Source organism: Pseudomonas silesiensis (assembly GCF_001661075.1).
Classification (GTDB): domain Bacteria; phylum Pseudomonadota; class Gammaproteobacteria; order Pseudomonadales; family Pseudomonadaceae; genus Aquipseudomonas; species Aquipseudomonas silesiensis.
The window spans coordinates 3,236,252-3,292,914 of sequence record NZ_CP014870.1; the positions used below are offsets into that span (position 1 = coordinate 3,236,252).

Annotated in this window: 53 protein-coding genes and 7 pseudogenes (1 of these 60 cut by a window edge); 26 read left to right on the forward strand and 34 right to left on the reverse strand. The window is 53.7% G+C overall.

Translation table 11 applies throughout. From position 1 onward, the window contains the following. The 6 genes from livM to PMA3_RS32490 form a co-directional block, all read right to left on the reverse strand. On the reverse strand, positions 1-1,227 hold the 5' portion of the coding sequence (gene livM, locus PMA3_RS14470) for a high-affinity branched-chain amino acid ABC transporter permease LivM (RefSeq protein WP_269465844.1). Its footprint begins 51 nt before the window's first position; 1,227 of the gene's 1,278 nt are visible here — the first part of the coding sequence; it begins with the start codon at positions 1,225-1,227; its stop codon lies off the left edge, out of view. Positions 1,228-1,246: 19 nt separating this feature from the next. Further along, on the reverse strand, positions 1,247-2,161 hold the full coding sequence (locus PMA3_RS14475) for an ABC transporter permease subunit (RefSeq protein WP_064677796.1): 915 nt from the start codon (positions 2,159-2,161) through the stop codon (positions 1,247-1,249). A 72-nt stretch (positions 2,162-2,233) separates the two neighbouring features. Continuing rightward, a complete protein-coding gene (locus tag PMA3_RS14480; protein ID WP_064677797.1) occupies positions 2,234-3,337 on the reverse strand; it encodes a branched-chain amino acid ABC transporter substrate-binding protein in 1,104 nt (367 codons plus the stop codon). Positions 3,338-3,384: 47 nt separating this feature from the next. Beyond that, on the reverse strand, positions 3,385-4,146 hold the full coding sequence (locus tag PMA3_RS14485) for an enoyl-CoA hydratase/isomerase family protein (protein ID WP_064680708.1): 762 nt from the start codon (positions 4,144-4,146) through the stop codon (positions 3,385-3,387). A gap of 2 nt (positions 4,147-4,148) precedes the next feature. Further along, on the reverse strand, positions 4,149-5,459 hold the full coding sequence (locus tag PMA3_RS14490) for a phenylacetate--CoA ligase family protein (RefSeq protein WP_064677798.1): 1,311 nt from the start codon (positions 5,457-5,459) through the stop codon (positions 4,149-4,151). A 14-nt stretch (positions 5,460-5,473) separates the two neighbouring features. Further along, positions 5,474-5,884 carry a thioesterase family protein gene (locus PMA3_RS32490; RefSeq protein WP_152032261.1) on the reverse strand — a complete coding sequence of 137 codons (411 nt, stop codon included), beginning with the start codon at positions 5,882-5,884 and terminating at the stop codon, positions 5,474-5,476. Positions 5,885-6,128: 244 nt separating this feature from the next. On the opposite strand from PMA3_RS32490, the pseudogene PMA3_RS14500 reads away from it, so the two are divergent. After that, a pseudogene (locus tag PMA3_RS14500) lies at positions 6,129-6,490 on the forward strand (IS66 family transposase); the annotation flags it as partial. Here PMA3_RS14500 and PMA3_RS33100 read toward each other — a convergent pair. The 3 genes from PMA3_RS33100 to PMA3_RS33615 form a co-directional block, all read right to left on the reverse strand. Further along, a complete protein-coding gene (locus tag PMA3_RS33100) occupies positions 6,420-6,755 on the reverse strand; it encodes a helix-turn-helix domain-containing protein (protein WP_237140718.1) in 336 nt (111 codons plus the stop codon). The pseudogene PMA3_RS14500 and the gene PMA3_RS33100 overlap by 71 nt on opposite strands. 14 nt (positions 6,756-6,769) lie before the next feature. Beyond that, complete coding sequence (locus tag PMA3_RS33105; RefSeq protein ID WP_237140719.1) at positions 6,770-7,003, reverse strand: hypothetical protein; 234 nt, start codon at positions 7,001-7,003, stop codon at positions 6,770-6,772. Between the two features lie 99 nt (positions 7,004-7,102). Then, positions 7,103-7,252 (reverse strand): AraC family transcriptional regulator, encoded by a 150-nt coding sequence (locus PMA3_RS33615; protein WP_191637787.1) that lies wholly within the window; start codon positions 7,250-7,252, stop codon positions 7,103-7,105. Positions 7,253-7,422: 170 nt separating this feature from the next. Between PMA3_RS33615 and PMA3_RS33110 the strand changes: the two genes are divergently transcribed. From PMA3_RS33110 to PMA3_RS32900, 3 genes and pseudogenes are all read left to right on the forward strand, one after another. After that, complete coding sequence (locus PMA3_RS33110) at positions 7,423-7,713, forward strand: hypothetical protein (RefSeq protein ID WP_082930329.1); 291 nt, start codon at positions 7,423-7,425, stop codon at positions 7,711-7,713. A 44-nt stretch (positions 7,714-7,757) separates the two neighbouring features. Beyond that, positions 7,758-7,896 (forward strand): annotated as a pseudogene (locus PMA3_RS33115) (transcriptional regulator); the annotation flags it as partial. Between the two features lie 429 nt (positions 7,897-8,325). Further along, positions 8,326-8,439, forward strand: a pseudogene (locus PMA3_RS32900) (zinc-binding alcohol dehydrogenase family protein); the annotation flags it as partial. Positions 8,440-8,620: 181 nt separating this feature from the next. Here PMA3_RS32900 and PMA3_RS14510 read toward each other — a convergent pair. Next, complete coding sequence (locus tag PMA3_RS14510) at positions 8,621-9,604, reverse strand: LLM class oxidoreductase (protein ID WP_064677801.1); 984 nt, start codon at positions 9,602-9,604, stop codon at positions 8,621-8,623. 753 nt (positions 9,605-10,357) lie between these two features. On the opposite strand from PMA3_RS14510, the pseudogene PMA3_RS14515 reads away from it, so the two are divergent. Next, positions 10,358-11,664 (forward strand): annotated as a pseudogene (locus PMA3_RS14515) (OprD family porin). Between the two features lie 16 nt (positions 11,665-11,680). Here the strand turns inward: PMA3_RS14515 and PMA3_RS14520 are convergent. The 4 genes from PMA3_RS14520 to PMA3_RS14535 form a co-directional block, all read right to left on the reverse strand. Beyond that, the gene (locus PMA3_RS14520; RefSeq protein WP_064677802.1) at positions 11,681-11,872 is read right to left on the reverse strand and encodes a hypothetical protein; all 192 of its coding nucleotides are present in this window, start codon (positions 11,870-11,872) and stop codon (positions 11,681-11,683) included. A 75-nt stretch (positions 11,873-11,947) separates the two neighbouring features. Then, a complete protein-coding gene (locus PMA3_RS14525; RefSeq protein WP_064677803.1) occupies positions 11,948-12,967 on the reverse strand; it encodes a zinc-binding alcohol dehydrogenase family protein in 1,020 nt (339 codons plus the stop codon). Positions 12,968-12,977: 10 nt separating this feature from the next. Beyond that, complete coding sequence (locus PMA3_RS14530; protein WP_064677804.1) at positions 12,978-13,271, reverse strand: putative quinol monooxygenase; 294 nt, start codon at positions 13,269-13,271, stop codon at positions 12,978-12,980. 189 nt (positions 13,272-13,460) lie between these two features. After that, positions 13,461-14,552: an NADH:flavin oxidoreductase/NADH oxidase gene (locus PMA3_RS14535; protein ID WP_064677805.1), complete on the reverse strand. Its 1,092-nt coding sequence runs from the start codon at positions 14,550-14,552 to the stop codon at positions 13,461-13,463. An 86-nt stretch (positions 14,553-14,638) separates the two neighbouring features. Between PMA3_RS14535 and PMA3_RS14540 the strand changes: the two genes are divergently transcribed. After that, positions 14,639-14,941: an ArsR/SmtB family transcription factor gene (locus PMA3_RS14540; protein ID WP_064680709.1), complete on the forward strand. Its 303-nt coding sequence runs from the start codon at positions 14,639-14,641 to the stop codon at positions 14,939-14,941. On the opposite strand, the gene PMA3_RS14545 is transcribed toward PMA3_RS14540, so the two are convergent. Continuing rightward, complete coding sequence (locus PMA3_RS14545) at positions 14,938-15,936, reverse strand: zinc-dependent alcohol dehydrogenase family protein (protein ID WP_064677806.1); 999 nt, start codon at positions 15,934-15,936, stop codon at positions 14,938-14,940. The genes PMA3_RS14540 and PMA3_RS14545 overlap by 4 nt on opposite strands. Positions 15,937-16,039: 103 nt before the next feature. Here PMA3_RS14545 and PMA3_RS14550 point away from each other — a divergent pair, with 103 nt between their 5' ends. Further along, entirely contained in the window at positions 16,040-16,927 is an 888-nt protein-coding gene (locus PMA3_RS14550) for a LysR family transcriptional regulator (protein WP_064677807.1), read from the forward strand. Positions 16,928-17,089: 162 nt separating this feature from the next. Next, positions 17,090-17,887 carry a CmcJ/NvfI family oxidoreductase gene (locus tag PMA3_RS14555; RefSeq protein ID WP_064677808.1) on the forward strand — a complete coding sequence of 266 codons (798 nt, stop codon included), beginning with the start codon at positions 17,090-17,092 and terminating at the stop codon, positions 17,885-17,887. Between the two features lie 230 nt (positions 17,888-18,117). Here PMA3_RS14555 and PMA3_RS14560 read toward each other — a convergent pair whose 3' ends face one another. From PMA3_RS14560 to PMA3_RS30790, 4 genes and pseudogenes are all read right to left on the reverse strand, one after another. Then, positions 18,118-19,218: a low temperature requirement protein A gene (locus tag PMA3_RS14560; protein WP_064677809.1), complete on the reverse strand. Its 1,101-nt coding sequence runs from the start codon at positions 19,216-19,218 to the stop codon at positions 18,118-18,120. A 519-nt stretch (positions 19,219-19,737) separates the two neighbouring features. Further along, the gene (locus PMA3_RS14570) at positions 19,738-20,265 is read right to left on the reverse strand and encodes a DsbA family protein (protein WP_064677811.1); all 528 of its coding nucleotides are present in this window, start codon (positions 20,263-20,265) and stop codon (positions 19,738-19,740) included. A 17-nt stretch (positions 20,266-20,282) separates the two neighbouring features. Then, a complete protein-coding gene (locus PMA3_RS14575; RefSeq protein ID WP_064677812.1) occupies positions 20,283-20,819 on the reverse strand; it encodes a redoxin domain-containing protein in 537 nt (178 codons plus the stop codon). 36 nt (positions 20,820-20,855) lie between these two features. Further along, positions 20,856-21,161, reverse strand: a pseudogene (locus tag PMA3_RS30790) (TolC family protein); the annotation flags it as partial. On the opposite strand from PMA3_RS30790, the gene PMA3_RS33620 reads away from it, so the two are divergent. From PMA3_RS33620 to PMA3_RS30800, 5 genes and pseudogenes are all read left to right on the forward strand, one after another. Continuing rightward, the gene (locus PMA3_RS33620) at positions 21,143-21,349 is read left to right on the forward strand and encodes a hypothetical protein (protein ID WP_162493639.1); all 207 of its coding nucleotides are present in this window, start codon (positions 21,143-21,145) and stop codon (positions 21,347-21,349) included. The pseudogene PMA3_RS30790 and the gene PMA3_RS33620 overlap by 19 nt on opposite strands. A 240-nt stretch (positions 21,350-21,589) precedes the next feature. Next, complete coding sequence (locus PMA3_RS14580) at positions 21,590-24,355, forward strand: ATP-dependent Clp protease ATP-binding subunit (protein ID WP_420848694.1); 2,766 nt, start codon at positions 21,590-21,592, stop codon at positions 24,353-24,355. A 192-nt stretch (positions 24,356-24,547) separates the two neighbouring features. Further along, complete coding sequence (locus tag PMA3_RS14585; protein WP_064680710.1) at positions 24,548-24,958, forward strand: phosphate-starvation-inducible PsiE family protein; 411 nt, start codon at positions 24,548-24,550, stop codon at positions 24,956-24,958. Positions 24,959-24,997: 39 nt separating this feature from the next. Beyond that, positions 24,998-25,141 (forward strand): annotated as a pseudogene (locus PMA3_RS30795) (DUF4113 domain-containing protein); the annotation flags it as partial. Between the two features lie 298 nt (positions 25,142-25,439). Then, entirely contained in the window at positions 25,440-25,583 is a 144-nt protein-coding gene (locus PMA3_RS30800; protein WP_257784586.1) for a type II toxin-antitoxin system PrlF family antitoxin, read from the forward strand. A gap of 252 nt (positions 25,584-25,835) precedes the next feature. Here PMA3_RS30800 and PMA3_RS14590 read toward each other — a convergent pair whose 3' ends face one another. Further along, on the reverse strand, positions 25,836-26,309 hold the full coding sequence (locus tag PMA3_RS14590) for an Lrp/AsnC family transcriptional regulator (RefSeq protein WP_064677814.1): 474 nt from the start codon (positions 26,307-26,309) through the stop codon (positions 25,836-25,838). A 115-nt stretch (positions 26,310-26,424) separates the two neighbouring features. Between PMA3_RS14590 and PMA3_RS14595 the strand changes: the two genes are divergently transcribed. The 8 genes and pseudogenes from PMA3_RS14595 to PMA3_RS31850 form a co-directional block, all read left to right on the forward strand. Continuing rightward, positions 26,425-27,609, forward strand: coding sequence for a diaminopropionate ammonia-lyase (locus PMA3_RS14595; protein ID WP_082930334.1), 1,185 nt, complete (start codon positions 26,425-26,427; stop codon positions 27,607-27,609). Continuing rightward, a complete protein-coding gene (locus tag PMA3_RS14600; RefSeq protein WP_064677815.1) occupies positions 27,606-28,838 on the forward strand; it encodes a Zn-dependent hydrolase in 1,233 nt (410 codons plus the stop codon). Before PMA3_RS14595 ends, PMA3_RS14600 begins: the two co-directional genes overlap by 4 nt. A gap of 35 nt (positions 28,839-28,873) precedes the next feature. Continuing rightward, the gene (locus tag PMA3_RS14605; RefSeq protein ID WP_064677816.1) at positions 28,874-30,034 is read left to right on the forward strand and encodes a M24 family metallopeptidase; all 1,161 of its coding nucleotides are present in this window, start codon (positions 28,874-28,876) and stop codon (positions 30,032-30,034) included. Between the two features lie 228 nt (positions 30,035-30,262). Continuing rightward, the gene (locus tag PMA3_RS14610; protein WP_064677817.1) at positions 30,263-31,591 is read left to right on the forward strand and encodes an MFS transporter; all 1,329 of its coding nucleotides are present in this window, start codon (positions 30,263-30,265) and stop codon (positions 31,589-31,591) included. Positions 31,592-32,262: 671 nt separating this feature from the next. Next, positions 32,263-33,093, forward strand: coding sequence for a transporter substrate-binding domain-containing protein (locus tag PMA3_RS14615; RefSeq protein WP_064677818.1), 831 nt, complete (start codon positions 32,263-32,265; stop codon positions 33,091-33,093). Between the two features lie 55 nt (positions 33,094-33,148). After that, positions 33,149-34,666, forward strand: coding sequence for an amino acid ABC transporter permease/ATP-binding protein (locus tag PMA3_RS14620; RefSeq protein ID WP_064677819.1), 1,518 nt, complete (start codon positions 33,149-33,151; stop codon positions 34,664-34,666). 125 nt (positions 34,667-34,791) lie between these two features. Next, on the forward strand, positions 34,792-34,938 hold the full coding sequence (locus PMA3_RS32675; RefSeq protein WP_161491146.1) for a VOC family protein: 147 nt from the start codon (positions 34,792-34,794) through the stop codon (positions 34,936-34,938). Between the two features lie 98 nt (positions 34,939-35,036). Beyond that, positions 35,037-35,111: pseudogene (locus PMA3_RS31850) on the forward strand (transcriptional regulator); the annotation flags it as partial. A gap of 130 nt (positions 35,112-35,241) precedes the next feature. On the opposite strand, the gene PMA3_RS14625 reads toward PMA3_RS31850, so the two are convergent. From PMA3_RS14625 to PMA3_RS14660, 8 genes are all read right to left on the reverse strand, one after another. Further along, complete coding sequence (locus PMA3_RS14625; protein ID WP_064677820.1) at positions 35,242-36,897, reverse strand: cation acetate symporter; 1,656 nt, start codon at positions 36,895-36,897, stop codon at positions 35,242-35,244. Continuing rightward, positions 36,894-37,256: a DUF485 domain-containing protein gene (locus PMA3_RS14630; RefSeq protein ID WP_064677821.1), complete on the reverse strand. Its 363-nt coding sequence runs from the start codon at positions 37,254-37,256 to the stop codon at positions 36,894-36,896. Before PMA3_RS14630 ends, PMA3_RS14625 begins: the two co-directional genes overlap by 4 nt. 393 nt (positions 37,257-37,649) lie before the next feature. Continuing rightward, positions 37,650-38,543 carry a 2-hydroxy-3-oxopropionate reductase gene (locus tag PMA3_RS14635; RefSeq protein WP_064677822.1) on the reverse strand — a complete coding sequence of 298 codons (894 nt, stop codon included), beginning with the start codon at positions 38,541-38,543 and terminating at the stop codon, positions 37,650-37,652. Positions 38,544-38,607: 64 nt separating this feature from the next. Next, the gene (gene hyi / locus PMA3_RS14640) at positions 38,608-39,390 is read right to left on the reverse strand and encodes a hydroxypyruvate isomerase (protein ID WP_064677823.1); all 783 of its coding nucleotides are present in this window, start codon (positions 39,388-39,390) and stop codon (positions 38,608-38,610) included. Between the two features lie 29 nt (positions 39,391-39,419). Beyond that, positions 39,420-41,195: a glyoxylate carboligase gene (gcl, locus tag PMA3_RS14645; RefSeq protein ID WP_064677824.1), complete on the reverse strand. Its 1,776-nt coding sequence runs from the start codon at positions 41,193-41,195 to the stop codon at positions 39,420-39,422. A gap of 298 nt (positions 41,196-41,493) precedes the next feature. Next, positions 41,494-42,879, reverse strand: coding sequence for an MFS transporter (locus PMA3_RS14650; RefSeq protein ID WP_064680712.1), 1,386 nt, complete (start codon positions 42,877-42,879; stop codon positions 41,494-41,496). A gap of 146 nt (positions 42,880-43,025) precedes the next feature. Next, positions 43,026-43,772 (reverse strand): SDR family NAD(P)-dependent oxidoreductase, encoded by a 747-nt coding sequence (locus PMA3_RS14655; RefSeq protein ID WP_064677825.1) that lies wholly within the window; start codon positions 43,770-43,772, stop codon positions 43,026-43,028. 35 nt (positions 43,773-43,807) lie between these two features. After that, the gene (locus PMA3_RS14660; RefSeq protein ID WP_064677826.1) at positions 43,808-44,581 is read right to left on the reverse strand and encodes an SDR family NAD(P)-dependent oxidoreductase; all 774 of its coding nucleotides are present in this window, start codon (positions 44,579-44,581) and stop codon (positions 43,808-43,810) included. Between the two features lie 570 nt (positions 44,582-45,151). On the opposite strand from PMA3_RS14660, the gene PMA3_RS14665 reads away from it, so the two are divergent. Genes PMA3_RS14665 through PMA3_RS14675 form a run of 3 tightly spaced genes read left to right on the forward strand, consistent with a single transcriptional unit; the run spans position 45,152 to position 48,435 of the window. Next, entirely contained in the window at positions 45,152-45,853 is a 702-nt protein-coding gene (locus PMA3_RS14665) for a cyclase family protein (RefSeq protein ID WP_064677827.1), read from the forward strand. Between the two features lie 60 nt (positions 45,854-45,913). Continuing rightward, entirely contained in the window at positions 45,914-47,005 is a 1,092-nt protein-coding gene (locus tag PMA3_RS14670) for a CobW family GTP-binding protein (RefSeq protein ID WP_064677828.1), read from the forward strand. Continuing rightward, positions 47,002-48,435 (forward strand): amidase, encoded by a 1,434-nt coding sequence (locus PMA3_RS14675; RefSeq protein WP_237140720.1) that lies wholly within the window; start codon positions 47,002-47,004, stop codon positions 48,433-48,435. The genes PMA3_RS14670 and PMA3_RS14675 overlap by 4 nt, the downstream gene beginning before the upstream one ends. Positions 48,436-48,502: 67 nt before the next feature. Here PMA3_RS14675 and PMA3_RS14680 read toward each other — a convergent pair whose 3' ends face one another. After that, on the reverse strand, positions 48,503-49,330 hold the full coding sequence (locus tag PMA3_RS14680) for an IclR family transcriptional regulator (protein WP_064677830.1): 828 nt from the start codon (positions 49,328-49,330) through the stop codon (positions 48,503-48,505). A 360-nt stretch (positions 49,331-49,690) separates the two neighbouring features. Between PMA3_RS14680 and PMA3_RS30805 the strand changes: the two genes are divergently transcribed. Then, entirely contained in the window at positions 49,691-49,855 is a 165-nt protein-coding gene (locus PMA3_RS30805; RefSeq protein ID WP_193408124.1) for a hypothetical protein, read from the forward strand. Between the two features lie 200 nt (positions 49,856-50,055). On the opposite strand, the gene PMA3_RS14685 is transcribed toward PMA3_RS30805, so the two are convergent. Beyond that, the gene (locus PMA3_RS14685; RefSeq protein WP_064677831.1) at positions 50,056-51,162 is read right to left on the reverse strand and encodes an oxidoreductase; all 1,107 of its coding nucleotides are present in this window, start codon (positions 51,160-51,162) and stop codon (positions 50,056-50,058) included. A gap of 122 nt (positions 51,163-51,284) precedes the next feature. Here PMA3_RS14685 and PMA3_RS14690 point away from each other — a divergent pair, with 122 nt between their 5' ends. Beyond that, complete coding sequence (locus tag PMA3_RS14690) at positions 51,285-52,160, forward strand: LysR family transcriptional regulator (RefSeq protein WP_064677832.1); 876 nt, start codon at positions 51,285-51,287, stop codon at positions 52,158-52,160. 1,147 nt (positions 52,161-53,307) lie between these two features. Here the strand turns inward: PMA3_RS14690 and PMA3_RS14695 are convergent. From PMA3_RS14695 to PMA3_RS14710, 4 genes are all read right to left on the reverse strand, one after another. Beyond that, entirely contained in the window at positions 53,308-53,829 is a 522-nt protein-coding gene (locus PMA3_RS14695) for a cupin domain-containing protein (RefSeq protein WP_064677833.1), read from the reverse strand. A gap of 208 nt (positions 53,830-54,037) precedes the next feature. Further along, positions 54,038-55,249, reverse strand: a complete 1,212-nt coding sequence (locus PMA3_RS14700) for a type II toxin-antitoxin system HipA family toxin (RefSeq protein WP_064677834.1) — start codon at positions 55,247-55,249, stop codon at positions 54,038-54,040. Next, positions 55,249-55,593, reverse strand: coding sequence for a helix-turn-helix domain-containing protein (locus tag PMA3_RS14705; protein WP_064677835.1), 345 nt, complete (start codon positions 55,591-55,593; stop codon positions 55,249-55,251). Before PMA3_RS14705 ends, PMA3_RS14700 begins: the two co-directional genes overlap by 1 nt. A 129-nt stretch (positions 55,594-55,722) precedes the next feature. After that, positions 55,723-56,628, reverse strand: a complete 906-nt coding sequence (locus PMA3_RS14710; protein WP_064677836.1) for a helix-turn-helix domain-containing protein — start codon at positions 56,626-56,628, stop codon at positions 55,723-55,725. Positions 56,629-56,663: the final 35 nt, after the last annotated feature.

The following is a 56,663-nucleotide window of genomic DNA, read 5'->3' on the forward strand; positions in this document are numbered from 1 at the left end:
GATCGATGGCTTCCTACCCGCAATCAAACCCTGGGGTCGCCAGATCATGATGAAGACCATTGCAAGTCCGAACAGCAGCATCCGATACTCAGCAAACTCGCGTCCCAGCTCCGGGAGACCAACTAGTACAACGGCTGCGAGAAGCACGCCCAACTGACTTCCCATGCCACCCAGAACGACGATTGCAAGAATGATGGCGCTTTCTGTGAAAGTGAAGCTCTCGGGGCTTATGAATCCCTGTCTTGCGGCGAAGAAGCAACCCGCGAATCCCCCCAGCATCGCGCCCAGAGTGAAAGCAGTCAGTTTTACCGAGGTCGGGTTGATGCCAACAGCCTGGCAGGCAGTCTCATCTTCGCGCAGTGCTTCCCAAGACCTACCGATAGGCAGTCGACGCAATCTTTCGGTCAGCAGAAAGGTAAGCGCTACCAGGCCGAGAATGATGTAGTAGAGCCACGCGATCCGATGGTCTGCGGAAAAGTCCAGGTGGAAGATATCTGCGAAGGTCATTGTTCCGTCTGGTACGCTCGCCACGAATGGATGGCCGAAGAAGGTAGGCCGTGCGATACCGGCAATACCGTTGGGGCCACCAGTGACATCGGTCAAGTTGATGAGGAAGATACGAATGATCTCACCAAATCCCAGTGTAACGATCGCCAGGTAGTCCCCTCGCAGTCGCAATACAGGAAAGCCGAGCAAGAACCCGAGCGAGGCGGCAACCAGTCCACACAGTGGCAGTGCTGCCCAGAAGCTAATGCCGTAGTTGACCGAAAGGTAGCCAAACGTATATGCACCTGCTGCGTAGAAGGCGACGTAGCCCAAGTCGAGAAGGCCCGCCATGCCAACAACAATGTTTAGCCCCCATCCCAACATTACGTAGATTAAAAACGTGGTCGCCAGGTCAAGTTCGTAGCGGCTCGTGAAAGGCAACAGCGGAAAAACAATCGCGACGACGCCGACCATCAAAAACAGTCGTGGCGAAATATGCGCAATAAGCGCCGATTTGTTAGATGGCCTGCCTACGCTTGGTTTTACAGTGTGTCGATCCCGGAGGATTTGCAGGAGGCAATGACCGATGAAGACAATAATGGCCGGAACGATGACCCAAAGTGGCCGAATGTTTAAACCATTTTTGCCGCTGAGATCTTGCAGCTGCAGACCTGCTAAAGGTAAGGCGAGTAAGACCGTTATCAGCGCGGGGAGCAATGCGCTCTTTAGGGTATGGGTAATTGACTTTTTCATCTGAGCCTCAAACTTTTTCCATATGCGGACGGCCAAAAAGGCCTGTAGGCCGGATCGTCAGAACCAGAATAAGTACGGCAAACACCGACACGTCCTTGTAGGCGCCTGACACATAGCCGCCCCAATAGGCTTCGACCAACCCGATGAAGAGTCCCCCAACCATTGCCCCAGGAATGGAGCCAATACCGCCAAGAACTGCGGCTGTAAATGCTTTTACACCAGCCAGGAACCCGATGAAAAAGTCCACGGAGCCGTAGTACAGAGTTGTCATCAGTCCTGCGGCGGCAGCGAGTGCAGCACCCACCATAAAGGTGATCGAAATCGTCCGGCTCACGTTGATGCCTGTCATGCCAGCCATTTCCATGTCCTGCTCGCAAGCACGCTGGGAACGGCCAAAGCGTGTTTTTTCAACAGCGTGGTACAGCAAGCCCATCAAGCAGAACGTCAGTATCACAATGCAGATTTGAATAAACGTGACCTGCACAGAGAAGCCTTCGGTCTCCCAGAGCGTGAAGCCACCCGACAGCATTTGAGGGAGCGAGCGGGTGCGTGCACCCTGGAGAACCTGCACATAGTTTTGCAGGAAAATAGACATGCCGATTGCTGAAATCAGCGGTGCAAGTCGAAACGAACGACGCAATGGTCGATAGGCAATGCGCTCAACAGCCCAGCCGTAAACAGCAGTAAAAAGCACTGCAATCACCAACACCAGAAGAATTGCCAACGGTACCCAAGTAATCCCCACCAGACCCAGTGCGGTGAACGCGATCAAGGAGATGAAGGCACCAATCATATAAATTTCGCCGTGGGCGAAGTTAATCATTCCGACGATCCCGTAGACCATCGTGTATCCGAGTGCGACGAGTCCATAAATGGCGCCGAGTGTCAGGCCATTGATCGTCTGCTGTAGAAAGTAGCCCATTACAAACTCCTGAACTAATTTTATCTATAGTCGGCATATGGCTAAGGGGCCATAAGCCGATAGTAACTAATCTTAGATTAGTGGTTTGTACTTGCCGCCTTCCCACGTGTAGATGATGAAAGGTTCGGTGCTAGGATCGCCTTTCTTGTCAAACTTCATTTCGCCAAGAACAGTATTGAATGTTCCGCTATGCAGTGCTTTGGATACTTTGTTGCCGTCGAAGGACTTCGCGTCCTCGGCGGCTTTGGCATAGGCCTGGATAGCAGCGTAAGTGTAGAGGGTATAACCTTCTGGTTCATAACCACTGTCGCGGAATTTCTTTACAATATCAGCGGCCTTTGGGTTGTTACGTGGATCGGGATAGAACGTAAACAGGAAGCCATCCCCGGCAGCACCGGCAATAGAAGCGAACTCTGACGAGGCCATGCCGTCACCGCCCATGAAAGTTGCCTTGAGGCCTTGTTCACGTGCCTGCCTAACCAAAAGGCCGCCTTCAGCGAAGTAACCACCGAAGAAGACCAGATCGACGTTTGCGAATTTGAGTTTAGAGATGAGCGTCGAAAAGTCTTTCTCGCCTTGAGTCAGGCTGTCAAAAACCACTTCCTGCACGCCCGCGGCATTGAGTCCTGCTTTTACGTTATCAGCCAAACCACGACCGTAGGTGGATTTGTCATTGATGATAGCGATCTTGGTGCCAAGCTTTTGTTTAATAATTGCGTTATAGGCAACCACTGCCGACAGATCGTCACGTCCAGAAGTGCGAAACACATTCGCGAGGCCACGTTCGGTGATGGTGGGGCTGCTTGCGGCTGAAGCAATCATTGGAATGCCGGCGTCAGCATAGATTTCTGACGCGGGAATTGCAGAAGACGAACAGAAGTGACCAATAACGACAGCGGGTTTCTGAGCTGCAAATTTATTGGCGACCGCAACCGCTTGCTTAGGATCACAAGCGTCATCCTGAATATCCAAAACAACTTTATTACCGTTCACGCCACCCGCAGCATTAATAACTTCTGTTGCAGCTTTAGCACCATGAATGATCTGGTCATAAAATGCGGCATATTGGCCCGTTGCCGGCCCCGCGACACCTACGACAACATCGTTGGCTTGAACCAACGAAGTGTTGAGTGCCAGGAGTACGATAGAGACTGTGAGAATTCGCTGGATTTTCATCTTACTGTTTCCCTTTTTATTATTAGCATTGTTGTATCGTTAGGGTTTTATTTTTTTCGACTAATGAATCCCGCAACACGTTCTGCGGCACCAGGCTGACTGAACGCCTCTATGGTTACTTCCTCCTCAAACTTAACGGCCTGCCACAATGCAGAACCCAGGTCTTTGTTAATGAGTTTTTTCAGGCGCGAAACAGAAAAGCGGGACTTTGTGGCGATTTTGGTCGCCAAGCCGAAAGCGGTGTCTTGCAACTCTTCAAGAGAGACAACACGATTCACTAGACCAAGTTGCAGAAGGCGATCGGCAGTCTGGCGTTCACCGAGCAAAAGAAGCTCCATGGCACGTTGATAACCGATTGACTGTGGCAGGAGGTGGGTGACGCCACCTGTAACGAACTGTCCCCAGTCCATTTCCGGGAAATAAGCAACGAGATTGTCGGCGGCTACTACAATGTCGCAGTTCAGCAGCCACTCAAAGCCACCACCAACGGCAAAACCATGAATCGCACCAACGATGGGTTTGTCACTGCCCATCATCAAATGAGTGATTTCTTGAATCGCGGTAATATGAGCTTTGATCGACGCTTCATTCGTGCTTTGAATGCCAAATTCTTTCAGGTCATCGCCTGAACAGAAAGCACGACCTTCACCTCGAACTACAATGACGGAGCATTCATCGTCAGCCACAGCGTCTTTCAAGGACTGTGAGAATGCAGCCAGAAGATCTCCACTAATAGCGTTCAGGCGTTCTGGTCGGTTCAGAGTTACGACGCCGATTTCACACTGACGCTCATAAAGTGCGTAGCTCATCTTCATTTCCTCTCAATCAGAGCTGTCTTGCCATCGGTGCGAGGAAGACTGTCAATCGGCAGCATCGTCACGTCAGCTGTCGCGCCGGCAAAAGTCCGGATCGCTGTTTCAAGCGCAGTTCGCGCGTACTCGTAAGCTTCCTCGCCCAAGCCCGCAGCGGCTTCTGCTCGCACTCGTATGCGATCCCACGGGCCCGCGCCTTCCAGGACGATTCGGAACTGACCGGAGGACAGATCCGGTCTGCTGAAAATGGCTTTTTGGACTGCACTTGGGAATATGTTGATCCCGCGGACGTTGAACATGTCGTCGGTACGACCGGTTACCCGGAAACGGAAGCCGGTACGGCCACACTCGCAAGGGCCGGTGCCGGTGACAGAGATCACGTCACGGGTCTTGAAGCGAACCAGCGGCTGGCATTCTTTCGCCAAGTGGGTGCAGACGAGTTCACCCGTGGTGCCTTCCTGGATCGACTGGCTGCGATTCTGTGCATCGAGAATTTCAATAAACAACGCGTCTGCGCCGTGGAAATGCAAGTCGTTGGAGTAATCACACTGGCTCGCGAAGTTACTCAAAACTTCGGACATGCCATAGTTGGCATTTCGCACGCTGAAGCCCCAGATGTCTTCCATCGAAGTCCGGAACTCAAGGTTATCCAAGCCTGCTTCGCCGCCAAACAAACCGAGGCGCAGCTTGAGATCTCGTGGGTTTTTACCCTCAGCGCGCAGAAGCTTTTCAAGCAGCGCTGGATAAGACGGCGTGCACGAAATCGCAGTGACCCCAAGATCGGTAATCGTATCGAGCAGAAGTTTTGTATTGCCTACGCCGAATGGAACGACAGCTGCGCCTGCTTCTTCAAGCGTCATGTGATCTGTAACACCGCCTGTCCATTGGCAGTAATTAAGGCAATGAACGACGCGGTCTGTGGAGCGAAGCCCAGCGGAAAACTGAGCACGACCACCCACCACAGCGATAAGATCAACGTCACGCCTGCTGTTGGCAAGTTGCAGCGGCCGGCCAGTTGTGCCCGAGGTGCGATGCACGCGTACAACTTTTTCGTTGCCGCAGGCGATGTAGGTGCCAAATGGATAGCTTTCTTCCTGGCTGCGTCGTACTTCCTCTTTCTCGGTGAAAGGAAGGGCTTCAAGATCATGGAGGGTGATATTCCGATCATCAGCCACGCCAAGCTTTTCTTTGTAAAAAGCAGAGGTGCTACGCACATAACCCCATTGTTGCTCCCAAAGTTTTTCCTGAAGATCGCGGATTTCTTTTTCTGGAAGTGTTTCGAATTCTGGGTGCAGTAAATCGAACTTCATGAAAGTTTCCTTTTTTAAAGAGGTGCAGAACTACGCGAAGCGGCGCGCTTTTCAATGGCTGACAGATCAACAATGGCTCGTGCATGCTTGCCTCGACCAACCGATCCAGCTGGGTCTTCCGACCAAACTTCGAACCAGTACAGTTTTCCTTCTTGCCCAACGAATCGTGCATGAGAGCGAAGGGTTGAACCCACAGGAGTAGGCGCTAAGTGCTCAATGTCCACCGATACGCCGACGGACACTTTTCCTTCGGTCAGAAGTGGAACTAGCAATGCTGCGCAAACTCGCTCAAGCTCGCTCACCAGAAATGGCGTGCTCAGTACAGCGGGGTAGCTCTCTCCCGGGCGGGTCGCAAATGAGTTGGCTGTCATACTCAGAGTGACGGGAGTATCCACGTAATGGGTTGAATCGGTTTCAATATTCATGAATCACCTCATTGTTTTTGTTATTAACTAATAGCAAGGAAAATGCCAGTTTGAGGTGTGTCTATAACATGCTGAAAACATTGATTTTTTAATGAGAGGCGTTAGAAAAAGTTGCGGCTTGTAAATATTAAATACGTTAAATTAATTTACAGTGTAAAATTAATTTGCGTTTAATCTCCCGCTGTTTCGCGTTTTTTTCGTCATTGTAAAGTTGGTCGCACTCGATTCATTGTATGCGTGCGGACATACCTGGATGATCGCCCAGAGGCAGCTTGTGCCTGAGGGATCGGCCATCGCCAAGGCGTTGGATTACCGCCTCAAACGCTGGATAGCGTTGACGCGCTATCTCGATAACGGCGCTGTGCCCCTCGATAATAACTTGTGCGAGAATCAAATCCGGCCGTGGGCTCCTGGGGGCTCGAACTGGCTATTCGCGGGCTCGTTACGCAGCGGTAAACGTGCGGCGGCGATCATGAGTTTGATCCAGTCCGCGCGGCTCAACGGCATGATCCCTATGCTTGTTTGAAGGATGTTCTTACACGCCTGCCGACGCAGCGGGCGAGTGAGATTTCCGAGCTGTTGCCGCACAGGTGGGCGTCCGTTTAATCACGCCAGGTGTATTGGGCGGACGCTTACGCTGAGGCTTTTCCTTTGCACGCCACTTTCCAGGGGGCATACCAAATTTCCTTGAGAATATTTTAGTGAAATGGGGTTGATCAGCAAAGCCGCACTCCATACCTACTTGAGTAATAGAAAAGTCGGTTTGCTCAAGAAGTTCTTTGGCTCGGGTTAATCTCGCAAGCTGAAACCAATCACGTGGGGAGTGGCCCGTAGCTTTCTTGAAAGCTCGGGAGAAATGACTTCGTGACAAGGAACACTCTTTGGCTACGACCGAAATCGGAATGCCACATCAAGGTTTGCAATCATGATTTCTTTTGCTTTTCGCTCCTGCCAGTGGCTTAGTCTGGCCCGCTCGTTATTGGTTGCCAGTCGCAGATAGGGGGCTGCGATCGTCATGATCTGCTCAGCGCCAAACCCAAGAGCATCGATAACAAAGGGTATCGGGTTGCCACCACCCTGGCCGGGCTTGAAGACTTCTACAGCGTCCTCGTCGCTCATTGTGACCTCTAAATGTAGGAAACGAGGTCTATTGTGGCTGGCATCAATTTGTCGAAAGCGCTTGATCGGGCCGTACATCCGCCCGTTTGGGCCAGATCGCTATCGGGTTCTGCGTAGCTCGCTTGGAGTGAGATTCAGGTAGCGCTTAAACAGTCGGGCAAGATAAGAAGGGGAGTCCAGACCTACCGCCAGGCTGACTTCAAGGATCGATAGTGAAGTGCATGAGACTAGCCTGGCGGCTGTTTCCACTCCTTGATTTTCAGTGCCGTCAAAACCTATGCAAATTTAATCGCTGCGTACAAGAATCGCGGCCAGTCATCCGATTTGGAAATCTCTCTCGCAATGACACGTTGCGTCATCACGCCTGTGGTCTATGGTGTGTTTCTGGATGTAAGACTAAAGACGTAGGAGGGCGAAGCATGCGAATTCGCGGGGATGTGTTTTGGCAATGGGCTGATCCGGCGCTTCACCATCGAACACACGACGAAACGTTAGACGACGGAACCGTCATTGATGTCCAAGTGAGGCTGTCGCCCTTGGGAAACACGCAGATGTTCATTGGAGTGTATGCAGCGAGCGGCATGGCTTTGCATGAAGAGGCGCTTGATTCCAGGCCAGGTGAATCAATGACTCGTGCCTTAGCATGGGGCGTGGGATGTGCAAGGCGACTCGCGATTGGTCTTAAACCTGCTGAAAGGCATGTTGCCTAGACTTATCTCTGCAGCTTGGTAGGAGGGGGCGCCACATAAAGTATCTATTCAACCTGCTTGATCCACAAGTTGGCCGCCGTTGTGCTCCAGCTGTTGAGTCCAAAGCCGGCAGCCGTAAGCCGCGCCAATTAAAGTCTACAAAAACCTCACACCGGCGAAGTCGTCGAAACCAAAAGTGGCCATCAACTGTAACAACACGAAACCTACTTCCCAGGCTAGCCAGTCATCCTGATGATTCAGTGCTGATGCGGACGGCCAGTGGGATCTTCTATTTGAATGACCCGATCGGTCACAAGTCGCTGATCGATCTGGCCATCAGCGGTGAATCCCATCATCAGCCAGGATAACCAGCTGCCACGTATCGTTGAAATGAAAATACGGGCCCGTCACTGGCGAAATCTAAACCAATAGGATGATCAAAATGGCCAGAGACGCTGTTGACGACTTTCCGGGATATACTCCTGACACTTGATTTAACTTATGGGCCATGTCATATGTTCATAGGCAGGTCGTTAATATGTTCTGCTACAGGTCCGACGGCTGATGGCGTGGAAATGTTCATCGGTCCAAGTTCATGGAAACCGGGCTGCAGCTTCAGGACTGTCCGGCCAGCAAACCACTGTGGGCGAGCACTTCGGTGCGATCAATGCGGCAAACATGCGTCGTGCCCATACGCTGTTCGAAAGCGGCAAAGCCCGGGGCAAGATCGTTCTCGAAGGGTTCTGATTTCACTCATCGGGTGAGGGCGGTTGCGCGTATTTCGATGCATTGGTATCAGCGCTTCACCGCCACGGCAAATGACCTGCTCGAAGAGCCGTTGCAACCGATATTCCTTGCTCAGGTATCGGCCTGATGATTCAACCTGTTGAACCGCACCACCTCGGCCGGCATGGCGGCGGCCGGCGTATCAATTCGCTTCAGGGCGCGGCTGTACTCCGAATTGCGGAACGATGTGAGTACCCAGCTCCTCAATGACTTCCGCAGCAGGGCGCTTTCCGTATTTGAGATTCAGGATAACGTGGTCCACTCCGATTTCCTCAAGCGACTCCAGCAAAAAACGGAGATGGTAGCGTCCAAGTTTGAACCCCAAATGAATGCGAGTGGGCGGCGTAGACGGGGTCTCATCGAGGTCGATGTAGAGCGACTGAGTGAAGGGCTTATAGACGGGGCCACATTGCTTCATGACCTCCTGCCGCCAATCTTCCACGATCATTCGCTGCATGTTCGGAATGCGTGGATAGTTGATCCATCCGACGCTTTCGCGCGCGATCCAATCCAGTGACTGGCGGCTATTGCCGGTCACGAACATTGGAATGACTTGGGTTGTGGGTTTCGGAATGAGGTCTGCGCCCCGCATCTCACCACCGCTCCAGCGAATGGGCTCAAAGCTGGTGCTGTGGGCTCTGCGAATCACCTCGTAGTGCTCCCGAAAGATTTCTCCGCGCCTTTCGGGATCGACGCCGAAAGCCGAAAACTCCACAGGACGATCGCCCGAAGCGACCCCCAGTATCAAGCGACCTGCGCTCAACTGATCAACGCTAGCTGATGCCTTGGCCGTGTGCAGAGGATGGTGTACAGGGATGGCAATGGATGCGGTGCCAAGCGCTATCTCCGACGTATGAGCAGCCATGTAGCCCAGGTAAACCCAAGGGTCGAACAGTTGGCCAACATCGCCGAAGCCAGGGTCCCGAAGAGGCACGTCGCGAAACCAGAGTGCGCAGAAGCCCAGAGCCTCCGCTCGTTTGGCCAATTCGACCTGGTTGAGCATGCTCGGAGTGTCCCCATCGAAGGCCTCCAAAGGAAAGAACAATCCAAGGCTCAAATGCCCCTGAGTGAAGGTTCGGCTGAACCCTCGGTGCTGCTGATAAGGAATCGTACTCGGCCGATACATACTCATCTTCCTCAATGGGAGAAACGTGAACAGCGCCCCTGTTTAAGAGGTGCTGAGGCATCGGTCGCTTGGGAACGACAGGTGGGGTAATGGGTGTAGTCTTCGCCCGTTGCGCCGTACATGCTGGTCGGGTCGACCGGAGTGAGGGGCCAGTTGCTGGCAATACGCGCGAGCAGGTCCGGATTGGCATTGAGCGGACGGTCAAAATAAATCAGATCGTTCCAACCCGATACATCGCCTGAGCAAAAGCATGGGGACCATCCAACAAGCGTAGGCGGCATTGCGGGGAACCGCCATGTTCGTCGTCCGTCTCGGTACCTGTCGCAGATGATTACACCGCAGTCTGGGCCTTGGGCGTCGTGATCGGCGCGCCGCGGGTTGCTATTGAGGACAGTCGTCAGGTCAGCCCGCTGAGCCTTTAGATACTCGACCGACAATTGTGTCCGGCCCCAGTCCTGAAATTCAGACGATAAGATAAATTTTCAGACCCCAACGCAGAACTCCATTTCCCCAGGCAAGGCACTCCCTGCGCCTTTCTCACACAATCGGCTCTAACGCTATCGCGCTGCATAACAGAAACAGGTGCGATGAGCGACTTTGGAACTTGCATTAACAATATTAACTTGATGCAGGAGGGGCTAGGTAACGTCGATTTCTCGTGTTTAGCAGAATATTAAGAATAATAAAAACGTGCACCTGGAAAATTTTGCGTTGCTTCTATTACTTCAAAATAACAAATGGAGCGCTATATAAATGAGTGGAAAAACAATAACTGCAAGTTCGGTGTTTCTTAGTATCACCCTGAGTGCCCAGGTTATGCTGACTTCCTGAGTGATAGCAAAGCCACCTTGGGAATGAGAAACTTCTACTTCAATAACGACAACCGCGATGGCGTTGCCACACCTTCCAAAACCGAAGAATGGGCGCAGGGTTTCATGCTGGACTTCAAATCGGGCTATACCGACGGCATGGTTGGCTTTGGTGTCGATGGCCTCGGGTTGCTGGGGGTTACACTGGACAGCGGCCAAGGACGGCATGTCGGCAGCAGCATGATGCCTTCTGACAGTGACAACCGAGCCGTCGACGAGTGGAGTCGGCTGGGGCTGACCGGAAAAGTCAAAATGTCGAAAACTGAACTTCGCTACGGCACCTTGATTCCGAAACTCCCCATTCTGGTCGCCAATGATGGGCGCGTGCTTCCACAAACCTTCGAGGGCGGTCAAATCACCTCAAGCGAGTTCAAGGGGCTGACCTTGACTGGAGGTCGAATCAAACATGCAACAGGACGTGGTTCGAGCGATCAGACGGGGTTGGCCGTTGCTGGTGGTACGCGTGAAAGCAATCAGTTTGACTTCGCCGGGGGCGATTGGAACATCACCAAGGATGTGACAGCTCAGTACTACTACGCCAGCCTCGATAACTACTATACGCAGCATTTTTTGGGATTAATTCACACCCTTGCTCTCTCGGACAATCAGTCCCTTAAAACCGACCTGCGCTACTTCAAAACTGACTCGTCAGGTGCCAATAGCTCCGGTACGTCAGGCTACAGAATGAGTGGCTACACCAAAGACGGTAGTGGAGAGATCGACAACCGCACCTGGAGTGCCGCGTTGATTTATACACTAGGTGGCCACGCGATTACTGCGGGGTACCAAAGTGTGTCGGACGGCAGCAACTTCACTCAACTCAGCCAGGGTAGCCTGGTAGACAAGGGCGCCGGTGGAGCAAGCCTGTATCTGTATACCGACCGCCTGATCCAAACTTTCACCCGCGCAGGCGAGCGCACAGCTTTCGGTCAGTATGCTTACGACTTCGCCGCTCTGGGTGTCCCTGGCCTGAAAGGCTCGGTCATGTACCTCTCCGGCGATAACATTAAAACTACGTCAGGCGACAACCAAAAGGAATGGGAAAGAGACATTAGTCTGGACTACGTCCTTCAGTCGGGAGCGCTCAAAGGCGTCGGGTTCGGCTGGCGTAACGGCAAGTCCAACAGCGAAGCGGCTCGTAGCGTAGATCAGAATCGTGTTTTTGTAAGCTATAGCCTTCCGCTTCTCTAACTATTGTCATGAGCGGTTAATTCCCAGCTTTGTTTTTGTTTACATAGCTAATGATGGATTCAGTCGTCTTGTTCCACTTGAAGAGCTTGGCAAGCGCTGCGGGCGCTGAGACCTGGAACTGATGGCTGACCTCTTTGGGCGTTAATCCCTCCGCCAATAACAGCAGAATTTTGGCCCGCAGCCCAAGACGCTGCCCCAGCCAGCCCATCCGCGACCAGCCTTGTAGTGTGGCGTGGTCAAATCGCATTAAAACGAATGGGGCGGCGGGTTTGTCTACACCCTCTTAGAAGCCTTCCAGCACGACCTTGCCCTTCGCCTTGCCGCTTTCCAGCAGAGCATGGGCACGACGAAGATTTTCTGCGCTGATGCGCCCGTAGTTGTCGCCAACGGTGGTGCGCAAGTCACCCGCGTCAATGCGCCGCGAAACTTCGTTGAGGATGTTGTGCTGCTCCTGCATGTCCTCTGTCTCGTAAAGCGAGCGGGTGTACATCAGCTCCCAGTGCAACGACAGGCTCTTGCGCTTGAGCGGTACGGCGTCCAGCGTGGCCGGGTCATCGATCAGGCCCAGCTTGCCCTGAGGCTTCAGTGATTCGATGATTTGCTCGTAGTGCCGATCGGTCTGGGTCAGGCTAGCGACATGGCTGACTTGTGCGATACCGATGCGCTTGAGCTCCTCGCTGAGTGGCTTGGTATGGTCGATGACATGATGCGCACCAAGCTCGGTGACCCAGGTCTGGGTTTCAGGGCGCGAAGCCGTACCAATGATCGTCAACCCGGTTAGCTGACGCGCCAGCTGAGTCAGGATTGAACCCACCCCGCCTGCAGCGCCGATGATCAGCAGCGTTTCGCCCCGGTCGGTGGTATCGCGTGCAACACCGAGGCGATCAAACAGTAATTCCCAAGCGGTCAAGGAAGTCAGTGGCAATGCCGCAGCCTTGCTGAAATCCAGCGACTGGGGCATTGAGCCGACGATACGCTCGTCCACCAGTTGCAGCTCACTGTTGCTGCCCGGGCGGATCAGCGATCCGGCGTACCAAACCCTGTCACCGGGCTTGAATAGCGTCACGTCGCTGCCGACCGACTTGACCACGCCGGCAGCGTCCCAACCGAGGATGCGCGGCTGGCTTTCGTCCTCGTGCGGTACGTAGCCCTGCCGCACCTTGGTATCGACAGGATTGACCGATACGGCCTTTACCTCTACGAGCAAGTCGCGCGGCCCCGGCACTGGCTCGGGAATATCGATCTCCACCAAGGCGTCGGGATGTTCAATAGGCAGGCATTTGAAGTGTGCAATGGCTTTCATTCGAAGATCCTCAGGAGATGCGATACATTTTCGTGATGGTGAGCTTTTCAGCAGCACGTTCGATGAAAGGGAGCGCTGCCTGAAAATGCGGTGTCGCTTCGTGATCAGTCAGCGCCGCTTCGTCCCGCCACTGCTCGATCATGTGGAAAGTGCGAGCCTGCTCGGCATCACGATGGAAGTCGTACTGGATACAGTCCGCTTCGCCTCGGCTTGGGCCTTGCAGGCCCTGCAGCGTTTGCTCGAGCTCGGCTTCGAAGCCGGCCTTGGCGACCAAGGTGGCAATCAGTGTCAGAGGGGTGGTCATCAAACCTCCTGTCTGTGTGCGATATAAAGAGGGAGCGCATTGGCTGGCACGGAGTATCGAAGATGTCCATGCCGGCCATGCGGCCAAAAACCTGAATCCGGGTGAGAGCGCGACAACAATCTTGCCCGCTTGGGCATTCGACCAAGTTGATAGCCCTAAGGCCATGCGAGCGCCCTCGCTCCGGCGGGATCACCTGTAGCGTTCAAGCCAATGGGCATAGGGAGCGGGCAGGGTCCAGGCAGCACGCTCTACACCCAGCGCCTGGGCGGCTGAATAGGACCAGTTGGGATTGCCCAGGTGCGCCCGGCCAATCATCGCCAGGTCCAGTTGACCACTCTTCACCGCTTCTTCGGCGACGCTCGGCGTGCCGAAGCCCCATGCCGAGGCCACCGCAATCCCCGCCTCGCGCCGTACCCGCTGGGTAACTTCGCCCATGAAACCGGGGGCCCAAGGAATGTTGGATTCAGGGATGGTGAACCCGATACTGACGCTGAGTAAGTCCAATCCACCGTCCTTGAAACGACGTGTCAGTTCGATAGCCTCTGACAAGGTCTGTTCATCCCGACCGTCGTATTCGATGACACCCAGACGAGCGGTCAGCGGCAAGTGCTCTGGCCATACTTCGCGAACCGCCGCCAGTGTTTCCAGCAGAAAGCGGCTACGGTTATCGAAATTTCCGCCATAGGCGTCGTCACGAAGGTTGGAGTGTTCAGAGAGGAATGACTGGGCCAGATAGCCATGGGCGAAATGCAGCTCCAACCACTCGAAGCCGGCTTCACGTGCACGGCGAGCGGCGGAGACAAAATCCTCGCGCACTCGGGCGATATCCTCCAGCGTCATGGCTTTCGGCTGCTTGGCGAGATGAGCGCCAAAGGCAACAGCCGACGGGGCGATGGTCTGCCAGCCACGCAAATCATCCTCGCCGATATGATCGTCACCTTCCCAAGGACGGTTCGCACCGGCCTTGCGCCCCGCGTGGGCAATCTGGATACCTGGCACTGCGCCGGCAGCCTTGATCGATTGCACCACCGGCACGAAGGCACGAGCGAGCTCATCATTCCAGATACCAGCGCAGCCAGGCGTGATCCGTCCTTCGGGTGACACGGCGGTCGCCTCGACAACCACCAGTCCCGCCCCGCCACGCGCGAGGGTGGCATAGTGCACAGTGTGCCAATCGTTGATCAGGCCATCATTGGCCGAGTACATGCACATGGGGGGAATCGCGATCCGGTTGCGAAGGGAGACATCCTTGAGCGTGAAAGGTTGGAACAGTGCAGACATCAGGTTTTTTCTCCGAGGGATACTATTACTGTTGTTCGATAATATTCGAACTATTGACCTAGAGCAAACCCGTGTATGATTCGCTCATGCGCCCCTTCAAACACCTTCCTCTCAGCGAATTCGTTCTTGAGCGTCTGTTTTACGCCTTGAGCGACCCTGTACGCCTGGAGATTGTCCGGCGCCTCGCCGAGCTGGGAGAGGCCAGCTGCGGCGACCTGGACGGTGGCCGCGCGAAGTCCACCATGTCCCATCATTTTCGGGTGCTGCGAGATGCCGGCCTGGTTCAAACCCAGACCATCGGCACGACCCACATGAACTCGTTGCGTAGAGAAGACTTGAGTAACCGTTTTCCGGGCCTGCTGGAAACGATCCTGTCCCAGCACGACTAAGCCTGTCGCTCAATGACGACTTTGCCAATGGCACGGCCTGACTCAAGGCGATCATGTGCCGCGCTGACACCCGCAGCAGTGAAGTCATGGCGCTCATCGATCAGTGGTTTAACCAGGCCGCGATCAACCAGGGCGGCCAGTCTTTGCAGGATCTCGCCATGGTGCTTGCGGCCTTCGTTATGAATGATCGAAATAGCCATGAATACAAAGTCGAGTCTCAATGCCTTAAAGTGCATTTCGGTCAGATCGTAGCTGTCGTAACCGATGATCGAGACAACATGGCCCTTAAGCTTCGCGGCTTTCAGTGAGTTTTGTAAGACCTCACCGCCCAAGGTATCGAAGACCGTATCGAATCCTTTTCCTTCGGTGATTCGCTGACTGTATTCCTGGGGCGTCTCGCTGTTATAAAAAATAATCTCATCGGCGCCCAGTTGACGGGCAATTTCCGCTTTTTCTGGCGTTGAAACCGTCGTCGAAACCCTGGCCCCCAGGACCTTGGCCAATTGAATGCCTATGTGCCCAACACCACCGGTGCCACCATGCACCAAGACGTTGTCATTGGGTTTGATCGAGGCTCGGTCGATCAGCGCCTCCCAGGCCGTAATTGCCACGAGCGGCAAGCTGGCTGCTTCGCCAAAAGAGAGCGACTTGGGTTTTAGAGCAAGCATCTCAGCATCGGCCTCCATCTGATCTGCCAGCGCACCGGGAATCCCCACGATGCCGCCGAAACAGCCATAGACTTCATCGCCTACGTTAAAGCGGGTCACACCAGCACCAACGGAGCTGACCACCCCTGAAACATCGATGTGAAGAATTGCCGGAAAAGTCAGACCGGCCGTACCTTCGCTGCCCCGACGAATTTTCGTGTCCACTGGATTCACGCTTGTCGCCCGCACGTCGATAATCACATGACTTGGGCGGGCAACGGGGTTTTCCGTATTAATTTCTACAAAAAGGTCTGAGTTACCATGCTGATTCATCACAATGGCTTTCAAGGCTTAAACTCCGAGGAACAATAGGCCAACAAATTTATCATCAGTAATATGGGATAAATACGCTAGAATTATTGAATCTTTCGGTCCTTTTGGTTGGTAATAAATGCTGGATTCCATTGATGAATTGCGGTTGTTTATTGCTGTTTTCGAGGAGGGTTCCATCCGCGCAGCGTCCGAACGAATGGGGATGACTGCCGCAGGCGCAAGCAAGCGTCTTCTGGCCCTTGAAGACAGCGTTGGTCGGAGACTTTTTAACCGCACCACCCGCAAGCTAAGTCCCACTTCGGACGGTGAGAAGCTTTATCAACACGCACTAAGCATCTTGGAAAGCGTCGAAAAAGCGGAGCGAGGATTTTTCCAGAAGACCGAGATTACCGGTCATCTACGCATAACCGCTTCCGCGACATTTGCCCAAGGTTATTTATCGAGCGTCGTGAGCAGTTATCTCAAACGCTACCCTGGCGTTATCGTTGATTTACACCCGACAGATCAACTGGTTGATTTGGCCGCCCATGGTACCGACCTTGCGATTCGGCACGGAGTAATGGCCGATTCATCCCTGATCGCGCAGAGGATTTCTGCGTCCCGACGTCTGATTTGCGCCGCCCCCCAATATTGGGAAAAACAGGGTATGCCTACCTCTCCAAAAGACTTAACCACGCTGGACGGCCTCATCGTCGGAAAAGATTCCAGTTGGACCATGTCCCGAGGAGGCGTTAAAAAAACATGCAAAATACGCAACCGTTTTTCATCCAGTTTGGGGGAAGTGGTTCGCCAGATGGCAATAGATGGGCATGGAGTAGCGCTGCTGATGGACTGGCATATACGAGATGATCTTGATTCAGGAAAGCTGGTGGAGGCATTTTCCGATTGGGCCATTGAGCCGCCGGTGGGAATCTATGCGGTATACCCTTCAAGAGAAAACATCGCTCCGACTGTTCTCAGTTTTGTTGCTCATCTCAAAGAGTGGGTCGCGGCCCACCCCGTTTAAAGGTCGCGAGCCATTCACCTCCGGGTGCATTTGAAAGTGTTCGTTGGAAGACATAGGGTTTAGAGTGAGGAAGTCAACATGCAAGCTACAGCGCCGCCACGGTGACACAACGCCGGATGCGGTCAGCAGATCGGGAGGCGTTACTTGAAGTGCACAACTGATATGCCCGCTAGCGTCGTCACAAAACTCACCTACCTGGTCAAGCGCGATGCTAAGCCTTATGTGCATACCGAGGCTCTGACCGGTGACAGTGAGCCACACTACTTTGCCGAGCAGGAGGAGCGTGAGGTCACGATTCACAACGGTCGTCCGTTGGCAGGCAGCCTGTCTCTGGACAAGCAGGGGTTTGAGCTCCATCGGCGGGATACGGTGGTCGACGACCTCTACGACGATGCCTTGGTGGAAAGCGTCTACTATGACGAGGTCAAGGCCTTGATCAAGGAGCTGACGGGCGCGAGCCGGGTCGTCATCTTCGACCACACCAGGCGCAGCGACGCCGAGCGGCGGGATATTCGCGGCCCAGCCAGCCGTGTGCATAATGACTACACCGACCGCTCGGGACCTGAGCGTATTCGCGACGTGCTGGGCCAGGATCAGGCCGCCGCATTGGTGTCGGTGGCCCAGATTAACCTCTGGCGCCCGATGAGCGGGCCCGTCAAGCGCTCACCGCTGGCCGTGCTGGATGCCTCGACGCTCGACCCCAATGACTTGCTGGCCACCGACCTGGTCTATCCGGATCGTATCGGTGAGATCTACCACCTGGCCTACAATCCGCAACAGCGCTGGTACTATTTTCCGGACATGCGCCGTGACGAAGTCTTGCTGATCAAGGGGTATGACTCACGTCACGACGGCCGTGCCCGCTTCACGCCCCATACCGCCTTCAAAGACCCAAATACGCCGCCGGGAGCCCCGCCGCGCGAGAGTATCGAAGTTCGCACCCTGGCCTTCTTTGATTAGGTTTTTGCCGCTTGGCGCGGGCCTCCCGCCGCGCGGTGTTTCCCCCCCGTGCTTTACCATGCGACCACCCGCTTCTCGTTGGCAGGGATGTATAGCGACTGAGTGAAGGGTTTGAACAGCTAACCACATTCAGCACGATCCGCAGTGCGCCAGTCCTCGACAATCAGCTGCTGAGTCTTTGGTGCGCGCGGATAGCTGATCCATCCGTGATATGGCCCAACTTTAAAGATTCAACGATACCTGAAGTTTAATAAAACATAACAGATCATGGTTGCTGTCAGGCCGACCAATATGTACTCGACGCGGGGTAGGAATATAACCAAACCACCTAGAGAAAACACGATCAAGGTGTTTTGTAGTATGTATTTCCTTATTTTAGGTACCGCTATGAAGTAGCCATATTGCTTACCTAAGAAAAATAAGGCCATGCCGATGATTGACGTAATCTGGAAATCGCGCATCGCAATGTCATTCAGAATCGCATGCCTGATCAAATTTGCGAGAAGTGCTAGCCCCATAAATAGAAAAAGGTGCGAGTAGATTAAGGAGTGTCCACTCATACTACTTTCATTTTTGCTCAGCAGGTAAAAGCTATCAAAATAGATCCACCAGATACTGCAAATCATGATAAATCCGGTGATTGCCGCCATCACATTATAACGATCCCATTGAATGTCAGATAACCCTCCAGAAAGGCTAATTACCGACTCGCCCAATAAGATAAGGGTGAGTAAACCTAGTCGTTCAACCAAGTGTTCTGTATGTGCGGGCAATGGCTTTAGCTTACCCCAAGAAAATAAAGGGAGCAGAATGTCAAGAAAAATCCCAATGTAAGCGACAAGGTAACGCATAGGTGGGTCAAAAAGAATGGATGAAAGACTAATCACTGCGCTAACTAACAGGGCGAAGCCAAGCCTGGAGGAGAATTCGCTACGGTGATCAAACTTATTTATGGACGAAATGTACATAATACTGATGATGGCACGTATACCAAAATAGCAGGCAATAACAAGCGCATAGTTTACTTCCAATTCTTCCCCAATCCGTGCAGACAGCACAATGAGCAGCAACATTAAAAATAATGTTGCCAAACGGTGAAGGTTACTGTCTGTATCAAACCTATTTGAGTAAATCGTGTGGCTGGACCAGATCCACCATAATGGAACAAAAAGCAGTAAAAATGTCCATAATTGCTCCTGTTCAAAGTGGCCGTGATGAAGATGTCCGAGAGTATGCGTAACCTTGCCAATTGCCACAACAAAAATCAGGTCAAAAAACAACTCTAACCATGTGGCGTGTCGATTTTTTTCATAATACTTCAAAGATTTCATTCGCTGCTGGCTCCGTGTGCACCTCTTTAATGTAGAAGGAAACTAACGGATAAGCGAACGGGTGGACGGGTATAGGCGTCAACCTTGGGGGCGGTCGCAAAAACTGAGTGCAACACCTGACCTAGTCCACCACCACGTCTGTTAGTACGGTCAATACAGAATCCAGCGTGCCATCGGGCCGATAGCAACATTTCGCACGGGCGGACCTTAGCGGGCAACTGGGCTGCTGTTCCGCCAACCATTCATTCAGCGCCTCGACCAGGACACGGGCCTCGACTATGGAATCTTCCGAGCTGTCAAAAATTAACATCGCCATTTTTTATGTCCTCGGTTCGCTGGGCTGATATTTTCGTGCCGCTGCTTTATGAGCGATGCTTATCGTTGGCAGCACCGTGGATTCTTCAATCTCCCGTATTGAAATATTATCGAACGCACACCTGGTGCGCTGCGCAATGGGGCACGTTCGCCCTCGGCTACGGTGTGGGTGATGCCAAGCGATTTCACTATCTAGCGATTTCGTCAACTCACTAACGAAAGCTCAATCATCTGACTCATCTCGGTGAACTCTGGAGCCCCGTCATAGCGAAGCCCGTCAATGTAAAACGCTGGGGTGCCATTCACGCCGCTCCGTACGCCGCCATTAAAATCGGATTTTATTTTGGGTAAGTAGGTACCGTCTTGCATGGCAAGATAGAGTTCTTCGTCGGAGAGGCCATGTTTTAGAGCGATGGCCCGAAACAGCGGCAGGCCCAATCGATCCTGATTTTCATACAATTCGTCGTGCGCCTCCCAGAAGAATCCTCGACTCCCGGCAAACTCAGCGGTGACAGCTGCAGCCATCGCATGCGGGTGAGCAGTGGTCAGTGGAAAATTACGGAACACGAACAGCAAATCATCGCGAAAATGCTGTTGCAGATTCTTGACTATCCAATACGCTTCAGCGCAATAGGGACATTGATAGTCGCCAAATTCCACCAGTGTGACCTTGGCATGCGCACTTCCCTGGCGATGGTCGCTGGCACTTACCGGGACTTTGAGAGTGGCCATGGGATCACCTGTTAATTTTAGGTTGGCGTGCTTTGTGATGAATTCGCCAGAGCATCCAGCGCATCCAGAATGCCGTCCGCCCCCGGATTGATTGCCATCGGGGAGACGTAGCTCCAGGCGACCACCCCCTCCTTGTCAATCACGAACAGCGCCCGCTTACAAACCCCCAGGTGGGACTCGTAGGCTCCATACTGCCGCGCCACAGCCCCTTTGGGCTCGAAATCGGCCAGCAGGCTGAAGTGAAAACTCCGATCTTTGGCAAAGGCCTGATGACACCAGGCGCTGTCAACTGAGATACCCAGTAGCGTCGCACCGTATTCTCTGAATGTGGGTAGCAACTGGTTGTACAAAGTCAGTTGGTCGCCACAAACCGAAGTCCAGTCTGCGGGATAAAACGCCAGTATCACGGGATTTCCCTTTAGCTCGCGTAGCGACAACTGCTGATCAGGGGTTGCGTACAGAGTGAAGTCGGGCGCGACAGTGCCGGCCGGCAGCGGCCCCTGAACCAGGTCGCCATTCGTTTCTTTCGCATCATCCAATTCTGAAGTGTGCATGGCTTGAGCCCTTATAGATGGGCGGTTGGGGTCTGCTCAGCGGGATACGACTTGCCCGGGGGGATAACTCCATCCACCGCCAAGTGATTTATAAATGGCGACGATGCCTCGATACACCTCGTTTGAGGCCTGAGCCTGAGTGTCTTCGGTTGCGAGACGTTCACTATCCGCATCAAGAAGCACGAGGAGATCCGCCGTGCCTTCGCGGTATTGGATTGAGGCCAGGTTGGCAGCGGAAAGGCTGGATTCGCTCTGACGCACCATTGACTATAGTCGTTGTTGGCGCTTGCCGTAATCGCTGAACGCGTTCTCCGTTTCCTCCAATGCCGGCAAGACCTCGCGCGCTCGTTCTTTTGCTGTCATTTTCGGCGGCTTTTTTATCCGATGGTTTTGGTGCGAACCGCAATCATGTCCTTGCTGATCGATTCGCCCCTGCGAATTCCGACATCGAAGCGTTGCTCGATCACGCTGGTGATTCCATAGCCTCATTTGCTGATGAGTTGGTGGTTTACGACTGGCGGTATTTTTGAGCACAAATTTATCAGACGTCGTTCGTCGGTATCCTGGGTCGCCCATAGCGTGTTTTGATGAGATCCGACTATCGTTATTGGATGGCGTCGTCTGCCGAGACTGCCATTCCCTCCAACGTAATCGTCTTCCTGAGCAATCTCAGCGTATTGCGGATCTCATGCCCCTGTTGCTTGAGCATCGTTTACGGGGCCGTAGATCCATCTGAATGAGTCCGTGTTATCCATCTTTGGAGACAACTCATCATGGCTACTCTCTGTGAAATATGTAATGCGAGACCCGCTGTAGCGCGAGTGACCGTATCGCAAAATGGCCAAGCCAGGACAATGTCCATTTGCGACCACGATTACCGTCAACTCTTACGCCATCAAAGCATGTTGAATCCATTCGACTCTCTGCTGGGCGGGGGTGTGTCCCGCTTTTTCGACAGCATGGGCGGAGCAAAGGATCAAGCGGGTGATGACTTCAGGCTCTCTGCGCAAGTGCCTCGAGAATCTGTCGATGCAACCGATGCATTCAGTTCCCAGACGCTGGAAATCCTGCAACGCGCGGGTGAGAAAGCCCATGAGCTCAACCGTAGTGAGCTCGATACTGAGCATTTGTTGTATGTGCTTGCGGATACCGATGTTGGTACCGCGTTGCTCAAGGAGCTGAAGCTTTCTCCGGACGAGATCAAAGGCTACATTGATCAGCATGCTCAGAGGGGCACAGCGGAGGCCCAGGCCGCAGTGGATCAGATGAGCATTTCGCCACGTTTAAAGAAAGTTTTCAATTTTGCGTTCCAGGCCTCTCGTGATTTAGGACATTCGTACGTTGGCCCAGAGCATTTGTTGATCGGGCTTGCCTCTGTACCAGAAAGTATTGCCGGGACATTGCTTAAAAAATACGGCGTAACGCCTGAAGCCTTGCGGCAGAAGGTGGTAAAGGTGGTGGGTAAGGGGGCTGAGGATGGGCGAGTCGACACCCCGACGGGAACACCGACACTCGACAAGTTCGGTCGCGACCTGACGTCACTGGCTCGTGAGGGCAAACTGGATCCCGTACTGGGGCGCGCGCAGGAAATCGAAAATACCATCGAGGTGCTGGCGCGGCGCAGAAAGAACAATCCGGTTCTTATCGGCGAACCTGGCGTCGGTAAAACAGCCATCGTTGAAGGGCTTGCACAACGAATAGTAAAGGGCGATGTCCCTGAGATTCTGCGTGGCAGACGGCTGGTTGAAATCAATCTGAACTCAATGGTTGCGGGCTCTAAATATCGTGGTGAATTCGAGGAGCGAGCCAAGCAACTACTTGATGAAGTCGCCGCAAAAAGCTCGGAGCTTATTCTGTTCATCGACGAGTTGCATACGATCGTTGGCGCGGGGCAGGGTGGTGAGGAGGGCGGCCTGGATATTGCCAACGTACTTAAACCCGCATTGGCACGCGGGGAGCTTAGTTTGATCGGTGCGACGACACTCAATGAGTATCAAAAGCACATCGAAAAAGACGCAGCGCTTGAACGACGTTTTCAGCCTGTGCTGATAGCCGAGCCCACCGTCGAACAGACCATCATTATCCTGCGTGGGCTGCGCGATAAGCTTGAGGCTCACCATCAGGTCACATTCGCCGATGAAGCATTTGTGGCGGCAGCAGAGCTGTCGGATCGTTACATCACCTCGCGCTTTTTGCCGGATAAAGCCATTGACCTGATCGATCAGGCAGCCGCCCGCGTTCGAATCAGTTCCTCCTCAAGGCCGGCTGGCATCCAGGAGCTGGAAGCCGAAATCACGCAACTTAAACGTGAACAGGATTATGCATCCTCTCGTAAACGTTTTGATGAATCCAAAGGCTTCGAAGAACGCATTGGTCAAAAACAAGCGCAACTGGGAGAGGAAACAGAAGCCTGGGAGCGCAAGACAGGTTCCGAAACCCTTGAGGTGACCCTGGAGTCAATTGCCGAGGTGCTGTCCCGTCTCACCGGTATTCCTGTGACCGAGCTTACGCAGGAAGAGCGTCAAAAATTGTTGAATATGGAAGACACTTTGCGTGATCGGCTGGTCGGTCAGGAAGCTGCTGTTCTCGCGGTCAGCGATGCCGTTCGTTTGTCTCGAGCCGGACTTGGCCAAGCCAACAGACCTATTGCCACGTTCCTCTTTCTTGGCCCTACGGGCGTTGGCAAAACTGAACTTGCCAAAGCGTTGGCGGAAACGGTGTTTGGTGACGAGCAATCGATCATTCGTATTGATATGTCGGAGTACATGGAGCGTCACGCGGTTGCTCGGTTAATCGGTGCGCCACCCGGTTATGTGGGGTACGACGAAGGCGGTCAGCTGACCGAGCGTGTCCGCCGCAAGCCCTACAGTGTGATTCTGCTCGACGAGATCGAGAAGGCGCATCCCGATGTGAGCAACGTATTGCTGCAGGTATTCGACGATGGGCGTCTCACGGACGGCAAGGGACGTGTCGTGGACTTCAGCAATACGATCATCATTGCCACCAGCAACTTGGGCTCTCCCATTATCATGGAGAATCTTGAGCGCCCAGAAGATGAACGCCTCACGGATAAAGCGTTACGCGATGAATTGATGGGCGTCTTGAAAGGGCATTTTCGTCCCGAGTTCCTGAACCGTATTGATGACATCATCGTGTTCCATGCCCTTACCCGCGACAACATCCGATCGATTGTGAGCATTCAGCTTGATCGGGTCATTCGAACCGCAGCTGCACAGAACATCACAGTGAAAATTGATGGCTCACTCATCGATCATCTGGCGGATGTTGGTTATCAGCCTGAGTTTGGCGCGCGCGAGTTGAAACGTCAGATTCGCCAGGCCGTCGAAACGCGGCTTGCGAAGGAAATGCTCGCTGGCAAGCTGCAAGCCGGCGACAGTGTTGAGTTGGGTTACGACAAGGAGCGTAGCGAAGTGGTCTTCAATAAGGTGGAGGTGGATGCGCCAAAGACCTCCGGAAAGAGTAGTCCGCCAGACCAGCCAGATGATCTGGCACCTACTGCGGAGACTGGGACTTAGCCCCAGCACACTCACGTAACCTGGGAGCAGGCCTGTTGATCACGACGTGCAGTGGTGTACTGGATCCTCTAATGCCTGGACGAGCCCGGCAGACTGAAGACGCAAGTGTGGAGGGTTATCGTGTCAAAGCCTGATTCTGAAGGGCGTGAGCGCAACTCGACGCTGAAAAATTTCAGACTTCAGTGGGCGCTGATGAATGCTTACGAACGTTTCGAACAATTGGTTGTTCTTGCGCTCAGTCTCATCATCGCGTCTGTGATTTTGATGGCGCTACTGCAGCTCTGTCGCAGGGTTGTGCCGTTGGTGATCGGTGGTGCGATTGACCCTCTAGATCACGATGTTTTCCAGGCCCTCTTTGGCTCAATCTTCACCGTGCTGATAGCCCTGGAGTTTAAGCATTCGATTGTGCGCCCGGCCCTACGACGCAACAGCATCGTTCAGGTTCGCACAGTGCTGTTGATCGCCTTGCTGGCGCTCAGCCGGAAGTTCGTTATTCTCGATTCTGCCGCTACTCCTGCGCTCACCATTGCCGCACTAGGATTTGCCACCCTGGTGCTCGGCATCGTCTGCTGGCTCTTACGGGAGCGTGATAAGGATGAATAGCTACGAGGGCTTCGCAATGCCAACAATTTTCCACCGAGAGAACCCATCAATGGGCGGTGGGGTCGAGGCACCCTGCGCGTAGCGAGTGTGCCGACGGATCCGCAATGGGGGATGCGCCGAGAGATGATGAGTCAAAGCTTCACGACGCGGGTTGATCAGCTTTGGACGGTGTACTGCAGGTGATTCGAGTTTCACCACGGTGGGGAAGAGGAAAAACTGAATTATCTTAAATTATGGCTCAGCAATAATTATTGCTGAGCCATAATTTCTCAGCTCAAAAAAGCCACTGTCTGGCCATCGAAGCAACACGTCGTCAGCAAAATGGGCAGGACAGTCCCGCAGTTGCTGCAACGTCGAATTGCAGATAACGTTGGGTCATGAATGAACCTCATATCCACAACTTCACGTCTGCGAACCGCGTTGAAAGCGAGACCGCGCCGGCGCTTGTTGAACAGATGTACGCTCATCTTCCGTATCCCGAGTGCTCGAGCTTCTGGCAGCTGACATGAGTGCGCATCCGGAGCGCATTCAGCCCGTAGATGCGCGTTTGGTCGATCGCATCATTGCGCTAGTCGGTCAGGTAGATGTTGACCTCAATTCACCGCTTTCAGCACAAGACGAGTAATCAGGGCCGCGAACCAAGCCCCTCAGGTGCGGTATGGCCGAGGTATCATCAAGAGCGTTTCCAACCAGTCGACGCCTGCTCTTCATCGTCTCCTAGCAAGACCGGGAAGTTTCGGATCCTTCCAGTAGCTTGGTTAAGCCAGCCGGCTTTCTTGAGCCACGACCGCTAAGCTGAATGACACAACCTAGACGCTCCAAACACGCGGCTGCGATGCCTGAGCAGAGTTAAAATCGAGAAGGGTTCGACTTGATTTCACAGCGTTAAATCCAGCGACACTTTAACTCGATCCATTGCCACAAAAGTCTTGAATCGTCGGACGTTCCCGCCCTCGAAGAATAATTCGCGAGTGAGCTTTTCGTATTCTTTCATGTCCTTGACGGCGATTATCAAAATGAAGTCGACGTCTCCAGTGACGTAATAGCACTGCTGGACTTGAGGGCACTCAAGAAAACGCTGTCGGATAGCGTCCAGCTTCTCAATTACTTCGCTCTCCACCGACACGTTGACTACAACCGTCGTGTTAACGCCGACCAGCTCCGGCGCCAAGATACTTCGATCAGCCATGATCACGCCCGATTTCCGAAGGCGCTGCAACCGCTTCGCGACGGCGGGAAGGGAGAGGTTCACACGCTCGGCTAGCTCTCTCATCGCCAACTGATTATTGCCTTGGACAAGCTCAAGTAATCGCAAATCGAACGCGTCCATCTGCGGAGCCTTCTCACGCATACCTACCTCCAACTGGGAGAAAATTTCTCTTATAGACCCAGAAAAGCGAGACCATTTATGACCATGGTGAGCATATATTCTCCACATGCCCCATGCAACGAAGGTGTCTTCCAAAATGCGATACAACAAGAATGAGCATTCACGGACTCACGCAGCAGGCGCTGCGCTGAAGCCATTTACCCCTGCCAGCCTCGACCAAGTTCGTAGTCATCTTCAGTGCATCGACTACAAGGTCACCCCCCTGTTCAGCCTTCCTGAACTTGCCGCAGAACGTGGCGTCGGAGCCATCTTTGTAAAAGATGAAAGCCAGCGTTCGACTCTGAAAAGTTTCAAGGCCTTGGGCGGCGCTCACGCCGTTGTTCGGGTGGTCTTGCAGGAGGCGAGTAAAGGTCTGGGCAGGACTGTTGAACCTGACGAGATCCTGACTCCAGAAGTGCAAAAGGTTGCAGCTTCTCTCACCATCACATGCGCTACCGATGGCAACCATGGCCGATCCGTCGCTGCAGCCGCAAAAGTTGTCGGTTGCCGCTCCGTGATCTACGTCCACGCTGGCGTGAGCGAGAGCAGAGCTGCTGCAATTGCAGCGCTGGGCGCTGAGGTCGAGCGTGTCGCTGGAAGCTATGACGACTCTGTGGCTTATGCCTCCGAGGCGGCCAGTCAAAACCAGTGGATTGTCGTGTCCGATACCTCATGGCCAGGTTACGAAGAAATTCCTACCTGGGTGATGCAAGGGTATCTCGTCATGGCGGACGAGGTCGTCCAGCAAGTGGAAACCAGCGGTCGCAGTTTGACCCACGTATTCCTCCAGGCAGGTGTTGGAGGCTTTGCCGCTGCGTTGGCGGCGTATTTCACCTCGGTGTACGGCGACCTGGCCCCTCAGATCATCGTGGTGGAGCCTGAGAAAGCCGCGTGCATTTATGAAAGCGCGGTCAAAGGCGAAGCCACCAAAATTGATCATGGTGAAGCAACTGTGATGGCAATGCTGGAATGCTACGAGCCGTCGATGGTTGCCTGGCGCATCCTTCAAGAGACCGCCACTGCCTTCGTGACGATCTCTGATGAAGAAGCTCTCTATGCGATGGCTGCGTTGGCCCGCGATCAGTCTTCCGACCCTGTTATTGAAGGGGGCGAAAGCGGCGCAGCCTCACTTGGTGGGTTGCTCGTGGCGCTCGAAGATCCTGAGATCAAGCAGTCTCTACGTCTGAACAAAGACTCTGTCGCCCTGGTGATCAACACTGAAGGGGCAACCGACCCTGAGCTGTACGCTCAACTTCTGGCCCAGGCCAAGGCACTGCCATGAACTTCCCACAGGTCAACGGTCATCGTCTGCTAAGACGAATTCAGGAACTCGGTCAAATTGGTTGTCTACCGGGCGGAGGCGGGACTCGCCTCGCATTGACCGATGAAGACAAGCAAGGTCGCGACCTTATTGTTGGCTGGTTTGCCGAAGCAGGTGCCTCTGTATACGTCGATAAGATTGGCAATATCTACGGTGTACTTGGTGGATCAGTTGACACCCCACCGATCATGACAGGCTCGCACATCGATACCGTCTCAAGGGCCGGTTTCCTAGACGGTTGCTACGGCGTCATCGCGGGTGTCGAACTGCTTCAAGCCATCGGTGAATCAGGCCTGACGCCCGATAAGCCGATCGCAGTTACTGTCTTCAGCAACGAGGAAGGCGTCAGGTTCTCTCCTGATCTTCTAGGCTCGCGCGTCATAGCAAAAGACATTGCGCTGGACGAAGCCCTGGCCGTCGAAACGCGGGACGGAAAGTCTTTCCAGAGCGAACTCCAGCGAATTGGTTATGCGGGCGAAATCGAACCCTGGAAGTTCATCCCTGAAAGTTTTTTGGAGCTTCACATTGAGCAAGGCCCAGTGCTAGAGGCCACCGAAACGCAGGTAGGTGTTGTGGAAGCTCTTCAGGGGCATTCATGGTGGCAGGTCGAGATTGTGGGTTGCGCTAATCACGCTGGCACAACGCCAATGCATTTGCGTAAAGACGCTGGCGTTGCAGCTATGCAATTGGCCTGCAGACTTCAGGAGTACTCCGCCCTGGATCACCTTCCTAACGTGACGACGGTGGGAACATTCGCCCTTGAACCAAACGCCGTCAATGTCGTTCCGGGCAAGGCTAAATTCACGATTGATTTCCGAGACTCTGATGATGGGCAGCTTCGGAAGGCTGATGCACTGCTTCAGTCTGAGGTGATGAAGCTTCAGGAGCAGGGCTTCGAGGTAAAACTGCAGACCCTCTCAAAGGCAATGTCGGTCAAATTTGATGAAGGTTTGTGCTCCTTACTTCAAGGCGTCACCGAATCCATCGGTGCGTCGAACAGGCGAATAGTGTCTGGCGCAAGTCACGATGCTCAGATGATCTCCAGGGCCTGTCCCTCCGCCATGTTGTTTGTACAAAGCAGCAAAGGGATTAGTCACAATCCGAAGGAAAACACTCCTGACGACGACCTCGTCCTCGGTGCCCAGATTCTGGCTAACGCAATGTGGACGCTCGCTACATCTAAGTCCTGATCCATACATAAGAAAGAACCGTTGGAGATACAGACATGAACATCGCTTTTTCTAGTGAAGAGTTTGCTAACCGTGTGTCCCGCGTTCAAGCGGAAATGAGCGTGCATAAGCTCGATGCATTGCTCGTCACCTCTCCACCCAACTTCCGCTACTTCAGTGGCTTTGACAGCCAGTTCTGGGAAAGTCCTACTCGGCCATGGTTCTTTATTATTCCTGCTGAGGGGGACTGCATTGCAGTCGTTCCTGAAATCGGAGCACCGTTGCTGCAAGGTTCCTGGATCGGAAAAACTTTGAGCTGGCCAGCGCCACGTCCATCGGATGAAGGTGTTACGTTGCTCAGCGATACTCTGCTTTCTCTCCCTCGCCGTCATGGCCGCATCGGGATGGAGATGGGCCGCGAGTCCGTGATCCGCATGCCCGTGAACGATTTGTTCTTGCTCAAAGACAAGTTGGGCAGCGTTGATCTGGTGGATGGATCGCCTTGCATTTGGAACGTACGGGCAATCAAATCATCAGGTGAGGTCGAGTACATCCGTCAATCTTGCACCATCGTGAGCGATGCATTCGACAAGCTCCCGGCGCACGCTCGCTGCGGTCAAACTGAGCTGGCCATCAGCAGAGCGTTGTCCGTGGACATTATCGCCGGTGGTGCACACGCGCTTCCATTTATGGCTGCAGCTTCCGGCCCTGGCGGCTATGAGCAAATCATTTCCCGCCCAAGCGACCGGGTGATCGAAAACGGAGATGTCCTCATCATTGACGTTGGTGCGACAGTCAATGGTTACTTCTGCGATTTCGACCGAAATTTCGGTTTCGGTAAAGTTGACGACGATGCATTACGTGCCAACGAAGCAATTTGGGACGCCACCGAAGCGGCTTTCGCTATCTCTCGACCTGGCACCAAAGTCTCGGAGCTCTGGAAAGCCATGATGGGTGTGCTGGAACCAGCAGGTATGCTTCGCAACAATGTGGGTCGACTGGGCCATGGCCTCGGTCTGCAACTGACCGAGCCACCATCCCACATGCCAACGGACGACACTGTGCTGCGCGAAGGCATGGTCATTACCATTGAACCAGGCATGGAGTACGCGCCTGGCAAGATGCTCGTTCATGAGGAAAACATCCACATCACCAGCTCTGGCCCAGAAATTCTGACTCGCCGGGCGCCGCGTGAAATGGTGATCATCAACAACTAAAGCTACTGATGTTCGATCCCTCGCACGGTTTTCCCAAAGCGGTGCGCCTTTGGTTATCCCAGCTAGTGGATGGGCTGGGATCCAACTAGTGAGTTGTAAAGTGCCTGTCCCACATCCACGACATGTGGGTTCAGGCACATCTCGAATTAATTACTACCTCGCCCCGCTTGTTAGAAATGCTTCTTAGCAATAGAAGTCCATGTGTCTGAGACATACAAAGGAACAACAATGACAATGCCTCTTGTTTCAATTGAAGATGTGCCGATTCAGAAGTTTCATCAACGTCTTACTATTAGTGCCGCTGGCGGGATTTTTGTAGACGGCTATGTACTTAGTGTTATCGGAGTCATCATTCTTCATGCTACTACTGTTCTACAATTAAGTGATTTTTGGCAAGGTATGATCGCTGCATCTAGCCTGATCGGCATCTTCGCTGGCGGATTAATCGGTGGGTGGCTCACCAGTAGTTTAGGTCGCAAGCGCTTGTTTTACGCAAGCCCTTTAATTTTCCTGGTCGCGTCTATCGGCCAGTTCTACGCTGACAGCGCCGCTATGTTGTTCTTTTGGCGAATCATAATTGGCATCGGTGTCGGTATTGAGTATCCCGCAGCCACAGCGATGCTCGCTGAGTTTCTTCCTCGCAAAAATCGTGGCCCTCGGTTGGCCGCGCTTTCTACATGTTGGTTTGCAGGAGCTGCAGCAGCCTACATATTCGGTGAAATCATTCTTCGCACTGGCGGCGATGAGGCTTGGCGATTGGTGCTAGCCAGCGGTGCAGTACTTGGTGGGGCGTTGTTTGCCATGCGTCTTGGTACGCCTGAATCTTTACGTTGGTTGCTGAGTAAAGGAAGAAAGGAAGAGGCCGCCGTCCTGGTCAAAAAAATTTACGGTAGCGATTTCAGTATCGCCAATATTGGCGAAGACACCAATACGATACGCCTTCCGTTGAAAAGCATCCTTTCGGCGGGGTATGGCAAGCGCATGTTCTTTGTAGTGACCTTCTGGACGTGTGCAATGCTACCGGTCTTTGCGGTCTACGCGTTCGCCCCTAAAGTCCTATCGGCTCTGAAGCTGGATGACGATGCAGGCTCGATTGGATCCATCGCTATCACATTGTTCTTTGTTGTCGGGTGCGTAGTTGCCACAAAGCTGATCAATACGCTGGGACGTAGAAACGTAATGATCTACAGCTTTCTGCTCGCGGGCATATCTCTGATGGGCCTTGCAGGATTTCAGTCCAGCTCAAGTTACTTGGTGATTCTGTTTTTCTCGTGCTACGCCCTTTTCATTGGTGGTGCTCAGGTGCTGACCTTTGTTTACCCCAACGAGATATTTCCCACGGAAATTCGCTCCTTCGCCGTAGGTGTAGGCACATCGTTTTCCAGGATCGGCGCCGCCATTGGCACCTATCTCGTTCCAGTGTCACTCAATTCCCTTGGGGTTTCGATCACGATGCTGGTGGCCGCCGGTATCACCTTCATCGGCCTGATTGTGGCAATACTTCTTGCCCCTGAAACTAGATCCTTGAATCTTCACGAGGCCAGTGCCCTGGCATAGTCGATAGGTAACAGATAAATGAAAATCAGGGACGCTTTAAGCGTCCCTTTTATTTTCGGTATTCATAATCGACTTACTATTCGGCCGCTCCGTATGAATGGCGCAACTCTAGCTTGACTCTATAGTCTCCGCGCCCCTCTCCATAAATATCCGACCGTTGATACAGGATGCTTCGATAAAATTTCTCTCCAAGTAGCCATTTTAAGAGACCATTTCTAACGTCGTAAAGACTATATTCTCACTTAAGGAGGGTGACGGCAGATAAACTCGAGGTTAAGCACTCCTAATCTGGCCAACAAAATTAAACCATCTTGAGTGAATCCGGGAAGACACAAGGGCAGCAAGATCAGTAGCGATACAGGATTCTGATGTCGGCCAGCGCACGAAAAGATATCCACGTTTCTCCCATATAGGGGCGACTACAAAAATAAGAAAAGACGTTCGACTTTAAGCTTCATCAGCTGAAAATATCGGTGCACTAGTCCGTTGTTGCATGCTGGAGCTTTTTTGAATGACTGCCGCTTAAATTACTCGGAGCCAATCATGGATTTCAAAAGAACGAGCACGACACTAAGGTGTTTCTTACCCCCCAAGATAAAGCACGAGGAAGATGTGTTGGTGCGCGGTGCTCACAGCGAAGCCTAATAGCCCATTTCATTCTGGATAATATCATGCGTATCTCAAAAGTCTTCAACGCCATACTTTTAAGTGGACTGTGTGCAGTTGCTATCAATGCAAGCGCTCAAGAGATCCCTACACTCCAAAATGGAGTACTCACTATTGGCTCGGATCTCACCTGGGCTCCTTTCGATTACTATGACAAGAATGTTCCGGCCGGGTTTGACGCCGAACTGATGGCCAAAATTTCCAAAGGCCTCGGACTCACCCCGCGTATTGACGACACCCGTTTTGCCAACCTCGTGATTGGTCTTTCCGGCAAGAAATTTGATGTCGTTGCTTCCGCGCTATATATCACTCCAGCACGTGCGAAACAGATTGATTATGTGCCATACCTGAAAACAGGTGGCTCGTTGATGACCCTCAAGGGAAGCGAATTCCGTCCGGAAACTGTAAATGATCTCTGTGGAAAAAAAGTAGCTTCGTTAAAAGGCGCTGCCTGGGTTCCAACCTTGACAAAGCTTTCCAGTGAACATTGCACTCCTTCTGGCAAAGGCGCGATTGGCGTTCAGGAATATGAATCGTCTCCAATGGCAGCCCAAGCTTTATTGTCCAAAGCGGCTGATGTTCAATTTGAAGACGCTGCGGTAGCTCAAATGCTAATCAAACAGACCAAAGGTAGATTGGAGATTACATCCAAGACCATTATTGAACCTGTTGTCATTGGCTTGGGTGTGGAAAAAGGCAACACAGTACTAGCGGCGGCGCTAACTGAGCAGCTTGATCGCCTCAAACAAAATGGCGAATACCAAGCAATGCTTACTGCCTATAATTTGCAGGAACCAACTAAGGATGACATTGCCGCTGCATATAGCGGCAAATAATACTCGAATATAACAAGATAGGGTGGCCCGCCTGGGCTGCCCGTGGGAGTTAAATATGTCTTTCGATTGGAGTTACATACTTAGTCTGTTCGCCGAGCCCGCATTTTGGAATGCTACATGGACAGTTATCGAGCTGAGTGTCACCACCTGGCTACTCGGTATCGTCGCTGGTTTCATCTTGGCGCTCGGTAAACAGTCTTCGAATAAAGTCCTGAGCAGCATCGCAGGTTCGTACATCTGGTTCTTCCGAAGCCTCCCCCTGCTGGTGCTGTTGGTTTTTATCTTCAACATACCCCAAGTCTTTCCTACCACCAGCGCATGGCTAGGGAACCCGTTTGTGGCAGGCTTGGTTGCTCTGGTTCTGAGTGAAGCGGCGTACATCGCCGAGATCCATCGCGGTGGGCTTCTGTCTGTTGCACGCGGCCAAGTGGAAGCGGGCAAGGCCCTTGGGGTTCGATACGTCGGTATCCAGCGATTGATTGTCGTCCCTCAGGCTTTTCGGATCGCCTTACCAACATTGATCAACGAATACGTCACCATCGTAAAGCTGACTTCGCTGGTTTCGGTCATATCACTCGCTGAAATCCTTCTGGTGGGCGAGCGACTGTATACCCAGAACTTTCTGATACTGGAGACTTTGACAGCGGTAGCCTGCTTCTACGTTCTGATCGTTACGGTATTTGGCTTCTTGCTAAAGGCCCTTGAGCGGAAGCTCGATATCTCTCGTCGTCAACCTGGCGTGACCAAATACTCGGAATCAGATATCAAGCACGTGAACAATTCCAAGGCGCTCAAACTTGAACAGAAGGGTGAGTATGCTTTAGAGCTAGTGGAGGGTCGGAAGTCCTATGGTTCACATGAAGTCATTAAAGGCGTTTCACTAAAAGTGAAATGGGGTGAGGTAATTTCCATCATCGGCCCATCCGGTTCTGGTAAAACTACCTTGATACGTTGCCTCAATGGCCTAGAGCAACTGAACAAAGGATCCGTGCTGTTACAGGGCGAACCATTTTTGACTGGAAGTGAGAATGCTCGTGGCAAAAAAGGTCAAGAAAATCCAAATCGCATCGTTCACGTAGGAATGGTTTTTCAGGGCTTCAACCTCATTGCACATCGCACAGTCCTGGACAATGTGATGATGGCACCGCTCTACCACCATCATGACACCCGCGAAGCAACCAAGCAATTAAGCCTCGCAATGCTTGCCAAGGTGGGACTTGCTGAGCACGCAAACAAGTATCCTCACCAGTTGTCTGGTGGTCAGCAACAACGTGTAGCCATTGCTCGCGCCTTGGCGATGAAACCAGCGGTCATGCTGTTTGATGAGCCGACTTCAGCCCTTGATCCGGAACTGGTAAACGAGGTGTTGAAGGTCATCACTCAGTTGGCAGAAGAAGGGATGACCATGGTGATCGTTACACACGAGATGAATTTCGCATTCAATGTTTCTGACCGCGTCGTCTACATGGAAAGCGGAGAAATTATCCATGATGCTCCGCCGAAGGTTTTGCTGAAGGGAACGGATTCAAAGCGCCTTCAAAAATTCATGGAGTCGGTGAAAATTGCCGCCTGAGGCCATCTGTAGCACTGGCTTGATGATTTGACAAGAGAGCTCGCTTAGCGGGCTCTTTTAACTAAGCAGAGAGCACATTTCAATCCCGCCGAAGAACCGCATTTCCAGCTGGTTCTAGGGCGAAGGTGAACAAGGTTCACGAGGCCGGCATTGCTAACGGCGGGGCGGATGAAGGAACGTTTGGTATCCGGGGGGCATACGCCGATGACTTCTATGTCACCTTTCTGCGCGATCCCATAGGGAACAAAGTCGCCATTTTCTTCGAAGGGTGACCAGCAATGACATTTCGGTACATCGGGAAGCATTGAGCCATAATCCGACTTACAGTTTTTGGTGTATTGTTAGTTGACTAACTACCTAGAGAACGACCATGTCTAAGCTCGCAGAATTTCGCGAACTCGAAAAACACCTTGCTGAACAGCTTCAAGCCTTGGAAGCGCTGAAGGCTGGCAGGTCACCGATTTTTTAACACCCAATGGTTGGAGTATCAAAAAATCGGTGGGTACTGCAGGCCTTCCATAGACGTACGTATGACAACAACCTGTGACGCACAGGAAAACCATCAAAACAACTTGTTACTCGCCTTTCAATTGCGCCTTCCAGGTTGCTGGTGCACCCAACTCAGAATCGACTAATTGATTATCGAAAAGGCTGCGTTCACTCACGGCACTGGCGGAACGATCGGTAATGGAGAACACAAAGATCCCGACAAATGCGACGACCATAGAAAACAGCGCTGGATATTCGTACGGGAACCAAGCTTGTTGATGATGGAGTATCTTGACCCATACCGTTGGACTGAGTACGCATAGGGTGATTGCAGATACAAGGCCCAGCGATCCCCCAATCACGGCACCGCGCGTCGTCAAACCTTTCCAGTAGATCGACAACAACAGGACTGGAAAATTGGAACTTGCCGCGATGGAGAAGGTTAGGCTTACAATAAACGCAATATTTTGCTTCTCAAATGCAATCGCTAAAAGAATCGATAGCACCCCCATAACAATGGTTGTTACACGCGATATGCGCATTTCATCACGGTCGCTGGCTGTGCCGCGGCATAACGCATGAGCATAGAGGTCATGAGAAACCGCAGAAGAACCTGCCAGGGTTAGCCCAGCCACTACCGCCAGTATCGTCGAGAACGATACCGCGCACATAAAACCTAGGAAGACGTTACCGCCAACGTTCTGCGCGAGGTGAATTGCAACCATGTTAACGCCGCCCAAAATCCCACCTGATGCATCGTGATAGGCAGGGTTGCTGGCAACCAGGGCAATGGTACCGAAGCCGATGATAACGATCAGCGCATAGCCTATGCCGACCAGACCAGTGGCATAAAGAATACTTTGGCGCGCCGCTTTAACGTTACCGACGGTGAAGAACCGCATGAGGATATGTGGGAGACCTGCCGTGCCGAAGACCAGTGCCAATCCTAATGAAATGGCAGACACCGGATCTGTAATCAAGCCTCCTGGGCTCATGATTGCGATATGGGATGGATGCACTTCGGTAGCTTGAGTGAACAGTTGATTCAAGCTGAATCCGAACTGGGACAACACCATAAAGGCCATGAAGACGCAGCCGGTGAGCAGTAACACCGCCTTGATAATCTGAATCCAGGTGGTCGCTAGCATCCCACCAAAGAATACATAGATAACCATCAGCGTACCCACGAGAAGCACCGCCGCGGTGTAGTCGAAGCCGAATAGCAATTCAACCAGTTTTCCAGCGCCTACCAGTTGGGAAACCAGATAAAGCAACACGATCACAATAGAACTGGAGGCCGAAAATGCTCGTATAGGTCGTTGTTTCAACCGATATGACAGTACGTCCGCCAGGGTGTAGCGCCCCAGGTTTCGCAATGGCTCCGCAATCAGAAACAAAATAATCGGCCAGCTTGCAAGGAAGCCGATGGAGTAGATCAGTCCATCAAAACCACTGGTAAAAACCAATGCGGAAATGCCCAGTAAAGACGCCGCTGACATATAGTCGCCGGCGATGGCCCAACCATTCTGGAAGCCGGTGATTTTTCCTCCTGCAGCATAGTGATCCGCAACGCTATTGTTTTTACGTGCCGCCCATCGCGTGACAAACAAAGTGAAAATAACGAATGCTAAAAACATGCCGATGGCAATGGGGTTGTGCTTGTGTACTGCGGCAGGGACGTCGGCTGCGTATACCGCGACCGAACCAAGGATGGCCGAGATTGCAATAATTAGATGCTTCATTTGTCGAAGCTCCTGATGATTGTTTTTATTTTAGGGTCGTAGCAGGTGTTCGTGCGCCATACATAGACAGCCACGATAAGAATCGTGAAAGCGAGCATGCCGAAGCCAATAGGCACACCCCAAGTCATCGGCTGCCCTACGGTGATAGGTGTGCCTAAGCTGGCAGGTATAAATGCCAGTGATAGAATAAAACCGAAATACACCGCCAGCATAAGAGCCGTCATGCTCCACGAAAATATTCGTCGCTGTTTTACCAAAGCACGAAACTGTGGGTTTTCGAGAATCGGATTGCTAATCGTGTCATCAACCTGGTCAACGGATACGACCGGGCCACCATCTTGTGGATATGCATGTTCCATGATTATCTCCTGCGAAGGCATTTCTGGCTGGATTTAGAACTTCACCGGCATCGCTATTTCACGTCATGCTTATGTCTCTTGTGAAATCTCACTTTTTGAAAGTTGGATGAACGCGAGTATCGTAAATATCTTTTATCTCCTTTAGGCATAGGCGCCTGGCGCGCTCAACTACCTGGTCGGCGACCTGAATTTTCCATGCTCGATTGATCCAGAACCTGCCATATATCACTCCGCAGAGACCAACATGGAATTGGATTATATTTACAGCAGCCATCTGATAGCTCGGTAGTATGGAAAACACCCCTAGGCCTGGCTCTGTGCAAGCCAAGGGGCGGTGTTACCAAAGGCTATTGTCGTTTCATACGTAATCCTGGACGATTGGTAACAAGGGTTTTACTTTTCGTCCCGTATCGAGAAGTTAGCCATGTGTTCCAGGCCTTTGATCAGCGCTGAATGATCCCAGTTGCCACCACCCAAGGCGACGCAGGTGCTGAACACTTGCTGGGCGTTTGCGGTGTTGGGCAGGTTGATGCCCAGCTCCTTGGCGCCCTGCAGGGCCAGGTTCAGGTCTTTCTGATGCAGGTTAATGCGAAACCCGGGATCGAAGGTGCCCTTGATCATGCGCTCGCCGTGCACTTCAAGGATCTTCGAAGAGGCGAAGCCACCCATAAGCGCTTCACGCACCTTGGCCGGATCAGCGCCGTTTTTAGCGGCGAACAGCAGGGCTTCGCCGACAGCCTGGATGTTCAGAGCAACGATAATCTGGTTGGACACTTTGGCCGTCTGGCCGTCGCCGTTGTCACCAACGTGTGTAATGTTTTTGCCCATGGCCTGGAACAGTGGCAGGGTGCGCTCGAAGGCTTTCGGGCAGCCACCGACCATGATGCTCAGCGTCGCAGCCTTGGCACCGACTTCACCACCGGACACCGGGGCATCCAGGTAGGCGGCGCCGGTAACCTTGATTTTCTCGGCAAAAGTTTTGGTGGCGGTCGGCGAGATTGAGCTCATGTCGATTACCACCTTGTTTGGGCCGACGCCGTGGGCCACGCCGTTGTCACCAAACAGGACGCTGTCGACCTGCGGGGTGTCCGGCACCATGACGATGATGAATTCGGCTTCCTGGGCCACTTCCTTCGGAGTGGCCAGGGCTATGGCGCCAGCGTTGATTAGGTCAGTGGGCGCTGGGTCGAAGTGGGTGGACAGGAACAGACTGTGTCCTGCTTTCTGCAGGTTCTGGGCCATTGGGTGACCCATGATGCCTGTGCCGATGAAACCGATTTTAGCCATTAGAGTTTTCCTCTTTTCGATGTTCAGCTTCGGCGCCGCAGCATCATGCCCTGGCGCCGGCCATTTAGAATGCGTTGTGGGTCTTCAGCCAGCCCAGGCCGGCTTCGGTGGTGGTGAGTGGCTTGTATTCGCAGCCGATCCAGCCTTGGTAACCGATTCGATCCAGATGCTCGAGAAGAAAGCGGTAGTTGATCTCACCGGTACCCGGTTCGTTGCGGCCGGGGTTGTCAGCCAGTTGGACGTGATTGATCTTGGCCAGGTTGCATTCCATGGTGCGGGCCAGGTCACCCTCCATGATCTGCATGTGGTAGATGTCGTACTGTAGGAACAAGTTGTCGCTACCGACCTCTGCCTGGATCCCCAGGGCCTGCTTGGTGGTGTTGAGGTAGAAGCCCGGGATGTCGCGGGTGTTGATCATTTCCATAATCAAACGAACCCCGGCGGCCTGCAGCTTGTCGACGGCATACTTGAGGTTGTCGACGAAGATCTTGCGCACCGTGGTGCAGTCCTGATCCTGTTGGCGGATGCCGGCGAGGCAGTTGACCTGGGTGTTACCCAGCACCTTGGCGTATTCGATGGCTTTGTCGACGCCGGAACGAAATTCCTCGACACGGTCAGGGTGGCAGGCGATACCGCGTTCGCCCTTGGCCCAATCACCGGCCGGCAGGTTGAACAGCACCTGAGTCAGGCTGTTGTTGTCGAGCTGTTGCTTGATTTCAGCCGCGCTGAAGTCGTACGGAAAGAGGTATTCAACGCCGCTGAAACCGGCGTCGGCTGCAGCCTTGAAACGGGCGAGGAAGTCACGTTCGGTGAACAGCATGGACAAGTTAGCTGCCAGGCGTGGCATAGGCATCTCCTTTTCTGAATGAATCAGCGTCAGTTCAGCGGACGGATTGAAGTAGGGGCGTCGCTGCCAACAAGCGCCAATTCTTCAAACTCATTCACTGCGTTAATTTCGGTTCCCATCGAAATGTTGGTAACACGCTCAAGAATTACCTCAACGACCACCGGGACTCTCAGCTCAGCTGCCATTTTCTGAGCCTCGCGCAAAGCGGGCGCTATCTCGAAGGGTTCAAAGACGCGGATGGCTTTGCAGCCAAGACCTTCCACCACTGCTACGTGATCAACGCCATAGCCATTGATCTCTGGGGCGTTCATATTCTCGAACGCCAGTTGCACGCAGTAGTCCATTTCGAAACCGCGCTGCGCCTGGCGGATCAAGCCCAGGTAGGAGTTGTTCACCAGCACGTGGACGTATGGCAGGTTGAACTGCGCGCCCACCGCCAGCTCCTCGATCATGAACTGGAAGTCGTAGTCACCCGACAGGGCGACGACTTGGCGCGACGGGTCGGCTTTGACCACGCCCAATGCTGCTGGAATTGTCCAGCCCAGCGGGCCGGCCTGGCCACAGTTGATCCAATGGCGAGGCTTGTAGACGTGCAGAAACTGGGCACCTGCGATTTGCGACAGTCCGATTGTGCTGACGTAGCAAGTGTCTTTGCCGAACACCCGGTTCATTTCTTCGTACACGCGCTGCGGCTTGACCGGAACGTTGTCGAAATGGGTCTTGCGCTGCAGGCTTGCTTTGCGCTCTTGGCAGTCTTTTAGCCAGGCGCTACGGTTTTTCAGTTTGCCGGCGGCTTGCCACTCGCGAGCCACTTCAAGGAAAACGTCCAAGGCGCAACCGGCGTCGGAAACAATGCCCAGGTCTGGGGTGAAGACGCGGCCGATCTGGGTGCCTTCGATGTCGACATGGATAAAGCGCCGGCCTTCGGTATAGACATCAACGGAGCCGGTGTGACGGTTGGCCCAGCGGTTGCCGATGCCCAGCACCACATCGGATTTCAGTAGAGTGGCGTTGCCATAACGGTGCGACGTCTGCAGGCCGACCATGCCGACCATTTGCGGATGATCGTCAGGGATAATGCCCCAGCCCATCAAGGTAGGGATCACCGGAATACCCGTCAGTTCGGCGAATTCGACCAGTTTGTCGCAGGCATCAGCATTGATGATGCCGCCACCAGCGACCAGCAGCGGACGCTCAGCTGTGTCGAGCATGGCCAAGGCCTTCTCGATCTGGATGCGGTTGGCTGCCGGCTTGTGCACGGGCAGCGGTTGGTAGGCCTCGATATCGAATTCGATTTCAGCCATCTGCACGTCGAACGGCAGGTCGATCAGCACCGGGCCTGGACGGCCGGAACGCATTTCGTAGAAGGCTTTCTGAAACGCGTACGGTACTTGGCCCGGCTCCATGACGGTGGTCGCCCACTTGGTCACTGGCTTGACGATGCTGGTGATGTCGACCGCCTGGAAGTCTTCCTTGTGCATGCGCGCACGCGGCGCTTGGCCGGTGATGCAGAGGATCGGGATCGAGTCAGCCGAGGCACTGTAGAGGCCAGTGACCATGTCGGTGCCGGCAGGGCCGGAGGTGCCGATGCATACACCGATGTTGCCAGCCTTGGTACGGGTATAGCCCTCGGCCATGTGCGAGGCGCCTTCGACGTGACGAGCGAGGACGTGATCAATGCCGCCGATTTTTTTCAGGGCCGAGTACAGGGGGTTAATGGCAGCCCCAGGGATGCCAAACGCGGTATCTACGCCTTCACGGCGCATTACCAGAACAGCTGCATCAATTGCTCTCATCTTGGCCATACGTACTCCTTTGAGTTGGTCGAAATTTTTATGGTTGAGTCCAGCGACAGCACCCTGATTCGCGTCGGGCTTCGGTCGCGTCACGAAGAAACTGAAACGCACAAAATTATCGGAGGTGAGATCATTAACCTCAGCCTTTCCGGTTAAGTGTTGTTCTGCGTTTAAGTCCTGATGGGTAAAAGCAAATTTCGTTTTACCAAAGGTTTTTTGAGGCCCCAGCATTCTCCACAAGATGAATAAGTCGTTTCATTTGCATAGAAAAAGCGCTGGAGCCTTCAGCAATTCCAGGCGGGCTTTGTCAGCTTGCTGGCGCTAGCTGCACATCGGAAACGGGTTCGATGAAAGATTCTTCGTTCGGGTTTACATGACGCGCAGCGAAGATGAGAACCCCGGAGATGAAGCAGGGGAGTGCACCGAACAGGAGTGCTGCATGTTGCCAATCGCCTCCGTCGCTCAGCACAGCGGAAAAGCCCAAGCCGGCTAGAATGGCGCCGATCGGCCCCATTGCATGGACAATAGCGCTCCCGGTACCACGAATCGCGGTGGGATAGCTCTCACCAATGAAGAAGAGTGCAGCTGCATACGGCCCGTTCAAGAAGAACAGACCCAAACTGTACAGTCCTACCACCACTGGCAAGTCGCTAGGGCCGTAAAGCATTGCGGTGAAGGCCATACCACCTAACATCCAACCCAACGCAAGCGTGTTACGACGGCCGATCTTGTCTCCGATGAAACCATGGGTCAGATACCCGATATAGCCAACCACGTTCGATAGAACGAGAATAATCAACGAGTTCTCGAACGATACTTTATGAACCTCGGTGAGGACTGTAGTACCGAGCACGCCGAATACCTGAATGGCTGCCCAGTTCAGTAGAAAACCGCCGCCGAGCACCAGGGTGGGTCTCAACGATGCACCACGGAAAGCCTCGCGAATGCCGGCACGAGCGTGCTGGTCGTAGTCCAGGCCATGTTGCTTTGCGATTTTACGTGCTTCGCTATCCTGACCTGATTCGCGGAGGTTTTTAACGTGTTTGTGCAGCAGAAACTGAGGGCTCTCCTTCAGCCTGCGGGTCATGAAGAAAATCAGGATTGCTGGAAACGCAGCGAAGATAAAGCAGCCCTGCCAGCCGATAATCGGTAGCAGCAGCGCAGTCAAGCCCGCTGCCATCAAGGCGCCGATTGGCCAGCCGCCTTGTACCAGGCTGTAGATAAACCCTTTACGCTTGTTTAGCCGAGGATCATTGGCCGCTGAGTAAAGCTCATTGAGGTAGGTCGCGTTGACTGTTTCTTCTGCATACCCAAGGCCTGACAAGGAGCGTATCAACACCAAGGGCCATTTGCCGAGCGAACCACCTAAAGCAGTTAAAGCTGAGCAAACTGCCGCGCCCGCCACCGTAAACAGCAAACCGCTTTTCCTTCCTCCACGGTCAAGGATCGGCCCGATGGCGAATGCAACTACGGCAGTTCCTGCAGCGATCAACGTTGCGATTTCTGCTTGTTGAGTAATGTCCCAGTTATAATGAGCTCCGATCTCGGGCAGCAGCGTACCGAATAGAATGAAGTCATAAACAGCGAATACCCATGCGAAGAACGCGACGGTGGTGGCACGCTTTACGTCACTGGGAAGAATGGGCTCAAGTTTAAATGTACTTGATGCCAAGGGTTTTGCTTGGTTAGCCATTTTGTTTAACCTCTGCGCGTTTAAATTAGGGCAGAAAGAAAAAGTCATTAAAGCAAGCGGGCTCCAACGGCCACACTCTAGCGACTAGCATTATTGTTGTTAGGCTGTGTTACGAGATGGATCAATATTCGATGAGGTATCATCGATTAAATCATATAGTCTCCACCATTAGGATTCATGGTCGCACCCAGGAAGTAAGAACCTTCATCGGACGCTAACAAAACGGCGCAGGGGGCAATTTCGGAAACTTCCGCCACGCGCCCAATCGGTAGTTCGGCGATTTTTGCCTCCCGGAAAGTTGCCGGGAGACTACGGAATAGTTCGGTATTGGTCGGGCCCGGGCAAATAGCATTGACCGTGATGCCCTTGTCACCGACCTCGTACGCCAGCGAGCGTGTAAATCCGATTACGCCCGCTTTGGCGGCGGCGTAGTGTGCAAGCTCTTTTGCCCCTTTGTGGGCCAGTTGCGAGGCAACATTGATGATGCGGCCACTCTTGCGATCGATCATCGCAGGCAGCACTGCACGGGAGCACAGGAAGACGCTGCGAAGGTTGATCAGCATCATCTTGTCCCACATGGCGGTAGGCATGTCGACGATGAATGAGGCTGACTCGATGCCAGCGTTGTTGACGAGAATGTCGATCTGGCCAAATTCGGCGATGACCTTCTCGACTGCTGCTTGAACCTGCTGCTCTTCGCCAACGTCCGCAGTGACGGCATAGCCTCTCACGCCCAGGGCGCAAACCTGCGCCGCAGTGGCTTCAGCGTCGGCCGCTCGAAGATCCAGGATAGCGACGTCAGCGCCTTCTTTCGCAAACTCAAGTGCGATGGCTTGGCCAATGCCACGTGCACCACCTGTCACCAATGCTTTCTTACCGGTCAATCTGCTCATGAAAGAAACTCCAACACAACCTGCATTCAATGACTTTAGTGGCTTTGAACAACCAATCCGCCGTCGACGGTGATTGTTTGACCAGTGAGATACCGAGCACTGTGAGAGGCCATGAACGTGATCACATCAGCCATTTCTTCCGGCTCACCTACGCGGCCCAACGGAATGGAGCTTGCGACCTTGTCGAGGCCGGTTGCGCCGAGTGAGTGCACTTCGGAGAGGGCTTGGGCGGTGCGGATGAAGCCTGGGGCAATACCGTTTACGCGAATCCGATGCCGGCCCAGTTCAACCGCGAGGCCGCGTACCAGGCCGACTACGCCGGATTTAGCTGCGGAATAATGGGCATGCTCATCCCAGCCATAGGCGACGCCCATGATCGAGGAAACCGCGATGATGGAACCCCCTCCATTGCTCTTCATGCCTGGAACGGCGGCGCGGATGACTCGGAAAACACCTTTGAGATCGATATCGAAAGTCAGATCCCATTTTTCGTCTGTCAGGTCGTTGAGCGGGACTTTGTGGGCTATGCCTGCGTTGGCGACGATGGTGTCGATGGCGCCGTACTTTTTCTCGATATCCGAAACCAGCCGATCGCACGCGGCGGTATCGCGAACATTAAGTGGGTGGTACTCCGCGACTCCGCCACTCTCCCGGATTTGCGAAACCACTTCGCAACCCTCTGCCTCAAGTATGTCAGTGACGATTACGCGGTAGCCTTGTGCCGCGAAAGCGACCGCCGTTGCACGACCGATACCGATTCCTGCCCCCGTAATGAGTACAACTTTGGCGCAGTTCGAATTGTTATTCATTATTAGGTTCCATTTGGTTAGCTTTGTAATATTCGCTCTAAAACTTTTCAGTTCGACCTGGATACGTTCCATGGTTGCTGGAGTTTTTGGAGCTGAATCAAGCTTTATCGATGGCATGAATCATTGCAATAGCGTGCCCAATAAAGGATTCCACATGATGGACGCTCCGATCCGGGGCGCATGGCATCGCTCATTTAAGTGATTAAAAAACACTTTTTCAGGCCTTGTAGTGCTGTAAAGAGGTAGCCTGTTTTTTATAAGGATGGCTCTGGCAAGCCCTTTTGAGTGAGCGTGGATTGGTAAAGGTGCACGCTGGCGAAGCAGTTATGAAAAGCGTTCCACGATGTGGACTTGTTTGTAAGGGCCGGTGGTTGTAGGGCAGAGGTACGAGCGTTAAGGTTTCCCCACTGGAAAAGCGCCAGCCCAATCAATTCAATGTGGCCAAGTTTTAGCGATGAGTTGGAAGTTTTGGGTTAAAAGAAATTGCTCAGGCAACAGGGTGGCTTTGTTCAGGAAAAGAGAAATTGTAAATCTGCCGAATCTATCAACTCGAATAAAAAAGTAGGCCATATGACTCAGCGCATTGTCGATCTAACCCTGACGCTCTCTGATAACATGCCGGCGCACAAACTTTTCCAGCGGCCAATCGTAGCGCCTCACCTCACTCACGAAAAATCTCTCGAACTCGGTCTGGGCGTGCCAGGTGATCCGATGACGTTCGCGACCACCTTCATCAGCACACTCGATCATATTGCGACTCACGTCGATGCGTTTTACCACACCAGTCCAAACGGAGCTCCGGTTGATGAGATGCCCCTATCCATGTTTATGGGCAAGGCCGTCTGCTTTGACATGACCCACGTCCCCGATCTGGGCGACATCGATGTTGCCGATCTGGAGGCAGCCGAGGATGCCACGGGTGTGAAGGTCGACGGGCATATCGTGCTGCTGAATACTGGGTTGCACAAACGGCACTACCCCGACATCAAGGTTGTCTGGTCGAACCCTGGCCTGACCGCCGAGGCGACCCACTGGCTGGCCGACCGCGGCTCGAAGTTACACGGCGTGGAAGGGCCGTCCACCGACAAGCCTTCCCATAACCTTTTCCCCAGCCACCGTGTTTGCCGAGACAGGGGGATCACCCACTACGAGTGGCTGGTGAACCTTGAAGAATTGGTTGGCAAAGGGGAATTCATGTTCTATGGCCCCCCGCTGAAGATCAAGAATGGCAGCGGCTCCCCTGTGCGCGCCTGGGCTGTTCTCGACGAGTAACTGAACTTTCCAGTATCAGGGCGATGAGCTTCATCGCCCTATATCAAGTCAGGTGATGATATGAATGATTCGATCGATCAGGATCAGCGAATCCCGATAACTCTTCTCACTGGGTTTTTGGGCGCCGGCAAAACGACGTTGGTTAACCGAATCCTGTCTAACCCCAATAAGGAGCGGGTGGCGGTCATCGTCAACGAGTTCGGCGAGATCGGAATTGATGGCGATCTGATCAGCCGTGCTTCGGATGACATGCTCGAACTGAGCAACGGATGTATCTGCTGTTCGAGCAAGGACGACTTAATCGAGTCGCTGTATAAGTTGTACATGCGCAAATCCGGACTGCTCGAGCCGAAGATCGATTTCGACCGGATCGTGATTGAAACGACGGGGCTCGCGAACCCGGCGCCCTTGGCGCAGGCGTTCTACACCGACATGTCACTGAGCCTGACCTACCGGCTGGATGCAATCGTTACGCTTGTAGACGCCAAGCACATTAGCCTGCAGCTGAGAGACTGTCCTGAGGCCGAGCGACAAATCGCTCTGGCAGACAAGGTGGTGTTGAATAAGCGCGACCTGGTGAGCGATGATGAATTCGGCCAGGCCCTCGCCGCAGTTTCAAAACTAAACCCCTTCGCGCCAAAGGAGTTCACCTCCTTCAGTGAGATCGACATAGACCAGTTGCTTCGTGGGTCGTTCTTTGATCCGGCGACCAAGAACGCCGACCTGAGTGGCTGGCTCGGGGGTAAGGAGCCGGAGGGGTGCGAGCATCACGGGGCAGATTGCCATTCTTGCCACCCTCACAAAGGCCATCACCATACCGATGTGTCGGCCATAAGCCTGCGCGACTCGCGCGAGGTCGATTACCAGGAACTGATGAGCTGCCTCCTTCAGTTGACGGAGGAGTACGGGCCGAATCTCTACCGCATCAAGGGATTGATCAGGTTCAGCGGAGTAGGGCGGCCAGTGGTGCTCCAAGGCGTCCAAAACGTGTTCAGTCCATTGAGCTACGCCGATGCCTGGCCTGGAGGGGTAGCCGAAACTCGTCTGGTGATCATTGGCAAGGAGCTCGATCACAACAAAATCAGGGAACGGTTTGAGGCGTGCATCGCGAAAGCGCAACCGGTGCTGGATCGAGCTCTGGGAATGATTTGACTCTGAAAAAGGCGCATCAAAGTATGACTTCTTACCCATTCCGCTCGGCTCTGGACTTGCGTAACGCTATCACGAGCAAAGAGATTTCGCCCGTTGAGGTTGTGACGGCGGCCATCGATAGGATGCAGTCACTAGAACCACAGTTGAACGCATTTGTGACCCAAACTCCCGAACTTGCCTTGAGCGCCGCACGGGCTGCCGAGAAAACCGTGATGGCGGGGGAAAAGCTCGGCGCGCTGCATGGCCTCCCCATTTCGGTCAAAGATCTTATCTCGGTTGGCGGTGTGCGGCAGACTTTTGGGTCGCGTGTCATGGCTGAAAATGTCGCCGCCTCGGATGCCCCTTCCGTGGAGCGGATCAAGGCCGCAGGTGCCTGCATCATCGGGACGACCACCACCAGCGAATTCGGCTGCAAGGCGGTCGGCGATTCACCCATGACGGGAATCACTCGCAATCCGTGGAACCTGGGCAAGACCCCGGGAGGCTCAAGTTGCGGGGCCGCTGCCAGTGTAGCGGCCGGTGTGACACCCTTCGCTCTGGGCACAGATGGCGGCGGTTCGATTCGCACACCTGCGTCGTTCACGGGTTTGGTCGGTATCAAGGCTCAGTTTGCCCGGGTTCCGGTCTTTCCAACATCGGCGACGCCGACCTTGGCCCATGTGGGCCCACTGGCCAGGACAGTGCGTGACAGCGCGTTGCTGTTAGGGGTGCTCTCCGGCTTTGATCGGCGTGATCCGTTCTCGGTGAGCAGCGATGTCCCAGATTATTTAGCAGCCTGCGAGCTTCCCGTTAAAGGAATGCGTGTAGCCTGGAGCCCGACGTTAGGCTTTGCGAAACCTGATTCCGAGATCCTCCGGATCACTGAAAACGCGGTGAGGATCCTGGAAAAGTTGGGTTGTGAAGTCATCCAGTTGGAGGAGGGGATTGGTATTGATCCCGCCAATATCTGGTTGTCCGAGTTCTACGCCGGCATCAGCACCCGATTGAGCGGGGCCATGCGTGATTCGCGAGATCTGCTGGATCCTGCACTTTGCGAAGTACTTGAGGCGGCCGGAGGCCAATCCTTCTCTTCTTATTACGAGAACGTCTTTGCACGTTACGCCTTTCGTGAAAAGGTGAGCGCGCTGTTCGAGTCTTTTGATTTGCTGCTATCGCCGACCGTACCTATTGCGGCTTGTGATGTCGGGGTGGACGTTCCCCCCCAGTTCGGTGGTCGAAGCCTTTGCACTTGGCAGTACTACACCTATCCATTCAACGTGACAGGGCAGCCGGCGGCATCGGTTCCGGTGGGCTTCACGGCGGCAGGCCTGCCTGTCGGTCTGCAGATGGTCGCAAAGGTGAACCAGGAAAAAGACATCTTCCGGGCCGCCTCTGCATTGGAAGGTGAACAGTGCCTCTGGGATACAGTGCCGCCGGGGTTCGCGCAGTAGCCTCTGAAAGTCGTGCATGAAAAAGGCCAGCTTGGGGAAGCTGGCCTTTTTGTCTATCGGGAAGAACCTAATTCATCAAACCACCTGATTGGTAGATCAGATTCTGGATTGTCCGAGATTCCTGCCGGAGCAGTGAGATGATCTCTTGGTGTTTCGCTGTCGAGATCGAGTCGCAGACCAAAGTGACGCTGAGGGCGCACAGTGGAGCGCCTTTGTGATCGTTGATCACTGTACCCACTCCGCTGAAGCCAGGGATCAGGTTGCCGTCATGTACCGCGTAGCCGATATCTTGCGATTGGCGAATGATCTTCAACAGTTTCGGTGTAGAGAGGCCGCCGTATTTGATGAGGCGCTTTGCATTCAAATCGCAGAGGCGGGAGATTTCATCGTCCGGCAGGAGCATCATTAGCGCCAGGCTTCCAGCACCTACCCCCAGTGGCCGGTGAACCCCGATTTCGATGACGGGTGCGTTTACCGGCCGCATGCCTTCGACGCGCTCGATGGAGATTGCATCGCGATTGCTTCTGATAGTGAGGAAGGCCATCTCGCCAGTGGCCTCTGCCAGGCGGGCCATTGAAGGGCGGCACAAGGTCTTAAGCTTGAATTGTGTAGCGGCAGTCAGGCCGAGCTCGAAAAGCCCGTGACCAAGCATATAATGCCGTGTTACCGGATCCTGCATAACCAACCCCTCACGCACCAGGCACGAGAGTATTCGATGGATAGTCGGACGTTCGAGTTTCAGGATGGTAGAGAGATCGGAGAGGCGAAGTCCTTGGTCGTTATAGGAGGCAATCTCGCGCAGGATATTGGCTGCGCGCTCGATACTTTGAGTTCCAGAGGGCTTGCCGCAAACGGGCTCGATCGTACAGGGAGCGTTATTGTCAGTCGCGAACATGGGTAGTGTACCCCCATACAGTAAAAGATTGTCTGTTAAGCGGAAACCAGCGACTACCTTCCTGGTGCAGAGCGTTGGTTTCCAATCACACGCTTTAGCCTGACTAATGCGTGAAAATCCAATAAGCAGAAACAACAAAACTTTCATTGCTTTGGGTACGAGCTACAGGATCTCTGCATTAGCGCCGTAGAGTATTTATTTATATGTTTCAGCGACTGCCGAGATCATCGGCCTCGCTCAAAGCAGTGCTCAGTAAACCATCATGGTGCCCGTCACGCCAGCTGCTTAGAAGCCCCGAGAGACAGTGACTTCACTCACTGTCTGAATCCGCTGCATCGTTTCCATAGGATTGCGCTGCCGATGCATCGCATCCTGGAGTCCACCATAGCTGATGCACTGCACTTGGTGAATGCCATGCTTGATGATGTGAACACCGTCTATCCGGGCTTCGAGACTCGCTTCGAAATTGAGGGTGTGTCTGGTGAGGAGGAGGAGGATGCAGAGTCTACTGCTGAGCCCGTATAGGCGCCGAGACATCCGCCGTTTGCTCAGACGCTACGATGAAACCACCTACTTGAATGCCTTGAGGAAGCGTGGTTCACCGCTCCTCAAGAACCTCGATTTAGGTTGACTGACTTCCTCAGGGCGTGAAGCGGTCGTTGGCCTAGGCAGCCCTGATCGTAAACGCAAATCGATAGTGTCCGCTCGACGCTTTCCAGTTGGTGTCACGCCAACGTTAATTCACTGTCTTTGATATTCGCAATCGGCCCCAGGATCGAAGCGTCGAATTCGTCTAGGGCGGCGTGGGTTGCCAGGCGGCAGGGAAGATCGGGGTTGGCCAGAGCTGCCTTGCCCAGCGCGATCATATCGGCGCCATCTCGTAACACCTGCTCAGCGCGTTGCGATATATCCAGACCACCATTGGCGATGATCGCCTTCTGCGGCGCATACCGGCGCGCCAGCTCAACCAGGCTTGCATTTCCATCTACGAACGCCGGTTTCCAAGCCTCAAGCTCCGTCACATGGATGAAGTCTACGCCGGCGTCGTTGAGCGAGCCAAAGATGACCTCGGCGGCTGCTTCGCCTTCAGGCCATTTATGTTCGTAGTCATTCACCTTGCTCTGGGAAATGCGTACACCGACGGGAGCAAGCGTGCCGATAGCGGCTCTGACTGCCTTGATGACTTCCAGTATCAGAGCGATCCGTCCTGCGACATTACCGCCCCAGCGGTCGTCTCTCTGATTGGTGTAGTCGGTCAGGAATTGATCAAGCAGATAGCCGTTCGCCCCATGGATTTCAACACCGTCGAAGCCAGCGGCACGAGTTGCCAGCACCGCCGCTTGTGCGAATCCCGCGATGGCATCGGCGATGTCCTCATCACTCATCGCTTGGGGTAGCGGATACTGTCCCTCACCGTAATAGAACTTCATCTGCGTTCCTTTCGGTCGAACGGACGAGGGTGCAGCGGTAGCAGTTTTAAAGCGGTTGCCCTGATTCAGCGCTCCAGCGTGCATGAGTTGTGCGAATACCGCGCCATGGTGGGCATGAACAAGATCGGTCACACCACGCCAGGCCTGAGCCTGCTCGACATCGCTGAGCCCCGGTTGGAAGGGGTAACCCTGAGCATACCTCTGATCGGTGTACAGCCCTTCGGTAATGACCAGACCAAAACCGCCTTTGGCGAATCGCTCGTAGTAACGCGCCATCTCAGCGGTAGCCCGGCCCGCCTCGGTAGCACTGACGCGAGTCATGGGGGCTACGGCAAGACGATTTCTCAATCTGAGGCGGCCAATATCATACTGAGTTAAAATCTGCTGGTTGTAGTCAATCATGTGGTCAGTCCTCCTTTATCCAAGATGCTGTTAGATAGCGATGTAGAGGACAATAAACTTGGCTGGAACCGCTGAGAAGCCAGCAAAAACGATAAGCCGCTTTATCAAAAACGGATGTAATAATGCAGATTCCAGATGTGGAAGTGTTCAGCGCCATTGCCGAAAGCGGCAGTCTTTCGGCAGCCGCTCGACGACTCGGCCTGGCCCCCATGACAGTATCTCGCAGGCTGGCATCGCTTGAGGGTGAGCTAGGTGTTCGGCTGTTTCATCGAACAACTCGCTCCGTGTCACTGACAGACGAAGGCGAAACATTTCTCCCCTTTGCAACGACGCTGTTAGAAGCCAGTGAGGGGGCGAGGGTCAGTTTGAAATCCAATGCCGGAGCTGCCAGCGGAGTCTTGAAAGTAACTGCCCCCACAGTGTTCGGACAGGCAGTGATCATGCCGCTGATTCCCGCCCTCTTGGCAGAACACCCGGCGCTGCGGGTTGATCTGACATTATCAGACAGCATTGTGGATATTGTCGGTCTTGGGATCGATGTCGCGGTTCGCATCGCAACCCCGCGAGACTCGGCTTTAATCGCGCGCCCCCTCGCACCGAACCCTAGAGTGCTGTGCGCCAGTCCGAGGTATCTGGAGCGTCACGGCATACCCGCTACGATGGACGCACTATTAAGCCACCGCCGCATAGCTTTGCATGGGATGCCTTTCTGGCCATTCATGCGTGACGGTGAAGCGGTTTCCATGCGGGCGGAGGGCGTTTTTTCGGCCAACAGTGTCGAGGCGGTGCGCACGGCGAGTAGGCAAGGCTTGGGGATGGCGATGCTCACGTACTGGGACATCCGTGATGATCTGGCTGCTGGAAGCCTTTGCTTAGTTGAATTGGAGGATGTTGACCCGGAACAACTTTTCATCACCGCAATATTGCCCACTCGTCAGCACGTGCCGCATAGAGTAGGAATGTTCCTTCAGCGCTTGGAGGCGGTGCTCAAAGCGTGAGCTGCCAGCCACCGGTCTCTACCCATGCGCCATGCACGTCCTTATAAAATTGATTTAACAGTCCTGGAGTGCTCGAGTTTCCCATAAGCCTGCGTCTTGACTGCCGAGACCACCTAGCAAGCGCAAAATACACAAGAGTTATGTGTTTATACCTTTCACCCTGAGACAACGCCCCAAGACTCGCCATGTACCAGTCCATTTCATAATCAGTCAATTTATGGAAATTCTTCACAGCTTGTTTCTTACAGAACCCCTTAAGGACTGGACGTAACCCTGTTTTACAAACCTCCCGGCGATAGAAATCAATGAACCTATTTATCACGACTTGCGCCATGCCAAACTGACATGAGGCATCACGAGGCGATGACAAAAATGGACGCCAAGCAGGGATTACCATCCAGCTTTCGTAGGGCTTCAATGGGTTCGGCAGGAATTTCAAGCTCACTGTAGGGGCGCACCAATCAGGGCTGGGAGAGCTAAAGAACTCCCCATAATAACGGTGCAGATCCCGAGCCCGCAGACTCAATGGCGACAAGCCTTCGGAGAAGCACCAATTGAGAAGACGCTCGAGATGTATGGTCTCGAAGTAATAGGCCTCATTGGCTTGCTCTGGAGGCCAGCTGTGGGCGATCCAAGCAAGGTAACGCTGGCAGTACCATAAGCTAACGAATGGAAAGCAGGACTCATCTACAGCTGCAAACCGAGCTAGCAGTTCGTGATTCTCGGGAAATTGAACCAAACCAGAGGGTCGCCACTGGGCGTACGGGCAAAACATCGGAAAAGGGACAAATGGTGACACCATGCGGACACCAGCATCGTAAGATCATTGATCGAGTTACGAATATTGTAGACGCTGGCGGAGTGCGTTACCGGGCGACACCGATCAATGAGTGCCAGCGTCAGGTCAAGGCGAGGCATTGTTGGCTAAGTCATTGATATTTCACCCGACACAGGTTCATGAAAAAACCGGCACAGAATGGTGAAAATGAACACTGATGAACATATCTAACATAGCACATCGTTTAACATAATATACATTACACGTAATGGCGTATTCTGGGATCCGCCCAGTTGCACGCACATTTTGAGGAGAAGATTTCCCCTCAACCCTCAACCCTCAACCCTCAACGACTTAACCACCAACCACTCATTCACGTGCCAGCGTCTCAATCAACACCGAATGCTCCGGAAACCGCTCGCCAAGCTTCCTCCGATTCCCCATCTCCATATCCGCATAATCAAACCCTGGTGAAACCGCCTCACTAATCAATCCGTATCCCGCGAACCCATCCAGCAGCTGCGAAGCTTTCCAGATTCCGCCAGGCACGTGCAGCTGTAAACATTCTCCTGCGAGCATATCGTTGCCCATCACGACAGTTTTCAACGTGCCGTCCGGATAAATCAGGCTGTACTGAATCGCGTCGCCCAGATGGTAGTAATGCACGATGTCGGAACGGTTCAGGTGAAAGTAGCCGATCGGTGAATCGCGGGTCAGCAGATAATAGATGGAGCTCATCAAATAACGATGACGGCCAGCAGTCTCGACTGTTGAATGATCGGTCTGGAAGGTTCTGCGATAGAATCCACCTTCCATGTGGGGCTGCAGGTCGAGTGCGGCGACCACGTCTTGAGCCTTGGGAGTCTGGTTGTCGCGTCTGTTTTGAGCCATGGGACAAGCCACCTGCCAGTGATTGGAAATATAACCAGTAATTATAATTAAACTAAACATCTATTTAGTTGAGTTATATATCAACCCGTTTATTACCTTGTGTCAGATTCAACTACCCTTCCCAACCCGAGCACCCGTTTTGCGTTGAATGTGGCATCAGCGGACTTAGTCATCCACCCCGGGACTGATCCAGTTCCGGGATTTCTTGCTAGCGCATTCGCGCACTACTGACCGCACCGCGCGCCATCTGCAATTCTTCGCCTATCAACCACCGTGCATAATAGTCCTTCAGCTCCTCCTCCCAGCCAATCACTTCATCCAGCAAATGCTCAGCGTGTTCGCGAGTCAGCGCAAAGTGGCTGTGATGACTGAGCAAATTGGCACGGCTGATCTGATTGCCATCCCGACCCACTGCCATGGCCAAGGCCTGGGCAGGACCTTCATCGACTATCGGCAGCACGTCGTACATGGGCGAAAGGCGCCACTGCCCCCCAAGCCAGATGATCGAGTGGTTGCGCGGGTGGTCGTCGCTGTTGCCCGCCAGAGCGTTGTAGCACATGCGTTTGAACAGCTCTTGCAGATCCACGTCCGGGACACCGCGCCGGCGCATTTCATCGGCGACGGCCGCATAGCGCCAGTCACGGTGATATTGCTCGTTCCATTCCGCATCCAGCAAGGTCAGTGCACTGAGCATCGGGATGCGCCTGGCGCCTTCGGCCAATGGGGTGCGGTCGAAGCGTTCGATCAATAACGTGGAGGGGCTTTGTGCATGCAAGGCGGTGTTGGCGACGTTCAAACCCTTGGATGCGGCGAAGGTCATGCAGGCATATTCGATGGCAGGGAAATCATACTGGTCAAACCGGTCTCGGGGCTTGGCCAGAATCAGCATCCCGTGGTCCTGCAACGTTCGCTTGGGTCGCGCACCGCCCAGGGAGGATCGTTGCTGGCGGATGTTCAGCATTGCGATGGATTGTTCATCCAGTTGTCCGTCATAGACCGCTTCGCAGGCTTCGATGAATTTTGCCAAACCTTTTAAAGTCGGGACCGCACTGTCTCCCAGGCCGTGGGTAGGCACAGTCGCTGTTCCGGCCATGAGATTGCCGACTCGGTCGTTGTTCGGCGACTTGAGCAAAAAATCGATGGGCGCCATTACTTGACCAAACGCGCGCTGGAGCAAGCGCTCTCCCCATCCGTCCGGCATGGCGTCGTTGATAAAGCCCGGTATGCCTCGGTTCTTGGTAATGCCGGTATAGGCTTCAGCGCGTAACGGATAGTTGATGGGATCGGGCACCCAGTCGCCACGCTCTACATGGTCGGGCGCATAAATGAATTCGCCGGACTTCCCCTGCAGGGTCAGCCTGCCAAGGGTCAGGAGTTCTCCGCTGTCCGGGTGCTCCATGTAGATATAGGCACGGGACATCAGAAGTCCTCCGCTTTAGGTTTGCGCAGCCGCACACGCCTGGAGGCAATGCTCTGGTGAGCGTCCTCATCGGTGACATACCGGGTTATCTGCGAGGTGGTTTCGATCCCGTCCAATGAGGCGAAAACCGATTCGTTGATCCCAAGGCGCCACAGGACCAGCATAAATGATCGCAGGTCGACCAATTCCGACCCGTTCTCGATTTTGCGCAACGTGTGCTCGGAGATGCCCAGCGTTGATTTGAAATCCGATTGGCGCATGCCCGACGCCAAGCGCCTGGCTTTGACCAGAAGCCCGATTTTACTGAGGGTGTCGGCACAGGCGACGGGAAAAAAGTCTTTCATTATACGCACCAGAATGAGCGTTATCCTTCATAAGGTTAACGATAGCACGTATTAAGATTTAATCTTTTATATTAATAGCGACCGTGGTGAGTCTTATATTGGATAACACTCACCTGGGTGAGTGTTATTTTAGCGACAGCTACGCTTGAGCGTCTCACTGGGCAACTCTTGAAACAACGCCCGATAGCTGCTGGAAAACCTGCCCAGATGCCAGAACGACCACTGCATCGCCACTTCGGCCACCGTGGTCTCCGTGGGCGAGCGCTTGAGCAGTTCACGGTGTGCGCTGTTGAGCCGGCGCAAGCGTAGCCAATGGGTGGGCGTCATGCCGGTGTAGGCCTTGAAGGCCTGTTGCAACTGACGCAGGGACACTCCCGCCACCTGGGAAAGCTCCAGCAGGTTGAGGGTTTCTTCCGGAATGTCGGCCGCCCATTCACCGATACGCTTCATGACCGCACGTTCTTCGGCGCGGCGCCGCAGACCTCCGCGATCCAGGCAGACGCAGGCGTTGTCGAGGATGTACAGGCAGTCCTCCAGCAATTGCTGGGTCAATACCTCTTTGCTCGGCGGATCGAGTGTCTGCGTCAGCCGGGTCAGGGTTCCGCTCAGCCAGCGGCTGAACAGCGCGTTCTGCCCCGAGTTCAGCGGCGCCATGAACAGCCCTTCGAGCCGGGCGACATTCAAACCGTGCCGCTGAACGAACGCCGGGCCGAACACCACGGCGATTTCCTGGTAGTTCTCCGGGGTGATCCAGATGTTGCGGCTTTCTTCATTCAGCACGTACAGCGCGTTGTCGCTGCGATCGAAACAGAACGCCAGCGAGCCCTCGGGCGCACTGAAATTCTGCTCGACCCGGGTGTTCATGTGTTCCTCGTAGATCTCCACGCCTTGCAGGTCCAGGTAGCGCACCCGCCCGGCGAAGTGCCCCGGCGACATCTGCTGGTAGTGCTGGACCCAACCGGGTGTGGCGCGGATTTGCTCGGCGACATCGGCGGTGTTGAAGGCTTGGACTTGTAAGGGATTGCACGCTGTCATGGGTGACCTTACGCACTCGTTTGGTGCGTTTTGGT

Coding starts and splice junctions, on each gene's coding strand:
- PMA3_RS14475 (WP_064677796.1), bottom strand. CDS start 2,161: ATGGGCTACTTTCTACAGCAGACGATCAATGGCCTGACACTCGGCGCC.
- PMA3_RS14480 (WP_064677797.1), bottom strand. CDS start 3,337: ATGAAAATCCAGCGAATTCTCACAGTCTCTATCGTACTCCTGGCACTC.
- PMA3_RS14485 (WP_064680708.1), bottom strand. CDS start 4,146: ATGAGCTACGCACTTTATGAGCGTCAGTGTGAAATCGGCGTCGTAACT.
- PMA3_RS14490 (WP_064677798.1), bottom strand. CDS start 5,459: ATGAAGTTCGATTTACTGCACCCAGAATTCGAAACACTTCCAGAAAAA.
- PMA3_RS32490 (WP_152032261.1), bottom strand. CDS start 5,884: ATGAATATTGAAACCGATTCAACCCATTACGTGGATACTCCCGTCACT.
- PMA3_RS33105 (WP_237140719.1), bottom strand. CDS start 7,003: ATGAGCGACGAGGACGCTGTAGAAGTCTTCAAGCCCGGCCAGGGTGGT.
- PMA3_RS33110 (WP_082930329.1), top strand. CDS start 7,423: ATGCGAATTCGCGGGGATGTGTTTTGGCAATGGGCTGATCCGGCGCTT.
- PMA3_RS14510 (WP_064677801.1), bottom strand. CDS start 9,604: ATGTATCGGCCGAGTACGATTCCTTATCAGCAGCACCGAGGGTTCAGC.
- PMA3_RS14520 (WP_064677802.1), bottom strand. CDS start 11,872: ATGGGCTGGCTGGGGCAGCGTCTTGGGCTGCGGGCCAAAATTCTGCTG.
- PMA3_RS14525 (WP_064677803.1), bottom strand. CDS start 12,967: ATGAAAGCCATTGCACACTTCAAATGCCTGCCTATTGAACATCCCGAC.
- PMA3_RS14530 (WP_064677804.1), bottom strand. CDS start 13,271: ATGACCACCCCTCTGACACTGATTGCCACCTTGGTCGCCAAGGCCGGC.
- PMA3_RS14535 (WP_064677805.1), bottom strand. CDS start 14,552: ATGTCTGCACTGTTCCAACCTTTCACGCTCAAGGATGTCTCCCTTCGC.
- PMA3_RS14540 (WP_064680709.1), top strand. CDS start 14,639: ATGCGCCCCTTCAAACACCTTCCTCTCAGCGAATTCGTTCTTGAGCGT.
- PMA3_RS14550 (WP_064677807.1), top strand. CDS start 16,040: ATGCTGGATTCCATTGATGAATTGCGGTTGTTTATTGCTGTTTTCGAG.
- PMA3_RS14555 (WP_064677808.1), top strand. CDS start 17,090: ATGCCCGCTAGCGTCGTCACAAAACTCACCTACCTGGTCAAGCGCGAT.
- PMA3_RS14560 (WP_064677809.1), bottom strand. CDS start 19,218: ATGAAATCTTTGAAGTATTATGAAAAAAATCGACACGCCACATGGTTA.
- PMA3_RS14570 (WP_064677811.1), bottom strand. CDS start 20,265: ATGGCCACTCTCAAAGTCCCGGTAAGTGCCAGCGACCATCGCCAGGGA.
- PMA3_RS14575 (WP_064677812.1), bottom strand. CDS start 20,819: ATGCACACTTCAGAATTGGATGATGCGAAAGAAACGAATGGCGACCTG.
- PMA3_RS33620 (WP_162493639.1), top strand. CDS start 21,143: ATGCCGGCAAGACCTCGCGCGCTCGTTCTTTTGCTGTCATTTTCGGCG.
- PMA3_RS14585 (WP_064680710.1), top strand. CDS start 24,548: ATGAATGCTTACGAACGTTTCGAACAATTGGTTGTTCTTGCGCTCAGT.
- PMA3_RS14590 (WP_064677814.1), bottom strand. CDS start 26,309: ATGCGTGAGAAGGCTCCGCAGATGGACGCGTTCGATTTGCGATTACTT.
- PMA3_RS14595 (WP_082930334.1), top strand. CDS start 26,425: ATGCGATACAACAAGAATGAGCATTCACGGACTCACGCAGCAGGCGCT.
- PMA3_RS14600 (WP_064677815.1), top strand. CDS start 27,606: ATGAACTTCCCACAGGTCAACGGTCATCGTCTGCTAAGACGAATTCAG.
- PMA3_RS14605 (WP_064677816.1), top strand. CDS start 28,874: ATGAACATCGCTTTTTCTAGTGAAGAGTTTGCTAACCGTGTGTCCCGC.
- PMA3_RS14610 (WP_064677817.1), top strand. CDS start 30,263: ATGACAATGCCTCTTGTTTCAATTGAAGATGTGCCGATTCAGAAGTTT.
- PMA3_RS14615 (WP_064677818.1), top strand. CDS start 32,263: ATGCGTATCTCAAAAGTCTTCAACGCCATACTTTTAAGTGGACTGTGT.
- PMA3_RS14620 (WP_064677819.1), top strand. CDS start 33,149: ATGTCTTTCGATTGGAGTTACATACTTAGTCTGTTCGCCGAGCCCGCA.
- PMA3_RS14625 (WP_064677820.1), bottom strand. CDS start 36,897: ATGAAGCATCTAATTATTGCAATCTCGGCCATCCTTGGTTCGGTCGCG.
- PMA3_RS14630 (WP_064677821.1), bottom strand. CDS start 37,256: ATGGAACATGCATATCCACAAGATGGTGGCCCGGTCGTATCCGTTGAC.
- PMA3_RS14635 (WP_064677822.1), bottom strand. CDS start 38,543: ATGGCTAAAATCGGTTTCATCGGCACAGGCATCATGGGTCACCCAATG.
- hyi (WP_064677823.1), bottom strand. CDS start 39,390: ATGCCACGCCTGGCAGCTAACTTGTCCATGCTGTTCACCGAACGTGAC.
- gcl (WP_064677824.1), bottom strand. CDS start 41,195: ATGGCCAAGATGAGAGCAATTGATGCAGCTGTTCTGGTAATGCGCCGT.
- PMA3_RS14650 (WP_064680712.1), bottom strand. CDS start 42,879: ATGGCTAACCAAGCAAAACCCTTGGCATCAAGTACATTTAAACTTGAG.
- PMA3_RS14655 (WP_064677825.1), bottom strand. CDS start 43,772: ATGAGCAGATTGACCGGTAAGAAAGCATTGGTGACAGGTGGTGCACGT.
- PMA3_RS14660 (WP_064677826.1), bottom strand. CDS start 44,581: ATGAATAACAATTCGAACTGCGCCAAAGTTGTACTCATTACGGGGGCA.
- PMA3_RS14665 (WP_064677827.1), top strand. CDS start 45,152: ATGACTCAGCGCATTGTCGATCTAACCCTGACGCTCTCTGATAACATG.
- PMA3_RS14670 (WP_064677828.1), top strand. CDS start 45,914: ATGAATGATTCGATCGATCAGGATCAGCGAATCCCGATAACTCTTCTC.
- PMA3_RS14680 (WP_064677830.1), bottom strand. CDS start 49,330: ATGTTCGCGACTGACAATAACGCTCCCTGTACGATCGAGCCCGTTTGC.
- PMA3_RS30805 (WP_193408124.1), top strand. CDS start 49,691: ATGCATCGCATCCTGGAGTCCACCATAGCTGATGCACTGCACTTGGTG.
- PMA3_RS14685 (WP_064677831.1), bottom strand. CDS start 51,162: ATGATTGACTACAACCAGCAGATTTTAACTCAGTATGATATTGGCCGC.
- PMA3_RS14690 (WP_064677832.1), top strand. CDS start 51,285: ATGCAGATTCCAGATGTGGAAGTGTTCAGCGCCATTGCCGAAAGCGGC.
- PMA3_RS14695 (WP_064677833.1), bottom strand. CDS start 53,829: ATGGCTCAAAACAGACGCGACAACCAGACTCCCAAGGCTCAAGACGTG.
- PMA3_RS14700 (WP_064677834.1), bottom strand. CDS start 55,249: ATGTCCCGTGCCTATATCTACATGGAGCACCCGGACAGCGGAGAACTC.
- PMA3_RS14705 (WP_064677835.1), bottom strand. CDS start 55,593: ATGAAAGACTTTTTTCCCGTCGCCTGTGCCGACACCCTCAGTAAAATC.
- PMA3_RS14710 (WP_064677836.1), bottom strand. CDS start 56,628: ATGACAGCGTGCAATCCCTTACAAGTCCAAGCCTTCAACACCGCCGAT.